Source organism: Parabacteroides faecis (assembly GCF_014647375.1).
GTDB lineage: Bacteria > Bacteroidota > Bacteroidia > Bacteroidales > Tannerellaceae > Parabacteroides > Parabacteroides faecis.
Map to the genome: position 1 here is coordinate 57,672 of NZ_BMPB01000011.1, position 57,671 is coordinate 115,342.

Sequence of the window (57,671 nt, forward strand, 5' to 3'; positions counted from 1 at the left end):
AGTCTGATTCATGATGACGAATCGGCTTTCTGTGAATTATACGCTTTGTATAAGAACAGACTGATGTACTTTGCAATGAAGTTTCTTAAATCCAGGGAATTTGCGGAAGATGTTTTTCAGGATGCATTTACTTCGGTATGGCAAAACCGTCGTTTTCTGAATCCGGATTCACCTTTTGCCCCCTATATTTATACAATTGTAAAGAACCGAATCCTTAATTTACTGGCTGGAATAGAAAAAGAACAACAACTTAAAGATATCATATTAAAAGGCTCTGTGGATATAACTAACGACACGGAGGATAAAATAGTAGACGCCGATCTGAACCAGTTACTGGAAAAAGCCTTGCAGGACCTGACCTCACAACAACGCCGTATTTTCGATTTGAGCCGGAAGGAAATGAAATCTCATAAGGAGATTGCAGAAGAATTGAATATATCTGTGTATACCGTTCAGCAACATATTTCCGCATCATTGAAAGTAATACGTTCTTATTTAGTTAAATACGCCGGGACATATGCCGATTTGCTCTTACTCCTTTTTTGTTTAAATTCATAATAAAAGTTAATAACATCCCAGTTGTACCCGCTTCCGTGGTACTATAATTATACGCACCAATAATATGTCAGAATTGAAGCATATAAACAACATATTAAAACGATTTATTGATGGTCTTTATACCCGTAAAGATGCCGATGATCTATTGAAGCATCTTCATGAGGGAAAATATAATACGGAGATCAGTGAAACGATGGACGCTGTTTGGGAAACAATAGAAGATGATGAATTGTCATTGGCCCGGCAGGAATCCTATAAAGAGGAAGCCCGTCTGTTGCTGGATCGTATCCGGAAACCGGAAAAGCGTCTTTCTTTTACTCCTTATTTTAAATACGTAGCTATGTTGGTTGCCGTATTCGCCATAGGGTGGGGAACCTTTAATATGTTCCGCTCAAACCAGCAAAAAGAACTGGCTTATATTGAAATACGGGTAAAAAACGGGGAGCATAGACAAATCACTTTGCCGGACGGTACTTCCGTTACGTTGAATGCAGGTTCCTATTTGAAGTATCCGGAACATTTTATCTCTGATATCCGTCAGATAGAGATGGATGGAGAAGGTTTTTTTGAAGTGACGCGGAATGAAGAGAAGCCTTTTGTTATCCATACCAAAGATGCTCATGTGAAAGTATTGGGGACCTCTTTTAATGTGAAGGCTTATGATATAGACGAGCAGTTGACGGTGAGTGTCCGGACCGGAAAGGTACAGGTCGATCTGCCGGAAGCCATGATGCGCCTGGCTCCTGACGAACAGCTTGTCCTGGATAAAACGAAAGGAGAGTTCCAGAAACGGAATGAAGATGCAAAGCTTTCTACTATTTGGATAAAAGGAGGGCTTTATTTCAACAGGACTCCGATACGGACTGTGGTAAATGAACTAATCCGTATGTATAACCGTCCGATAGCATTTGCTCCGGGAGCTGAATATGATGAATATATTTATGGAGAACACGATAATAAGAGCCTGGAGTCGGTACTTAAATCAATTCAATATTCGACAGATATAAAATACAGAATAGAGAAAGACAAAATAATTTTATATAAGAATTAATTATTAACTTATTTAATTTGATACTTGCATGAAAGACACCAGTTAACGAAAAATTAAAAGAAAAGGAAGATCACAGAGATCCTCCTTATACTCTACGATTGCCAGGCGTCCACTCCAGGCAATCCATACGGAGTCGTTTTAAATTACTATTCAAAACAACCATAAAACATCCAAATTTATGAACTTCCTTAATATTAAGAAGTATTGTTGGGCTTGTTATTCTGTTCTTTTTGTTTTTTTAGCAGTTGTGTGCGTACAACCGGTAACAGCTCAATCGGTTAAATCAGAAGTGATAACCATTCAGGTTCACAACCAGCCTGTAGAAAAGGTTTTTAAAGAGATTTCCCAACAAACGGGAGTCAAGTTCTTTTATGGCGAGACCGTCATCAATAACAAATTGACGGTTAATCTGGCCTTCAACGGCAAGCCGTTAAAAGACGTCCTCAGTGAAATATCCAAACAAACAGGTTTGGATTTTAACCGTGAAGATAACACGGTTTCTGTAAGTGTCCGTAAAGCAAAAACCGGTGCGTCTCAACAGGCTCAGCCGGAGAAGAAGATATCGGGTGTGGTAACGGACGATAAAGGGGAGCCTGTTATTGGTGCGAATGTCATTGTAAAGGGTACCACAAACGGTACTATTACGGATCTCGATGGTAATTTCAGTCTGGAGGCACCTGACGGCAGCACATTGACGATTTCCTATATCGGATATTTGAATAAAGAAGTACGTGTTGACGGACAATCCCAATATGATATCAGGTTATTGGAAGATACGCAAACATTGGACGAAGTCGTTGTTGTCGGCTTCGGTACTCAGAAAAAAGTCAATCTGACGGGTGCCGTAAGTACAGTCAAAATGGATGAGGTGATGGGTGATCGTCCTGTTGTCTCTGCCAGCCAGGCTTTGCAGGGAGCTATGCCGGGTTTGACGATTACCACGGATGCCGGTAGCCCGGGTAAAAGCATGAAACTGAATGTGCGTGGTACCAACCGTCTGAATATAGACGAATATGGCGAAGGGGAACCTCTGGTGTTGGTTGATAACGTTCCGATGGATATCAATATGATCTCTCCGGCCGATATCGAAACGGTAACGGTGTTGAAAGATGCTGCGTCTGCTGCTATCTATGGTGCACGTGCTGCTTTCGGTGTTATTTTGATCACGACCAAACAGGCCAATAAAGAACAGAAAGTTTCTATCAATTATAACAACAACTTTGCTTTTTCCAAACCCCAGTCTTTGATAGAGAAAGCATCGCCTCTGGAGACAGTCCGTTTCTATAATGATATGGGTTATAAGAATGGCCGCTATAATAACGGACAGGACATTTCTGCCTGGTTAGGCTATCTGGAAGATTATCAGGTGAATCCCGGTAAATATCCATTGGGTTACTATATGGATGAGGGCGGAAACCGTTATGACCTGAGAGAAACAAACCATCTGGAGCGAATGATGGATAACTATGGTTTTCAGCAATCACATAATGCTTCTGTCAGTGGTGGTACGGCTAAATCTGCCTACCGTCTGTCTTTCGGTTACCTGGACGAAGACGGTATCCTGGTTTCAGACAAGGACGGTTATAACAGATATAACCTGTCTTCTTTCGTAAGTTCTGAAATTGCTTCTTGGTTTACAGTACAGGCCGATGTTAAATATTCGAAGGCGAAGAAGACGAATCCGAATATGAATACATTGAGAAACTGGTCGCCGTACCGGTTGGCTCAGTTGCTGCCAACTTATTATCCGGAAGGTGACGTCGAAATAGACGGAGAAACGTATCCGATAGGTACTCCCCGCTGGAATATCATGAACTCTCCGGTTCAGTCTGAGAATACGGAAGATATCCGTCTTTTCGGCAAGGCTATTTTTAAACCGATGGAAGGGTTGTTGATCAATGCGGAATATACATTCAACAGAACGAACTACGATAAGGATGAATATCAGAAGACAGTGAAATATGTCAATGCAGAGAACAACTATTTCTCATTGGCCGATTCATATAGCGGCAATTCATCTTATCAGTTGGATGAACAACATACCAATTATAATGCGATCAATATCTACGGAAACTACGATAAGACTATCAATGACCATTCTTTCAGTGTAATGGCTGGTTTCAACCAGGAATACAGTTACATGCGTAAAGTATGGGGAAAGAAATTACATGTTGTAAATCCCGAACACCCTTCCCTGAGCGGTGCAGATGGAACGATGACTACAGGTGACGAATATGACGAATATTCATTGCGTGGCTTGTACTACAGACTGTCTTACAACTATAAAGGAAAATATTTATTTGAAACAAACGGGCGTTATGACGGTTCTTCCAAGTTCCCTTCAGGTAACCGTTTCGGTTTCTTCCCTTCTTTCTCATTGGGTTGGAGAGTTTCCGAGGAACGTTTCATGGACTGGTCGAAAGAATATGTCACTAATTTCAAGTTAAGAGGTTCTTTCGGACAGGTTGGTAACCAGGCTATTAAAAACTATGCTTTCCTGGGTGTAATGGCAACGGATGACGGATGGTTGGAAAATGGCGTATGGAACATTACCCGTAAGGTTCCGGCTTTGTTCAGCTCAAGCTTTACCTGGGAAAAGGTTGAAACCCTGGATATCGGTTTCGATCTGGGTATGTTTGATAACCGTCTGGATCTGGTATTCGACTGGTATCGTCGTGACACGAAAGGTATGTTGGCTCCGGGTAAGGAACTTCCTTCTGTGCTGGGCGGTTCTTCTCCTTTGGAAAATTCGGCAGATTTGCGTACGAAGGGTTGGGAGTTGGCAATCAATTGGAGAGACCGGATCGGTAAAGACTGGCGTTATAATATCGGTTTGAATCTCTATGATTCACGTTCCAAAGTAACGAAGTTCGACAATCCGACAGAGATGTTATCTACTGCAAAAGTAACTAATTATCGTGTAGGTCAGGAAGTCGGAGAAATCTGGGGATTTGTAACAGATCGTTTCTATACGGAAGATGACTTTGAATATATCAATGAAGAAGAAGGTATTTATAAACTGAAAGAAGGTATTCCGACACTTGATCCGTACGTTCGTGATCCGAGACCGGGCGATATCTTGTTTAAAGACTTGAATGGTAACGGAAAGATCGATACGGAAGGGGATAATACCGCGAAGAATCCGGGTGACAGAAAGATCATCGGTAATAGTTCCAGACGTTATCCGTATGCTATCAATGCCGGCATCGGCTGGAAAGGTTTCGACCTGACATTCTTCTTCCAGGGAGTTGGAAAGCGTGACCTGATTGTCGGTACGGATGGTAAGTCGAATTTCCTGGCATGGCCACATACCAATACGGATAATCCGAATGCTGCTGCGACAGTCCTGAAACATCATCTGGACTACTGGACTCCGGAAAATCGTGATGCTTACTATCCCCGCTTAGGTAATCAGACCGGCGTTAACCAGGGAGCGGATAGCTTCAACAGAAGGAATCAGACAAAGTATCTGATGGATGGATCGTATATCAAACTGAAGAATGTCACATTGAGCTACTCCTTCCCGAGTACCTGGCTTGAAAAGACAAAAGCGATCTCTGCCTTTAAAGTATTTTTCAGTGGCGAGGATCTCTGGACAAAACATCATATGTATAAAGGAATGGACCCGGAACAGACAATGAGTATTAATGACTTGTATCCGTTCATGAAGAAATTCTCTTTTGGTATTAATGTTACTTTATAATTTGTATAATACTTGATTCTTATGAAAAAAATATATTTATCAGCTTGCTTGGCTGCATTTCTTTTAGGGGGAACATCTTGTTTGAATGATGAGTTCCTGGACAAATACCCGATTGACAAAGAAACGGAAAATACCGTCTTTACGACTTATGATAATTTCAAGATGTATGCGTGGGGATTGTATAATAAAACGCTGATCGCTTATCAGAATTATCCTCAGGCAGGAGATATATCGGATATGTTATACGATTCGAACGATGCCCGTGGAATAGCCTGGGTGAATAACCGCATGTCTCCCTCGAATGTCAGTGCAGATACCTGGACCTTTGATTTTATCCGCCAGGTGAATCTGATGCTGGATAATATTGATAATTCACAAATGACCGAGAAAGATAAGGCTCACTGGCGTGGGGTCGGTTATTTCTTCCGTGCTCATGGCTATTTTGAGTTGCTTAAAAAGTTTGGTGATCTGCCCTGGCTGGAACATGTGGTCGGCACGGATGATGTAGACATTCTGTATGCCAAACAAGATTCCCGCGAAGTTGTAGCCAATCATATGCTGGAAAATCTTCTTTATGCCGAAGAGAATATAAAAGCACAAGGGGATGGTGATAATACAGTCAATCCGAATGTTGTACGTGCTTTAATTTCCCGTTTCGGATTGTATGAAGGGACCTGGAGAAAGTATCATGGCAGTGTGGATAATATAGATGGTTCGAAATATCTGGAAGCCAGCGTGAAAGCCTCTCAGAAACTGATCGACCAGAATCTGGGCCTGATGGCTGATTACGATGATGTCTTCAATTCATTAAGCCTGAAAGGGCAAAGCAGTATCCTTTTGTACAGGGAATATCAGGAAAATGAAAAAGGGAAAGGGCATGACCTGACTCAACGTACGACCGGTGAACGTTTGTATGAAGGTTCAAAGAAACTGGTTGAACACTATTTGTGTTCGGATGGGAAACCTATTTCAACTTCTGCTGTGTATGATGGGGATAATACCGTTTATGATGAATTCAGGAATCGTGACTTACGTCTGTATTATACGATTTGTCCTCCTTATAAAGTAACGGTTTCTACAGACCTGTCCCATTGGGAATATACAGATGAAGCGGTAGAACGAGAATATATCGATATGATGGGCAAACTGACCAAAAATAATCAGGAAAGAAAGATGTTGCCTCTAAAGAAGACTACTTCCTATATCGCGAATATTCCTAACCTGACCGCAGTGAAAGTCAGTGGGGTAGATACACAGACCGGTTACTTCATGTATAAATATTATAATGCATTGCCCGGTGCCGATAAGGGGGAAGTGCAGGGTACTGACGGACCGATTTTCCGCATGGGAGAGGTGTTGGTGAACCATGCCGAGGCGATGTTCGAGTTAGGACGTTTCGACCAGGCGGTGGCTGATGCAACGATCAACAAACTGCGTGCACGTGCCGGTGTGGCAGCCATGACCGTGGATGCGATCGGATCGGATTTTGATACGCTTCGTGATAAAGATGTAGCTCCTGTTTTGTGGGAGATCCGTCGTGAAAGATGTTCTGAACTGATGGGATCCGGTTTCCGTTTCGATGATATCAAACGTTGGAAGAAAGGTGAATACCTGAATGAGCAACCGGTCGGTGTCAAGATCAATAATATAGGAGATTACAATAGTGAGGCTCTGGCTAAAAGTTTATATAAAGGAACGGATATGCCTCGCTATGTGAACTGCGTAACTTACATCGAAAAGCCGAATCCGGGCTGGGAAGACAAATGTTATTTGTATCCTATCCCTTTGAAGCAGACTGTATTGAATGAGAACCTGGTGCAGAATCCGGGGTGGAAATAATACATACACTATTCTGGAATCTTCCGAATGAAAAAGTAAAATCATTCGGAAGATTTTTATTTAATTTGTATCTTTAACGCTTCTATGCGGTGAGATATTGACATTATCTAATAAAAACACGATATCATGAACAGAAAGCTAATGCTTTTAGCAGCAACGTCAAGCCTTGCTTTTACTGGCTTCGCGGCAAATTACACAAATTTTATCATCATCAACCTCGACGATGCGGGTTATGGGGACTTCTCCTATAACGGGGCATACGGATATAAAACGCCGAACATCGACCGTATGGCAGCCGAGGGAGTCCGTTTTACTCATTTCCTGGCCGGACAACCCATCAGTGGCGCATCGCGTGCCGGTCTGCTGACAGGCTGTTATCCGAACCGTATCGGTTTTGCCGGAGCACCCGGTCCGGGTTCCGATTACGGGATCAGTCCCGATGAAATGACGATAGGGGAGTTGCTGAAACAGAAGGGATACAGTACGGCTGTTTTCGGTAAATGGCATTTAGGAGACGCTAAACAGTTCCTGCCTTTGCAGAACGGTTTCGACGAATATTACGGATTGCCTTATTCCAATGATATGTGGCCTTACCATCCGCAGCAGGGCGAAGTTTTCAACTTCCCGGATCTGCCGACATACGATGGCAACGAAGTGGTTGGCTACAATACTGATCAGTCGCAGTTTACGACAGATTATACGAACCGCACGGTCAACTTCATAAAGAAAAATAAGAATAAACCGTTCTTTATCTATCTCGCACATTCCATGCCGCACGTTCCGCTGGCTGTGTCCGATAAGTTCAAAGGAAAGAGTGAACAGGGACTATACGGTGACGTGATGATGGAACTCGACTGGAGCGTAGGTGAAGTGTTGAAAGCTCTTCGCGAACAAGGACTGGAAGAAAATACGCTGATCGTCCTGACTTCCGATAACGGTCCCTGGGCGAACTATGGAAACCATGCCGGTTCTGCCGGAGGGTTACGTGAAGCAAAGGCGACAACTTTCGATGGTGGTAACCGTATTCCTTGTGTCATGTACTGGAAAGGGGTGACGCAGCCGGGAACAAGTTGTAACAAACTTGCTTCCAATATCGACCTGTTACCTACATTGGCCGAGATCAGCGGCGCTCCGCTGCCCCAGCGTAAGATCGACGGTGTAAGTATCCTGCCTCTTATCAAGGGAGAGAAGGATGCCAACCCACGTGAATCATTCGTTTATTATTATCATAAAAACGATTTGGAAGCAGTAACAGACGGCAAGTTCAAACTTGTTTTCCCGCATAAGTATGTGACTTATGGTGCTTACGTGCCGGGTAATGACGGTCAGCCGGGTGATTTGACGAACCTGGAACTGAAAAAGGCTGAAATGTACGACCTGCGCCGTGATCCGGGAGAACGTTACGATGTCATTTCCCAATATCCGGAAGAAGCAGCCAAGTTGATGAAGATCGCCGATGATATGCGTAAGGATCTGGGAGATAACCTGACACGTGTGAAAGGGCCGGGACGCAGAGAACCAGGAAAATTAAAATAAAGAAAATGAAAAACGCTGATCTAATTTTGAAGGCAGGTCTGTTAGCAACATGCCTGCCTGTCATTGGTTGCAACTCAAACAAAAAGACGGAGAAAGAGGCGGAAGAACGCCCTAACATCCTCTTTATTTTGTCTGACGACCACACCGGTCAGGCATGGGGTATCTATGGAGGTATCCTGGCCGATTATGTTAAGAATGAGAATATCCGCCGTCTGGCCCAGGAAGGTTGCGTGCTGGATAACTGCTTTTGTACGAATTCGATCTCTGCACCTAGCCGTGCGGCTATCATGACCGGTGCTTACAGTCATCGTAACGGAGTGTATACACTGGAAGACGGGCTGGACCCGGCTGTCGACAATATCGCCAAACAGATGCAGGCAGGCGGTTATCAGACGGCTCTGATCGGTAAATGGCATTTAAAGAGACAACCATCCGGTTTCGACCATTTCAATGTATTCCATGACCAGGGTGAATATGTCAATCCGATCTTTAAGACTGCGGAAAACTGGGTGGATGACGATAAGGGTAAACAGGGCGTTGAGGTAAAAGGCTTCTCGACCGATATTGTTACCGACCAGACAATGGAATGGATACGTAACCGCGATAAAAACAAACCGTTCATGATGTGCTGCCACTTCAAAGCGACACACGAACCCTGGGATTTCCCTGAACGGATGAAGCATCTCTATGACGATGTCGTTTTCCCCGAACCGGAAAGCATGATGGAGTTCGGACCGGAGGAATCGGGAAGAGCTTTCCAGGGACAGCAACTGGAGAATATGGGTTGGCGTTGGGAGACTGCATCGAAAGATCCGGATGCCTGGTGGTGCCGTTATCCGGAACTGCCTTTCTCTACGAAGGGAATGGATAAAGTGGCTGCCCGTAAGAAGATTTATCAGAAAATGATCAAGGATTATCTGCGTTGCGGAGCAACTATCGACGATAATATCGGTCGTCTGTTGAAGATGCTCGACGAAGAAGGATTGAGCAAGAATACGATCATAGTCTATGTTTCCGACCAGGGATATTTCCTGGGCGAACATGGTATGTTCGATAAACGCATGATGTATGAAGAACCTCTGCATATGCCGTTCGTGATCCGTTATCCGAAAGAGATTCCGGCAGGCACACGCAACAAAGATATTATCCTGAACGTGGACTTTGCTGCTACACTGGCCGACTATGCCGGAATAAAAGCTCCGGAAAGATCACAAGGGGTAAGTTTCCGCGACAACCTGAAAGGTGAAACACCTGCCGACTGGCGCAAGGAAATGTACTACCGTTACTGGACACATCATTCCATTCGTCCTGCCCACATGGGTATCCGCAACGAACGTTATAAACTGATGTTCCTGTACGGCGACCGTCTGAATGCAACCGGTTCGGAAGAAACGCCGACTACTCCGGCATGGGAATTTCATGATCTGCAGGTCGACCCGAAGGAAGACAAGAACATGTATAACGATCCTCAGTATGCCGATGTCATCAAGGAAATGAAGCAGGAATTGTTGAAGCTCCGTGCGGATGTTGGCGATACGGATGCCGATACGCCGCGGATGAAAGAGATCATGGACCAGTATTACTGGTAATATTTATACGCTTTTACTGAAAAGGAGGCTGTGACATAAGGACTGGATAGCCCGTGCCGCAGTCTCCTTTTTATCTCTAAACAATTTATAAACCACTAAAATAATAAAAATGAAGAATGTTTATATTATGACTGTTGCCAGTCTGTTTCTGGGGTTGACCCCGTTGGCGGCACAACAGACGACAGGTAATATCGTCGAGTATTTCGGTAAAGAAAGGGTTGAACGTGTGGACGAAGGCATCATACTTCATTCTTTCAAACAGGGGTATTTTGTTCCGGTGACAGCTCCTTCCGGTTATTTGTTCACTACCTCTGACGGATTGGGCTGGGAGATCGCTACCGGGAAGTTCAAAGCTCCTTCCGGAAACGACCTGACAACAACCAATTACGGACGGACCCGTGAAGCTGTGCAATGGACGCCGATCGAGGCCGACTCTACCGGAAAGTTTGCCAACCGTGCTTTACGCCGTGCCTATGTCTTCACAGAATATAATGCCGACAAACCTCATATCGCACTGCTCGAATCGAGTGGGAATACCCGCACATTTATAAACGGTATGCCTCACGAAGGGGACCATTACGATTTCGCTTATACGTTGATTCCTTTCCGGATGCAGAAAGGTAATAATGAATTTATTTTCACACCCGGACGTTTCGGCAGGGTAGCAGCTAAACTGATCATTCCGTCCAAACCGGTAATGTTGACCAAACGGGATATGACACTTCCGGATATCATCAATGGGGAAGGAGAGAAGTGGGGAGCTATCCGCATCGTTAACGCACAGGAAAAAGCTCTTTCCGGATTAAAGATACAATGTAAACTGGAAAATGGGGAAACAGCTACCCTGACAACGGATGATGTAATGCCGATGATGGTCCGCAAGGTAAAATTCCGTATCCCTGCCGCAACGACGGCAAAGACGGGTGCAACGAATGCAACGGTTATCCTGCAGGATCGATCAGGCAAAGAGATCGACCGCGCCGAAATTGTTTTGCAGCAAAAAGATGCTTCTGTCATACATGAACGTACTTTCATCAGCGATGTGGATGGAAGTGTACAATATTACAGTGTGAATCCTTCGACTACCCAGGGAGATAATCAGGCTTTGTTCCTATCTGTTCATGGTGCTTCTGTGGAGGCCCGTAATCAAGCCCGTGCCTATGCACCAAAAGATTGGGGGCATATAATCGCTCCGACCAACCGCCGTCCGTTCGGCTTCAATTGGGAAGAGTGGGGGCGTATCGATGCAATGGAAGTATTGGCAGAAGCTGAAAAAGTCTTTAAGACAGACCCTGCCCACACCTATCTTACCGGACATTCGATGGGCGGACACGGTACCTGGTTCCTGGGTGTCACCTATCCCGACCGTTTTGCGGCTATCGCTCCTTGTGCCAGTTATCCGGATATTGCCCGTTATTCGCGGCCGAATGCCGATGCTGCCAATGTAGGAGAGAAACATTTTACGACGATCTGCCAGGCTGCCAACGCCGGACGTGTACTGGATTTGAAAAGGAATTTCCTGCAATCGGGTATCTATATTCTTCATGGCGATTCGGATAATGTCGTTCCTATCCAGCAAGTGCGTCAGATGCGTGAGGTGTTAGGCACATTTCATCCGGACTTTTGTTATTATGAATATCCGGGCGGTTCGCATTGGTACAGTAATGAGAGTGTTGACTGGAAACCTATTTTCGATTATTTCCGCTGGCATAAAGTACCTGCTGCCGGCGAAGTGAAACAATTGGAGTTCCATACTGCTTCCCCGGCCATCTCTGCTAAGGATTATTGGGTAACCATCAACCAGCAGGATACGGCCTATGCTTTCTCTTCCGTTTCTTTCAAACAAACGGATAACGGCATTTCAGGCACGACTTCTAATGTGGCATCGCTGACATTCGATCTGCCGGCTTTGAAACTCCCGGCAGCAGCAAGCATCACTATCGATAACGAAACAATGCAGGCAGATGGCACTAAACCGGCTGTACTGAAGAAAGTTTCCGGTAAATGGGCATTGGTGGATGAAGTTTCTGTGACAGAGAAGTATCCTTCCCGTTATGGCGGTTTCAAACAGGCATTCGACAATTATGTTGTATTTGTATATGCAACAGGAGGTAATAAAGAAGAAAACAACTGGTATCAGAATAAAGCCCGTTTCGATGCCGAGACTTTCCTTTACAGAGGAAACGGTTCCATTGATGTGATTGCCGACAAAGATTTTATCCCTTCTGCTTATGCTGACCGGAATGTAGTCCTTTACGGAAATGCAGCCAACAATAAAGCGTGGAACAAGCTTCTGAAGAATGCTCCGGTACAGGTTCTGAAAGGTGAGATCCGTATGGGAGATAAAGTGATGAAAGGTAATAATCTGGGTACTTATTTTGTTTATCCTCGTCCCGACAGTCGTACAGCCAGTGTCGGTGTTGTAGCCGGAACAGGGATTGAAGGTATGAAAGCAACCTATCCGAATGATTACATCTCCGGTATTACCGGTTTCCCCGACCTACTGATCTTCAATGTGGATATCTTGAAGGAGGGCATCCATGGTGTTGAGGTATCCGGCTTCTTCGGTAATGATTGGAGTGTGGAAAACGGTTGTTTTATAACAGAATAAAGATGAGGCTAAAGATCAAGGCTACACCTGCCTCGCTACTTCGCATCCTGCGTTCGCTGTCGCCTCCGAAACTCGCTACGCTCAAACAGCGGATGCTCCGGGCGCTCCGTCTTTCACCGTAGCAGCGAAGCCGGTGCAGCCTTGAACTTTTGGTTACTTTTCTTTCAAGAGAAAAGTAACATTCATTTCTGATAAATTACCAATCGGAGTAGTTCCTCTACCAGGTATCTCTTTAAAAATAAGCCGGAGAGAAGTATTTTCCTTTCTTTATTCCGTATATTTGAAAACGAATCAAAAAGAGCGGTATGGAGAACTATTATCTTTCACTTGTATATCTCTGTTGTGCGTGGCTTGTTTCTTCCTGCAATGTCTCCACTTCCCGCAAGCAGACAGACTTAATGACGAAAGACAGTATTTGTGAGACTCCGGCTCACAATATGTCAGCCAGGGAAATCCCTGCCCAGGAAGTACCGATGCGGTTATTGGAAAAGCTGGCGGAACTTTACGGGGATGAACCTCCCGGATTTACCGGTTTTTCAGTCACCAATAAGAACTGTCCTGATTTTATTTGCGGCGTATATGTGAACGAATCCAATAGGTTGGTGGTCCAGATTAAAGGCGATTCTATTGTGGCACGTAAACGGTTGGAAGATGTGTTGGATTCGAAAGACTTTCTCATTGAAACCGATGCTATATATACCCAAAAAGAACTGATAGCACTTAAAGAACAACTGCTTGACAGACAAATAACATTGGGTGATTTACCCCTTCTCAGGAATGTGTCTTATACTAAAATGAGAACGCATGATATTGAAATATGCCTGATTGTCAATACTCCGGAGGAGCAAAAAAAGTTTCGTGAGCAAGTTATGGACTCTCCGGCTTTCTGTTTTACCGGACCGGAAATCCCCGATGGAAATACAGTGGTGGGAGTGAGTGATACGATGGGGATTGTTCTTCGTCCGGAGTATCCCGTCTATTCAGCGGCAACAAAAGAAATCCGGTTTATCTTGTATAATAGTAGCAGGCATATGGTTCATTGCGACAGATATTATTTTATTACCAGTGAGGATGAAGAAGGCGTATGGCATCAATTATCCGGGAATCATTATGCTTTTTTAGATGTTGCTAACGGGGTGGGGAGCGGTGAATATACAGAGTTTTCTGCCGGTCTTAATCTGGATATGCATAAGAATCGTGCGGGGCGTTACCGTTTTTTCTTTCATGTAATTCCCGGAGATGTGGGGTTTGCAACAAAAGTACTGATGATGGCTGAATTTCGCCTTTCGGATGATAAGGAGGAACTAAACCGAATAACTAAAAATCCTATGCCCGAAAGCTTCCTGGGAGGTTTGTCTGAACAGGAGTTTAGTAAACAGGAAAAGCATATGCTGGAAACAACCGTATTCACAGTCGTAGAACAGATGCCCGAGTTTTCAGAAGGAGGACAAAAAGCCCTGTTAGCTTTTATAGCAGATAACATCCCGGAAAATATAACCGGAGAAGGACGTGCAACAGTCTCTTTTACTGTAGAAAAGGATGGCTCGTTGAGCGATATTAGGGTTATTCGTTCTTCTTCGTACAAAGAACTCGATGACGAAGCAATCCGTATCATCCGGAAAATGCCGAAATGGATACCAGGTAAACACCGTGGAAAGACTGTCAGAGTGAAATATACCATTCCGGTCACTTTCCGTAAAAAGCAGGAGAGTAATAATCAATAAATCAGATGAAGTATGGAAAATCGACTTCTTTTATCAGTATGTATCGGTGGCCTGTTGTTTACTTTCGCCTGCAACATCTCCACTTCTCGTAAATCGGCGGACACGATGCCGAAAGACAGTATTAGTGAGACTCCGGCTCATAATATGTCAGGTCGGGAAGTCCCTGCCCAGGAAGTTCCGATGCGGTTATTGGAAAAGCTGGGTGAACTCTATGGAGATAATCCTCCCGGAGTTGTTGGCTTTTCGGTCGAGAGCAAGAAGTGTCCCGACTTTATCGGCGGCATCTATATTGATGATCGGGATACGTTGGTTTTCCAAATCAGGGGTGACTCTGCCACTGTCCGTAAACAACTGGAAGAGATATTGGGATCGAAGGAGTTCATTGTCGAACCAGGTTTGACCTATACTCAAAAAGAACTTTTAGTAATTAACGAGAAACTGACTGAACGATGGCGGCAACTCGAAAGAACTCCTGTGATGCGTAATGTGATAAGTACAGGGGTTGGAACACATGCTATCGAGATATGCTTGATTGTCAATACTCCTGAGAAACAAAAGGAATTCCGTGAGAATGTGATGGACTCCCCGGCTTTCCGTTTTACCGGCCCAGAGGTGCCCCCCATAAATACAACAGAAGGAGTGAATGATATAAAAGGTGTTGCTCTTCGTCCTGAATACACTGTTTATTCAACGGAAACCAAGCAAGTAAAATTTATCTTATACAATCATAGCGGAGGTCCTGTTTATTGCGGTGCACATTATTACATCACCTATGAAGACGACAAAGGTGTCTGGCGCAAACTGCCTATCAATGATTTTGCAGTCGATATCCTTTATAGTGTAGAAAATGAAGACTGTTGGGAGTTCTCTGCTTCCCTTTACCCCGATGTGTATCCGAACCATACCGGACGTTATCGTTTTTTCTATGATGTTACCATCGGAGATATGCAGGTTGGTGACAAACTGTTGATGATGGCAGAATTTCGCTTGTCGGATAGCAAACAGGAACTGGCACAGGCTACCAAGACACCTGTTCCCGAAACGATTCTGAGTGGTTTATCTGAACAGGAATATCGTGAAAAGGAGGAACATTTATTTGCAACGCGGGTATTCACTGTCGTAGAACAAATGCCCGAATTTCCGGATGGCGGTCATTCCGGTCTTTTAAAATTCATTGAGGATAATATCTCGAAGAACATAACAAAAGAAGGACGTGTGGCTGTTTCGTTTGTCGTGGAAAGAAACGGTTCGCTAAGTGACATTCAGGTCATTCGTTCTTCTTCATATAAAGAACTCGATGACGAAGCAATCCGTATTGTTCGGAAAATGCCGAAATGGATACCTGGCAGGCAGCGTGGTAAACCGGTAAAAGTAAAATATACCGTTCCGGTAGATTTCCATAAAGGAGAAAATAACTAACAGAAATGAGATGGCAGGTATTGAATTTCCTGCCTCTTTTTTTAATAAGTGAGAAGTACGCCTTCTCTTATCTTTTTTCTGTATATTTGGAAACAGTATAACGTCTAATAGGAGGGTCTGTTTATGCGAATCATAGGATTTCTATTCGTGTACCTGTTTTTGTTGGCCGATTTGGGTGCACAGGTAAAAGACCGGTATCTTGAACTCACTCATGATACTCTTTCTGCCGAAATGGTTGGTACTAACTTCCTGCGTACGACATTTTCTTCCGTTCCGCAGGCTTTCTTTATGAATAAGGATTGCATGAACGATTGTAAAGCCTGGGAAATAGAACAGTTGGACGATATCTATCGGTTCAAAGCGGTTGAGGGCCATAACCTTTTTCATTATTCTACAGACGAATTATCAGCTAAAACGATGGAAGCATTGGCTGACCGGGAGTTATATGACCTGCTTTCGAATCTGTTCCGCCGTGCCTTCCTGCTGGCAGAAGATGCAGACGGATATAGTCTCGGCCTGGATGGGTATACCTGTTATTTCGCTTCTACGGATACTTGTGGAAAAGTGAGCGTCGGTTTGAAATGGGCACCTGAGGTCGGTTCTTTGTGCCGCGAATTGACCGACCTGGGAGATTCTGTTTACAGCCGGATTGTCAGGAATGAGACTGATTGGGCTTTGACGAAGCAGGCTGCTGCCGCCCTTTTGGAGAAATTGGAAAAAGAACCTGTCGATACTGTCCGTAATCCGGTTTATCGCGGCATCTGGCAGCTGGGATTACAACAGAAGAATCCGGTGGAGTTAAGTGAGGAACCTCAATTCCCCGGTTTTGTAGATATTGAAGCGTATTTTTATGATAAGATGGAGTATCCGGTAGATATGTTAAAAGCAAACAGGGGTGGTTACGCCGTTTGCCAGTTTACGATAGACACAATGGGAATGGTAAAAGATGTTTTTACGCTGGATAGTAGTGAGCCTGCCTGTGAAAAAGAGGTAAAGCGTCTGATAAATACAATGTCGCATTGGCTTCCGGCCTATGATAAAGCCGGCAAACGGGTGGAATGTATGTACGCTGTTTATGTCTCGTTCCGTCCGCAACGTTATTATACCCGGCAGAAAATACGCGAAGCATGGGATAAACAGAAAGAACAGCTGTTTGTCAATTATGAATCGGTAGCGGAGTTTCCAGGCGGTAGTGCTGCCTGTTTAGAGTTTATCAGGAAACATGTACAATATCCTTCTTCGTATATCGGTTCGAATAAGAATGTGAGGGTTACTTGTACATATACTATAAATACGTATGGAGAGTTGAAGGATTTTGAAGTTATTCGCAGTAGTAATATTCCTGAATTTGATGAAGAGGCTTTGCGGGTACTTCGGCTTATGCCGCGTTGGAAACCGGCAACCAGTTGCTATCAGCAACCTCGTTTTATAGAATGCAGATATACTATTCCTGTTATATTTACAGACTCGGGGAAATAAGAATCGTTAGTCAAAAGCATTAAATTAAAAAGCAGTATGGAGAATTATTATCTTTCACTAGTATGCATTGGTTGTATGTGGCTTGTTGCTTCCTGCAATGTTTCCACTTCCCGTAAACAGACGGATTTAGTGCCGAAAGACAGTATCGGTCAGTTCTCAGACCGGGAGAAGCCTGTACAAGAAGTCCCGAGGCGTTTGTTGGATAAATTAGGAGAACTCTATGGGGATAACCCTCCCGGTGTCGTCGGTTTTTCGCTCGAGAGCAAGAATTGTCCGGACTTTATCGGTGGTATCTATATCAACGACCGGGATACGCTGGTGATCCAAATCAAAGGCGATTCAGCGACTATTCGTCAGCGATTGGAGAAAGACCTGCAGTCGAAAGAGTTTATTGTCGAGCCATGTAAAACATATACGCAGAAGGATTTATTAGCCATTAACGATAAACTGGTGGAACGATGGAGGGCTTTGGAAAATACGCCTGTAATGAGAAACGTAACCGGAGCCGGAGTCGGGACGCACGATATCGAAATCCATTTAATCGTTAATACGCCGGAGAAACGGAAGGAATTTCGCGAACAAGTAATGGATTCTCCCGCCTTCCGTTTCACCGGAGTTGAAACGCCTGTCGAAAAAACAACTGTCGGGGTGAACGATACATTAGGCGTTGCTATCCGTCCGGAGTATACGGTTTATTCGACAAAAAGCGACAGTGTGAAGTTTATCTTGTATAACCGTAGCGGCAAAACTATTCATTGCGGTGAACATTATTTTATTACTTATGAAGATACCGGAGGTGTCTGGCGTGAATTGCCTATTAATGAGAATTTTGTAGACATAGGCCATTGGGTGGAAGATGATGATTACAGAGAGTATACTGCTTTTCTTTTTCCGAAAGTGCATCCTAATCCTCCGGGCCGCTACCGTTTCTTTTATGAGGTTACTGTTGGCGACTATCGGGAAGGAGCTCAATTGAAAATGATGGCCGAATTTCGTTTGTCTGATGATAAAAAAGAGTTGAAACAGGTAGCCAAAACTCCTCTCCCGGCAGTGATATTGGGTGGCCTCTCCGAACAGGAGTATTATAAACGAAAAGAACAGATACTGGAAACTAAAATATTCAACATTACGGATGAAATGCCTGAATTTCCAGACGGAGGAGTAGAGGGACTTTATGCTTATATGGCCGCCCGTGTACCAAAAGATGATAAAAAGAGAAATGCAACGCTTCAATTTGTCGTTGAGAAAGACGGTTCGCTAAGTCATATTGAAGTGGTAAACTCTTCCGAAAACAAACGTTTTGACGAAGAGGCTGTCCGTATTGTCAAAGAAATGCCGAAATGGAAACCGGGTAAGCGCCGGGGTAGGGTCGTTAGGACCAAATATTCGTTATCGTTATGTTTTTATTAAGAGAGGAGGAAGATAATCTCTAACATCCCCTGCATCTGCCTTGCTATTGCGGATCTTATGTTTACTGTCGTTTGTGAACCGGCTTCGCTCAAACAGGTCAGCGAGCTCACAGACGACAGTGGAATTTATCGGTTCATTACTCGATATTCTTACGAATCTTAGTCAGATACTCCTTCATCGCTTCGGAATCTTTATCTTTGATGATATCTTGCAGGATATTCAATTCCTCCTGTATCCGGGAAATCTGTTTCGGAGTACGCGGATTGAAGAGAATTTCTGTCAATAGATAATCATCTTCAGACAGCAATCCGCGTGCAATCTTCATGTGACGTTTGAACGTTGTACCCGGTGCATCCTGATGTTTCATGATGGCGGCAAATACCATGGTCGAAGCAAACGGTATACCTAAAGAATAAGCAACCACCTTATCATGTTCCTCAAACGTATATTCACGTATATTCAGGCGAAGGCTGGAATAGATATCTTTGAAGAAGATCTTTCCCAAATGGTCACCTTCCGATATGATGATCGTATTTTCCTTTTCCAGATTTCCCAGATTGGCAAAAGTCGGACCGAACATCGGGTGAGTGGAGACATACGGGAATCCGCAGGTTTCGTAGAACTCTTTCAGATGCGTCTTCACGGAAGCGATATCTGAAATAATACAATACGGTTGCAGATAAGGAAGAACGGTTTTGAACGCGTCGATCGTATAATTCAACGTAACGCAGTTGATAACCAGTTCGGGAGCAAAGTCTGCCACCTCTTCCGGCTTTTGTAACCGTACAGCATTGTAGATGAAACGCATGCGCTTCGGATCATTTTCCAATACAGCTACTTCGTGATCAAAACTCAGCAAATCGGTGAAGAAAGAACCCATCTTTCCGGCACCTAATATTAATATCTTCATTTCTTATTCATTCATGATGATCATCTGCTGACGAACAGACTCTTCGTGTATCTCTTTCAATATTTCCTTTACAAACTCAACATTCAGCTCCATTGTCTGTCCCATGTCCGAACGTTTTTCCAGTATTTCGCTGTAACGCGGTGACTGCAGGATGGGCATGTTGTGCTCCTTCTTATACACACCGATCTCACGGGAGATACGCATACGTTTAGCCAGCAACTCGAGCAATTGTTCGTCGATACCGTCGATCTGGCGGCGCAGTTCGGCCAGGTTTTCCGTTGTCTGTGTCTCGTTACGGATAACCAGCAGGTTGACAACATAATCCAGCACATCCGGAGTGATTTGCTGTGAAGCATCGCTCCATGCACAATCCGGACACGGATGAGATTCGATCATCAGACCGTCGAAGCTCAGGTCCATAGCCTGCTGTGAAAGCGGAGCGATCAGTTCGCGTTTACCACCGATATGGCTAGGATCGCAGAAGATCGGCAGGTTCGGCATGCGGCGGCGCAGTTCGATAGGAATATGCCACAGTGGCAGGTTACGGTACATCTTCTTGTCATACGAGCTGAATCCGCGGTGGATAGCTCCCAGTTTGTGGATACCGGCTCCGTACAGACGTTCGAATGCACCGATCCACAATTCCAGGTCCGGGTTTACCGGGTTCTTGATCAGGACAGGAATATCTACCCCTTTCAACGCATCGGCAATCTCCTGTACGGCGAATGGATTGACGGTTGTACGGGCGCCGATCCACAAGATATCGATCCCTGCTTTCAAAGCTTCGAATACGTGGTCTTTCGTTGCCACTTCGGTAGCGACATACATGCCTGTCTCTTTTTTCACACGTTTCAGCCATTGTAATCCGACTGCACCGATACCTTCGAATCCTCCCGGTTTTGTACGTGGTTTCCAGATTCCTGCACGGAATATTTTAACGCCTTTCGATGCAAGCTGTTGAGCTGCCTCCATTACTTGTTCTTCTGTTTCGGCGCTACACGGTCCCGAGATGATGATGGGACGCTGAGGGTCCACACCGGGTAATAAGATTGATTCTAATTCCATTTCCATGATTGTATACTTTTATTTGTTTATTTCTAATTGTTTGATTCTGTTTAATGCTTCCTGTAATGCTTCATTCTTGCAGCAAAGGGAGATGCGGATATAACGTTCGCCACAGCTGCCGAAAATAAATCCGGGAGTGATAAAGACATTGGCTTCGTACAACACTTTGTTTGCCAGTGCTTCGCTGCCTTCAGCTTCTGCCGGAATCTTTCCCCAAAGGAACATGCCTACCTGGTTTTCATCATACGTACATCCTATAGCATGCATGATCTGTCCGGCCAGGTCGCGGCGGCTGCGATAAGTACGGTTCATATTGTCATACCATTCTTTCGGAGCTTTCAGGGCTTCCACCGCAGCATGCTGCATCGGTTTGAACTGGCCCGAGTCGATATTGCTCTTAACCTTCAGTATCCATTGAACGAACTGTGTATTTGAAGCCAGCATAGCCATACGCCATCCGGGCATGTTGTGCGCCTTGCTCATCGAATTCATTTCGATGCAGATGTCTTTTGCTCCCGGCACACTGAGGATACTTAGCGGATGCTCGTTCAGGATAAAACTGTACGGATTGTCATTACATATAATAATCCCGTGTTTGCGTCCGAAAGCAACCAGCTTTTCAAAAAGCTCCATGCTAGCATTGGCTCCGGTCGGCATATTGGGGTAATTCACCCACATCAGCTTCACATTGGAAAGATCGCTCTTTTCCAGTGCTTCGAAATCCGGTTGCCATCCCAATTCCTCTTTCAGTTCATAGGGGATCAGGTTTGCCTGTACCAGCTTGCTTACCGAACTGTAGGTCGGATAGCCCGGGTTGGGAACCAATACGCCGTCGCCCGGATTCAGGAAAGCCAGTGAGATATGCAGGATACCTTCTTTGGATCCGATCAGCGGCTGGATCTCCGTCTTCGGGTCCAACTCCACACCATACCAGGTCTTGTACCAGTCTGCGAAACCTTTACGTAATTCCGGAATACCTACATACGGCTGATAACCATGCTCATTGGCATTATGGGCATGTTCGCACAATGTCTCGATCGTCTGTTCCGAAGGAGGCAGGTCGGGACTACCTACGCCCAGGCTGATTACATTCTTGCCTGCGGCATTCATTTCGGCTACCTCTTTCAGTTTCTTCGAGAAGTAGTATTCCTGTACGCTGCCGACGCGGTCGGCAGGTGTGATATTACACACTTTGTTTTCCTTCTGCATATTCACCTAAAATTTTTAAGTCCTTTGTTAATGGTATGATCGCATCCAATGCTTGTTTGTATCTGGTATAATCAGTAAATGTCAGGTCGATATAGAACAAATATTCCCATTCGCGTCCGATGATCGGGAGCGATTGTATTTTAGAAAGATTCATGTCGTAAAAAGAGAGGATGGAAAGCACTTTGGAAAGACTACCGGAGGTATGGGGGAGAGCGAATACCAGTGAGGATTTGTTGATGTCTGCCTTTTCAAGCATGTCTTCAGCCGTCCATCGGTCTGCCAGGGCAAGGAAGCGGGTGAAGTTTCGTTTGTTTGTCTCGATCCCTTCGGCAAGGATTTCCATGTTGTATATTTGAGCAGCCAGCTTACCGCAGACGGCGGCGTGTCCTTTCAGGTTATTCTCGGAAATCCAGCGGGCGCTCATGGCAGTATCTTCTTTTTCCACCATCTTCACGTTCGGCAGGGTATCGAGGAAGTCGGTACATTGCATCAGTGCGATCGGGTGGGAGTTGACTTCCGTTATTTCATGTATCGTCGTACCCGGCAGTGCAACCAGCGAATGCGAAATACGCAGTTTGTATTCACCGATCACCCGCAGACCGCTTTCACGTATCAGTTCATGATTCTGCAGCAGGCTTCCGGCAATCGTATTCTCGATGGCCATCAGACCCAATATCGTGGAGTCTTTCTTGATGGTCGTGATTACATCTCTGAATGTATTGCATCCAACAATCTCAATTTCTCCACCTTCATAGAAGCTACGGGCTGCGATGTCGTGATACGAACCGGCTATTCCCTGAATTGCTACTCTCTTTTTCATCTTTCTGTCTTAAAGTCATAAAAAAAGTCCCACCGTAACCGGCAGGACTTCATATTATTATTGATACATATTATCTATCATCAACGCTTTACATATAAATTCCTGCCTTCACTTTGCTAAAGTAAAAGTAATAAAAGAAATATGTAAAGCTAAATCGATTCATTTGTCTCGTTTGTTTTTAAATACGCAGCAAAAGTAACGCTTTTTTGGAAACTACAAGCGAAAAGTGATATTTTTTTTGTGTTACCCTATAAAAATAATGTTCAGACTACTTTTAATCCGGCTTGCAGTGTCAACATTTCTTTCGGAACGGACTTTTTAATGCTCTCGATCAGCATGCCTGCGATCGTATGGCGGATAAAATCCTTGCGGGTGATCCAGACGATTTCGCGTGCCGGTTTAGGGATCGCAAAAGGACGTACCAGTGCTTTTTGTTCCTCGCTAAGTTGCAGAGTTGCCAGTTCCGGTATGAAAGTGACGCCATTTCCGCTTTCCACCATTCGCATGAATGTTTCCAGGCTTCCCAGACGGTAGGCAGCCTGACGCAGTTTTACTTTCTCCATCTGGCAGAAGCGCATCAACTGGTCGCGGAAACAATGTCCTTCATCCAGCAGCCAGAGATGTTCGTCACTGATGTCTGCGGTACGGATCAGATCCTTTTTGAAGACCGGATCGTTCTTGGCAACATACCCGAAAAATTGCTCATAATATAATGTATCGCCTTGCAACTGGTTTTCCGACGGTTGGTTGGCAATGATAGCAGCATCGATCTCTCCGTTCAGTATGGCTGCCATGGTCGGAGCCGTTTTCATTTCCAGGATACGGATATCCAGTTCCGGATGTTTTTCCGACAACTGCTGGAAGAAACGGGGAAGCAGATACGGCGCGATGGTCGGGAGTACTGCCAGGCGGAATGTACCTTTCAGCGACTGTTCTTCTTCATTAACGATATCTTTGATCAGGGAAGCCTGATAAAGAACCGTACGTGCCTGGTCGATTACCTTGCGTCCGGCTGGAGTAGGGCAGACCGGCTGCATATTACGATCGAATAGTTTGATCCCTAGTTCGTCTTCCAGTTTCTGGATCATCATACTGAGGGTAGGCTGTGTCACTCTGCAATGTTCTGCCGCTTTGGCAAAATGGCGGTATGTGTCTACCGCAAGGATGTACTCAAGTTGCTGTATATTCATTGTCTTTCAATTCTCATGATATTAATCCTTACGAAAATCAATTACAAAGATATAAAAATTCTGTTATGTAGCGTATTACTTTAAATCTTTGTATAAGGTGAAATTGTTTTGATAGATTTTATCTATTAGTGTATAGTAATTATCTGTTTGACAGATGTTTATATCTAGTGTATCTTTGCAGTATAGAAAAACAAAAACGTATAACATATAAAAATTAAGAATTATGAAAACATTAGATTATTTGCATTTAGATGCATCAGCAGCAAACAAAGTAGTAGAAGCATTACAGCAGTTATTGGCCGATTACCAGGTATTCTATACAAACCTGCGCGGATTTCATTGGAACATTAAAGGACATGGTTTCTTCGTACTTCACAGTAAATTTGAAGAAATGTATGACGATGCAGCCGAAAAGGTAGACGAACTGGCAGAACGTATTTTGATGTTGGGTGGTGTACCTGTAAACAAATTCAGTGAATATCTGAAAGTGGCAAGAGTAAAAGAAGTATCAGGTGTTTCTTGTGGCGATGAGGCTTTGGAAAATGTCCTGAACACTTACGGACAGTTTATTGCGGAAGAACGTAAACTTCTTTCCCTTGCATCGGAAGCAGGAGATGAAGCTACAGTTGCACTGATGAGCGATTATCTGAAAGAACAGGAAAAATTGGTTTGGATGTTAGTAGCTTATTCTACTTGCGACTGCAAGAAGTAATGAGAAATAAGTATAAGTATTAATAATTCATTCGTTGCGTTAAGAAAGAGGTTACCGTGAGGTAGCCTCTTTTTTTGTGTAGGGTAGATAAAATTTTATGCAGCGTCTGATATGTAAAATGTGAGGTCTGTTTTCATAGTGAAAAGCCTGTAATTGAACCGGATTTTAGTAACTCCAAAATTGCATCTTCTTACAATTTTAAACCTGTGATTGAAATATTTATTTTATTGTGTAACAGCTATATATAAGGAAAAATAAGAGATGTGGGCTATTTCTTGAATAATGAGTAATGGCTAGATTAAACGATCGTTTTTTTTAGTCACCGCAAAAGTATGCATAAAAAATTGAATAAACAAAATTAAAAAATCATCATCCCTTGTGAAACATGCCATAATGCAAAATTAGAAGTTTAAAATTAACATTTTATCGATACATGAAAATGACTAAAAAAAACGATCGTTTTTGCTAGTCATTTTCGTCGTTACGATTTGTGACTGACGAACTTTTTTGTGCCCTAAAAACAATGAAAAATGGCTAGTATTATGTTGATTATCACAGGGGTGATAATTTCGATCCTACTTTCTTCTTTTATTATACCGCGGATATTGGTTGTAGCTTTCCGGAAGCGGTTATTTGACATTCCTGACGAAAGAAAAGTCCATCAGGGCATTATTCCTCGTTTAGGAGGTCTCTCTTTTGCTCCCTCTATTCTCTTTACATTATCCTTTACAACGGGGCTTCGTTACCTTATCGGTTACGAGATTCCGGAGGAGATGTTGTGCTTTATCATACCGGAATTTTATTTTTTGGTCTGTGGGTTAACATTACTGTTCCTTGCCGGGATAAAAGATGATCTGGTGGGGTTACGTTATCGTTCGAAGTTTGTTATACAGATTATAGCAGCCGCCATGATCCCTTTATCCGGTTTATGGATAAACAATCTGTATGGCATCTTGGGGATTCATGAATTAACTCCCTGGCTCGGAATACCATTGACTATTTTATTGATTGTGTTTATATGTAATGCGATCAACCTGATTGATGGTATCGATGGCCTGGCTTCAGGTTTGAGTTGTGTATCGTTGATCATTCTAGGTTGCTTGTATATTCATAATCATTTATGGATGTATGCTATGCTTGCATTTGCTTCGTTCGGAGTGCTAGTCCCTTTTTTCTATTATAATGTATTTGGCAAAGTCGAACGATGCCGGAAAATCTTTATGGGGGATACCGGTAGCCTGACATTAGGTTATATCCTATCTTTCTTAATTATCCGTTATTCTGTTTGTGCTCCTGATATTATACCTTACTCGGATGGGGCAATCATTGTTGCATTTTCAACAATAATTATCCCTATGTTCGATGTGATGAGGGTTATGTTTGTACGTTGGCGCAGCCATAAGGGGATATTTGTTGCCGATAAGAATCATATTCATCATAAATTATTGGATATGGGGTTAACGCAGTGGCAAGCGATGTTATTTATATTGATTATGGCTTGCTTATTTAGCGGTGTGAATATTTGTTTGATATCATATATTGACAACAATATTCTGATAGGATTTGATATTCTTGTTTGGACAGGCCTTAATCTATGGTTTGACAGGATACGGAAAAAACATCTGGCAGAAAAGTCTACTTAATGTAGACTTTTAGGAATATCGTTGGATTTTGAAATATTGTAAGAATAAGAATAAATAAGTTTTTTATAAACAGAAAAATTATGAAAGCATGTTTTATGGGGTTGGGATATATTGGACTTCCCACAGCTATCATTGCAGCAAAGCATGGAATAAATGTTTTAGGTGTCGATATCAATCCGGGTGTGGTGGAAATGACAAACCAAGGTAAACTTCATATTATTGAACCAGGGATGGAAGAGTATTTGCAAGAAGTTGTAAATGCAGGATTGTTGAAAGCTTCTACCACACCTGAAATCAGCGATGCTTATTTTATGGTTGTGCCCACTCCGTTCAAAGGTAATCACGAACCGGATATTTCTTATGTGGAAGCAGCCACCCGCTCCGTTCTTCCTTATTTGAAGGAAGGAGATTTATATGTAATAGAGTCAACATCTCCGGTGGGAACTACTGAAAAGATGCAAAGTCTGATTTTTTCAGAGCGGCCGGAATTGAAAGATAAAATATATATCGCCTATTGTCCGGAACGGGTTTTACCGGGAAATGTCATTTATGAATTAGTCCACAACGATCGTGTGATTGGAGGAATCAATGAAGAATCGACGGAAAAGGCCATTCAATTTTATGGTCGGTTTGTACAGGGAACCTTGCATAAGACGAATAGTAAAACGGCAGAAATGTGTAAATTGACGGAAAATTCATCCCGTGATGTGCAGATCGCTTTCGCCAACGAACTTTCACTCATCTGCGACAAAGCCGGTATCAATGTATGGGAACTGATCGAATTAGCCAACAAGCATCCGCGTGTCAATATTCTACAGCCTGGAGCGGGAGTAGGAGGGCATTGTATTGCTGTAGACCCTTATTTCATCACAGCCGAATTTCCGTACGAGTCGCAATTGATATCCAAAGCACGAGAAATCAATAATTACAAATCCTTCTGGTGTGCCGAAAAGGTACAGAATGCCATATTAAGGTTTGAATTAGAGCATCACCGCAAACCGGTTGTTGCTATGATGGGACTTGCTTTTAAACCTAATATTGACGATTTGCGTGAATCTCCGGCTAAATATATTACAACCAAAGTGATGCAAGCCTGTAATAATGCGGATATTCTGATTGTTGAGCCAAATGTGAAAGAGCACAAAGTGTTTAAACTGACCGATTATAAAGAAGCCTATGAGAAGGCGGATATTGTGGTGTTTTTAACGGCACATGAGCCATTTAAAGAATTACCTTATACGAAAGGTAAGGTTATATTAGATTTTTGTGGTATTTATAAAAGGTAATTATCTGAATATTTTATTTAGCCAAAACAGATTTAGCTTAAGTATAATATAGAACTTCCAATACGAGAATGGACCAACTTAAAGCTGGAGCTTTACTTTCTTATGTGGTTTTAGGGTTGAATACTTTAATAGGATTGCTCTATACGCCATTTATGTTGCGTATGCTAGGACAATCTGAGTTTGGGCTCTACTCATTGGCAGCTTCTGTAATTGCTTATTTAACTGTTTTGGATTTAGGTTTTGGTAATGCGATCGTCCGCTATACCGCCAAATATCGTGCAGAAGGTAAACAAGAAGAACAATATGAAATGTTCGGTATGTTTTTTCTGCTCTATCTGTTTATTAGTGCGTTAGCATTTATCTTAGGTGTACTGTTAGTGGCTAATGTAGATTGTTTGTTTGATACCCATATGACGGTAGATGAGATGGGTAAAATACGGTTGATGTTGTTGTTGATGGCTTTTAATCTGGCGTTTACATTTCCTATGAGTATTTGGGGAGCTATTATTACAGCCTATGAAAATTTTGTATTCCAAAAAGTTATAAATATTGCCCGTATTCTTCTGAATCCAATTGTAATGATCGTTTTGCTTTTGTTTGGCTATAAGGCTGTGGCAATGGTAGTCGTGACAACCTTTTTTAATGTTGCCACTTTAGTAATCAATTGGATTTACTGCAAGAGAAAGCTACATGTCCGCTTACGCTTTACTCATTTTAAATGGGACTTTTTGAAAGAAGTGTCTATTTATTCTTTCTGGATATTTTTGAATGCTATAATGGACCGGATCTATTGGAGTACAGGACAGTTTGTTTTAGGTATTTTTCAGGGTGCAGCGGTGGTTGCCGTTTATGCAGTAGCTATACAATTGCATAATCTATATATTATGTTTTCTACCGCTATTTCCGGTTTGTTTTTACCTAAAGTAATGGCGATGGTGACACGGAATGAAAATCGAAAAGTAATTTCTGATTTATTTATCAGAACAGGACGTATTCAATTTATTGTAATAGCTTTCGTATTAACTGGTTTTATAATATTTGGTCGTCAATTTATTCAACTTTGGGCAGGCGAAGGGTATGAAAATGCTTATTGGATTTCTCTGTTATTTTTTATACCCTTAACGGTTCCATTAATTCAAAATCTTGGAATTACTATTTTACAGGCTCGTAATGAAATGAAGTTTAGATCTATTTTATATGTGATCATAGCTATCGCTAGTTTGGGACTATCTATTCCAATGGCAAAAAGTTATGGTGGCATAGGTTGTGCTTTTGCAACGGCTTTAGCCCTTACGGCAGGACAAGTTGTGGTAATGAATATTTATTATCAAAGAAAACAAGGTATAGATATTATAAAATTTTGGAAAGAGATAGGAAAAATGTCAATTATTCCTCTTATTGTAACATTATTTTCTCTCTTGCTTATATGGAAAATGAATATTGACATATCAAATATTACTCGTTTAGTCGGTGGTATTGTTTTATTTTCTTTATTCTATCTTCCTCTTTCCTGGTTTGGGGCTATGAATGCTTCAGAACGTTCGCTATTTAGTGGCATATTCCTGAAATTGATAAAGGATAATGTATGATTAATATAGATAGTAAGGAAAAGTGCTGTGGTTGCTGGGCTTGTGTACAACGCTGTCCAAAACATTGTATTACAATGGTAGAGGATGATGAAGGTTTTCTTTATCCCAAAGTGGACTCATCGCTTTGTATTGATTGTAGTTTATGTGAAAAGGTTTGCCCTGTAATTAATCAGGGGGAACCAAGAATGCCGGAAGGAGTTTATGCTGCAAAGAATTTGAATGAAGAGGTTCGTATGGCTAGTTCTTCCGGGGGAATTTTTACGTTGTTAGCAGAAGAAGTAATAGCTAAGGGTGGTGTTGTTTTTGGTGCCAGATTCAATGAAGAGTGGGATGTAATCCATGATTATGTAGAAACGATAGAAGGTTTATCTGCTTTTCGGGGTTCTAAATATGTACAAAGTAGAGTGGGTAAATGTTATTCACAGGTAGAAGAGTTTTTGAAGAAAGATCGTAAGGTTCTATTTTCTGGTACTCCTTGTCAGATTGCGGGTTTGAAACGTTTCCTCAGGAAAGAATATGATAATCTCTTGATGGTGGATTTCGTTTGTCATGGCGTTCCGAGTCCGGGTGTATGGCGAGAATATCTGAAGGAGGAAACCGCACGCCAGTGCGGTGGAAAAAAATTAATTTTGTCTCACCCTATATCAAATGGCAGAGACGCTCGCATTGAGAGCATCTCGTTTAGAAACAAATGCCTAGGTTGGAAAAAATTCAGTTTTGTTCTCACTATCTCTGTGTCCAATAGACACGGAGAAAAAAAAATAGTTTTGCTTTCAGAACCTTTAAACAAGAATATTTTCCTGCGAGGCTTCTTGGCAGATTTGTATTTACGTCCGAGTTGTCATGCTTGTCCGGCGAAGAGTTTGAAGAGTGGAAGTGATATTACGATTGGGGATTTTTGGGGAATACAAAATGTGATGCCTGAGATAGATGACAATAAAGGCGTGAGCGTGGTGATGGTGAGTACGGAGAAAGGAAAGGAAATCTGGGGAGAAATTGCAACTATTAACTATGAGGTTACTTTTGATGATGTGGTTGCTGCAAATTCAGCCTTGATTCGTTCCGTGAACCTTAATCGATATCGGAATATGTTTTATGGAAACCGGATGAATACGATAGAAATGCGGGTGGCAAGTTTGACAAGTATTTCCTTTTGCCAACGTTGCCATAGGTTGTTGTCTGTGATTTTGCTAAGGTTGGGACATCTTGATAGATTGAAGGATAAATTGAAAAAAATATCATGAAGATTGGTATTATTACACAACCGTTAGGTTTCAATTATGGAGGATTGCTGCAAAATTATGCGTTACAAACCGTATTACGCCGTATAGGGCATGAGGTCGTTACCATGGATCAACCGAATTGCCAGATCGGATTGTTTCAGTTGTTAGCCTCTGCAGTTAAGACTTTTTTACTGAAATTGATTGGAAAAGGAAAGGGACGACGTTATCCGTTTGTGGCGAAACCAAGTCAAATAAAGCACATTGCAAGGTATACCGATTCTTTTATTGACAAATATCTAGTGCATTCTACGAAGATGATTGATGCTAATGAGTCTGCCTGTTATGTGCGAGAAAATCATATAGAGGCATTCGTGGTGGGTAGTGATCAAGTGTGGCGGCCTAAGTATAACGTGGACATATACCATTCATTTCTTGATTTTACCAGAGGGATGGATGTGCGGAGAGTAGCGTATGCGGCTTCTTTTGGTGTGGATACGTGGGAGTATTCTTCCCGGGAAACAGATTGTTGCAGGCAATTAGTCCAAACTTTTCAAGCTGTATCGGTACGTGAGGAGTCTGGTGTAACGCTATGTTCAAAATACTTGGGCGTGAAGGCTATCCCTGTACTTGATCCGACCATGCTTCTTGACAAAGAAGATTACGAGTTTTTAGTGGAACAGGAGAATGAATCTTCATGTGATGGAAATATGCTTTGTTACATATTGGATAAGAATGAAACGAAGAATCGGATAGTAAATGAGGTGGCGGAATACTTACATTTATCTCCTTTCACTGTAATGCCGATTCAACCTTTGAATGGAGAGACGATGAAAAATATCAATCAATGTGTGTTCCCTCCGGTGACCAAATGGCTGAGGGGATTTATGGATGCCAGTTTCGTTGTGTGTGATAGTTTTCATGGCGCAGTGTTCAGTATAATTTTTAATAAACCTTTCTTGGTGATAGCTAATCAGGGGCGTGGGATGGCTCGTTTTTATTCCTTATTACGTATGTATGGTCTAGAGGGTCGATTAGTTACTGATGATATGGATCTCTCCTTGCTTGAGAAGCCTATCGATTGGATCGTTGTGAATAGAAAAAGAGAGGAGATGAAAGATATCTCTTTGGCTTTTTTACGGGAAAATTTGAAATAGATTAGTTATTATGCTTGAAAATCCTAAAGTGTCAGTCATAGTTCCTGTCTATAAGGCAGAAGCTTATTTATATCGTTGTGTGGATAGTCTGTTGGTGCAGACCTTCACTAATTTTGAGATATTACTGATAGATGATGGTAGTCCAGACCGTAGTGGAGAAATCTGCGATGAATACGCAAGAAAGGATACTCGTGTACGGGTATTCCATAAGGAGAATGGTGGAGTGTCTAGTGCTCGGCAATGTGGTTTGGATAACGCTGTTGGCGAATACACCATACATGCTGATCCTGACGATTGGGTTGAACCGGATATGTTGGAGGAACTGTATATAAAAGCAATAGAATCTGGTGCAGATATGTTGATATGTGATTTCTTTGTAAATGCAGGTAATAAACAAATATATTGTAATCAAAAACCGACAGTTTTGGATCATGAAAGAGTTATGTGTGAACTTTTCCAGCATTTGCATGGAAGCTGCTGTAATAAACTAATAAAGAGAGCCTGCTATAATATCTATAATGTGAAATTTCCTGAAAATTTTTCTTTTTGTGAAGATCTTTATACAAACGTCTCATTATTGAAAAATAACATAAAGATCGCATATATTTCGAACGCTTATTATCATTATGTACAGGATATAAATCTCAATTCAATAGTAAAGACATATAGTATTCATGATTTTGAATATTGCAAAATGCTATTGAAAAAGTTTTCAAAACTGACAAGTGGGACATCTTGTTTTGATCTATGTGTATGCAATATGTCTTATTTGATAGTTAGTAGAGCGTTTAAAGCAAATATTTTTACGTCTGTAGAGTTTAAAAATAAATGTGGTAAGTATAGAAAAAATATGTTAGCATATGAATGCCGGAATAGTCTTTTTATGTATGCATTAAATTTATCATGTATCGGGTATTATAAAATTGTTTATTCATTTTTTGTGATAATAAAAAAAATATATAAAGTGTTAATATGATAAGTGATATGGATGATATTTAATTAATATATTATTATTTTATCAGTATATATAGTAGATATTTTTATGATACTTTTACAGACAATATTGGTTTATTTATGTTTGACATTTATGATGATTGTAACATCTAATTTAGCTGTACATAGTCATAAAAAATGGATGATTATTATTCCTGTATTATTGTTTTCAATTATATTTGGAATGCGTTATGGAGTTGGAATAGATTATTATGCATATTTGGATATATTTAAATATGGTAATAATTCTTATTATGGAGATTTTGAGCCTGCATTTATGTTTATAATATCTTTGTCTCATTATTTTAATATAGGTTCTTTTGGATATTTTTTTATTTTAGCTTTCATCCAGATTTTATTTTTATACTTATCGTTTATAAAACATAGATTTGTTTTGCCTTTTTTGCCTGTTGTTTTAATATTTACAGGAATAGCAATGACTGGTTTTATGAATTCAATACGCCAAACTATAGCATTTTGTATATTCGTTTTTTCAATACATTATATATCTAACAAAAAACTAATTTCTTATTGTGCATTGATAGTATTATCTTCTTTATTTCATCGATCTGCATTAATTTTGTTTCCTCTTTATTTTTTATGGTATAATAAAGATCAATGGTTTAGTGACATAAACAAGCAAGTAGTACTTGTTTTAATTTCATTTATTACGGCAAATATAATTTCTTTGCAACAAATTGTAGAATATTTTGATCTATTGATAGAGTGGTTGGGATATTCTCGTTATTTAGATAATCATGGTGATAAAATGTATAATGAGTCATCTATTGGATTGGGATATATAATGATTTTGTTTATTTACTTGTTAATTATTTCCAATAGTAAAAAGATGAAATTAATGTTTGCAGATAAAACATTTAATATAATGTATGATCTTTTTATAATAGGAGTGCTTTGTGAATTTCTTTTTCACAGTAGTCAAATGATGATGCGAATTACGTATTATTTTAATGGTTTTAAAATAATATTGATGACTTATGCATTATTTTATTTTTATAAGCAACGATTTTCTAATGGCATATGTTTTGCTAGATTTGTTGTTGTATCATTGATTTTTATCTTGTTTTTTATCAGAATAATTCTTTTCTCAGAAACAAATACAGTACAGTATGTTTTTAGTTTTCAAAAAGAATGGCATTCTATAAAAGATGCTCAACATACTAATATGATTCGAATTTTAAAAGCAAATTGATATGATACCTAAGATTATTCATTATTGTTGGTTTGGAAATAATCCATTGCCTACATTAGCGATAAAATGTATAGCTTCATGGAAAAAGTATCTTCCAGATTATGAAATAAAAGAATGGAATGAGGAGAATTTTGATATAAATATTATTCAATATGTAAAAGAAGCCTATAACGCTAAAAAGTATGCATTTGTAAGTGATTATGCACGTTTTTGGATTTTATATAATTATGGTGGACTTTATTTTGATACAGATGTAGAAATTATTCGTCCTATGGATGAGATTATTATTCGTGGTTCGTTTATGGGATGTGAATACGATGGGAAACCTGGAAGAGGAATGCCTTTAGTTGCTCCTGGTCTTGGTCTTGGAGCAATAAAAGAACTTGCCTTTTATAGGGAAATATTGAGATTATATGATGGAATGAAATTTATTAATGATGATGGAACTTGTAATTTAACAACAATTGTAAAATATACAACACAAGTATTATGCAAATATGGATTAAAAGATATTTCTGGTATACAGGAAGTATCTTCAATTATTATATATCCGCAAGAGTTTTTTTGTCCTTTGCATGGAAGTCAAGTGAAATTTACAAAGAATACATATACAATACATCATTATATGGGGTCATGGGTAAAACAAGGTATTAGGAAGAAAATTATATTTATTATACATAATCTTATTTGCCAATATTATAAAATGAAAATTGCAATATTTCGAACTTTTTTATAGTAGATAATAATTTGTATTATGTATAAGAAAAATGAATTACTTATTATTGGTAGAAAACCAATATTAATAGGGGGAGTTACTATTCATGTAAGTCGATTAATTTCTTTGCTGGATAAAGTGAATGTATTGTATGATTTTTATGATTTAAATATATTTAATGTGTATAGTTTTATTAATGTCATTAAAATAACAAAATATGCACATTTGCATTCATCTTCTCCTTTGTTTCGATTTTTTTTTGTTCTTATTTGCAAAATATTTAATACGAAATCTATAATTACATATCATGGTGATTTAGGACGATTTTCTTCTTTTTATAATTTGATAGACTATCTTTCTGTTCGATTGGTGGATATACCTATTGTTATAAATAAGAAAAGTTATTTTAGAGCAATTATGTATAATAATGAAACAATTTGTATGAGTGCTTATATTCCAAATATGTATGTTGAAACTTTAGATGTATCGATTTTGAATAAGATAAATGAGTTGAGAAAATGTGTAAATTTTCTTGTTTGTACTAATGCTTCTAGCTATGCTTTGGATAAATATGGTAAAGAAATTTATGGTGTCAAAATTTTGGTGGATTTATTCAGAAAACATCCTGACTGGGGATTGATTATATCTGATCCTTCTGGTGGTTATTCTAAATTGTTATGCAATTTAGAAAAAAATATCTTAGTGATAAGTAAACCTCATAGTTTTATTCCAGTTTTAGAGAAATCGGATTGTTTTGTAAGATATACGTCAACAGATGGTGATAGCCTTTCTATACATGAAGCTTTAAACTGTGGTGTACATGTCGTTGCTACAAATGTTGTAGACAGACCTGAAAATGTTTATCAGGTTCTCCATGGAGATATAGATCAATTAACTTCTTTATTTCAACACTTGGAACTTGAAGGTGTTAAACCGAAGTGTGAAATTGATGATTTACTTGAGATTGATATTTTGAAATTTTATAAAAAAACTATTTTTAGATAATAACACAAATAATTTAATATCTTAAGTTGAATTTTACTATGTTGTAGCAAGTTTTCTTATTTGCTGATTCATTGATCTCTATTAATAGCATTATAAATACAACAAAAGTATCTTTTACTTATATGATAATTCTTGAAGAAAATTGTTAGGTATAAATCGATTAACTATAAATGGATTTAGGTAGATATTATTATACTCTTCGTTATTTAAAGTTCTGTCAACTTTTTTATCAGGTGATATACCGGATAAGAAAATTGATCAGACATTACATCGGATTTAGATACCCCTTGTTACTACATCAAAAAGGAATTTCATTATCTTTTTATTCTTTTATTTCTAAAAATAACAGTTTATATAAAGATGATATTTTCTGTTTTTTAAATCAGACATCAAAGTTTATTCATTGGAATGATGAGAAATATGGGAAACTGTGGTCTTATAATCTAAATTATATGGACTTTCTTCATCAGGATAACTCTTCTTTGGAAATTGGACGTTACTGGATCAATAGATTTATAAATGAGATAAAATTAAACAGAAATGGTTTGGAACCTTATCCAATTGCTTTGCGAGGCATTAATTGGATTAAATTTATCTCTCTGAATTATTCGAATATTTCATTGGAAGAGAAAAAAATATGGGATGCCTCGCTATATGCCCAATATAAAATTCTGCAGGATAATTTGGAATACCATTTATTGGGAAATCATTTGTTAGAGGATTCTTTTTCTTTGTTATGGGCTGCCTTGTATTTTGAAGATAAATTAATTTATAGACAAGCGGAGCAATTGTTATTCAAAGAACTGGAGGAGCAAATTCTGCCTGATGGAGCTCATTATGAATTAAGCCCAATGTATCACGAGATTCTTTTGGATCGTTTATTAGATTGTATCAATATTAGTAAAAATAATCATCGGTTTGATAAGCAAATATTACTTACAAATTGGTTGGAGGAGAAGGCTGTTTTAATGTTAGGATGGCTGGAGGCAATCATATTTAGGGATGGTTCAATACCGTTGTTTAACGATGCGGCAAATGGAATAGCTCCTACATCAAATGAAATATTCGCTTATGCGCAGCGATTAGGTTTAGTTTGGGTAAAGATCCCTCTAAAAGAATCTGGTTATCGTAAATTTTCATCTTCCCGAATAGAATTGACTATGGATGTTGGTATGATTGGACCGGATTATATTCCAGGTCATGCTCATGCTGATACATTTAATTATGAACTTCGGATAGATGGTAAGCCTTTTATTGTTGATACGGGAATCTCAACGTATAATAAAAATAAACGGCGGCAATATGAACGGGAAACAAGAGCTCATAATACAGTGACATTAGAGGATATGAGTTCTAGTCAAGTTTGGGGAGGATTTCGAGTTGCAAAGCGTGCTACTATAATTCTTTTAGTTGAAGAGGAAGATAAAGTGAGGGCTATTCATAATGGATATGAGGATTTAGGTGTTAAACATGAAAGAATATTCCGTAAAACAGGAGATTGCATAATAATCAGTGATAGCTTATTAGCCAGTACATCTATTCAAGGAATAAATATCATAATTTTTAGTCCTTCTGTACAAATTCTGTCGGTAGAGAATAATTTGGTTTATACAAATCAGGGGAGAATATTAATGAATGGAGTTGACTGTATTCGGTTAGAAGAGTGTGAGGTATCCAATTCTTACAATGTCCGTCTGAGTACACATAAGATCTGCTGTTTATTTACTTCTCATATGGAGTATTTTATATATTTATAGTACATTGTAATGAAAATTCTTTTTTTAACGGATAATTTTCCTCCAGAAGTAAATGCTCCGGCAACTCGAACGTTTGAACATTGTAGACAGTGGGTTCTGGATGGAATAGATGTTACAGTAATAACCTGTTTCCCTAATTTCCCTCAGGGAAAAGTTTATAGAGGATATAAAAATAAGTTTTGTCAAAGTGAGATAATAGACGGCATACATATTATTCGTGTTTGGACTTATATAACAGCTAATAAGGGATTTGTAAAACGGACATTAGATTATATAAGTTTCTCTGTTTCTGCTTTCATTACCGGATTATTTCAAAAAACGGATTTGATTATTGCTACTTCCCCTCAGTTTTTCACAGCTTTGGCGGGACGAACATTGTCTTTCTGGAAAGGAAAGCCCTGGATAATGGAAGTCCGTGATCTATGGCCTGAATCTATTAAGACAGTGGGAGCAATGAATGACAATATCTTGATTCGATATTTTGAATGGCAGGAAAAACGTTGTTATCATTCCGCTCAAAAAATCATAGTAGTGACAGATTCTTTTAAACAAAAGCTGGTAGAAAGAGGTATTGATTCGTCAAAAATAGAAGTTGTAAAAAACGGAGTGAACCGATCTCTTTTTGTTCCTGAGGTTAAAGATCTGCAGTTGTTGAATGAATTAGGTTTACAAAATAAAAAGATTATCGGCTACATCGGTACACATGGGATGGCACATAAATTGGATTTCATTCTGCAATGTGCTAAAAAGATGGAAGGAAAGAATAATTATCATTTTATTTTTCTTGGAGATGGAGCTGAAAAGCGCAACCTATTGGATTTGAAGGAAAAAATGAACCTCAAAAATGTGACAATGCTTGATTCTGTGTTTAAGTTAGAAGTAAAAAGGTATATTTCTATTTTGGATATTGCTTTGATAAATTTGCGGAAATCGGAACTGTTTACGACTGTTATTCCTTCCAAGATATTTGAAAATGCAGGTATGGAAATCCCTATTTTAATGGGAGTGAATGGTGAGGCTCGCGAGATTATTGAGTCTTATCATGCCGGTTTATGTTTCGAGCCAGAGTCTGAAATTGATTTTTGTGAAAAGTTGGACTTATTGTTGACGGATAAAAACTTATACAACGAATGTAAAGAGGGGTGTAGGAAATTATCCTTGGACTTTGATCGTAATTTGTTGGCAAACAAAATGCTTCAAATAATTACAAAAATAAATGGTGAAAAATAATTTTCAATGAAAACAATAATGCTCGTCTTCGGGACCCGTCCCGAAGCAATTAAAATGGCTCCCTTGGTGAAGGAGTTTGAGAAGTATCCAGAACAGTTTAAAACAGTGGTTTGTGTGACTGGTCAACATCGCGAAATGCTGGATCAGGTGCTTCATCTTTTTGAAATCCATCCGGATTATGATTTGAATATCATGAAGCAAGGACAGGATTTATATGATGTGACTGCCCGTGTCCTTACCGGCATGCGGGATGTACTCAAAGAAGTACAACCGGATCTCGTACTGGTACATGGCGATACGACTACTTCGACGGCTTCTGCTTTGGCTGCTTTCTATCAGCAGATACCGGTGGGGCATGTTGAAGCGGGGCTTAGGACACATAACATGTATAGTCCCTGGCCGGAAGAGATGAACCGCTTGATAACGGGGAGGATTGCTACGTATCATTTTTCTCCGACTCAATTAAGCTGTCAAAATTTATTGGATGAAGGTGTGAAGCAGAAGTCTATTCTTATCACAGGAAACACTGTGATCGATGCTTTATATCTGGTAGTCGATAAAATTAAAGGAAATGAAGAGTTACAAAAGGCATTGACGGAAGAATTAAAAACTACCGGATATGAAATCAGGGATCGTCGCCTTGTTCTTATTACCGGACACCGCCGCGAGAATTTTGGAGAGGGTTTCATTCAAATGTGTAAAGCTATCAAGGCATTGGCGGAGAAGTATCCGGAAACGGATTTTGTTTATCCGATGCATCTGAATCCGAACGTGCGTAAACCGATTCATGAGGTTTTCGGAAATTCGGATTTGCAGAATATGTTTTTCATTGAACCGTTGGAATACTTGCCGTTTGTTTACCTGATGGAAAAATCGACCATTGTGCTTACCGATAGCGGTGGAATACAAGAAGAGGCTCCGGGATTAGGTAAACCGGTATTGGTTATGCGTGATACAACCGAACGTCCTGAGGCTCTGGAAGCGGGAACGGTTAAATTGGTGGGGACAGATTATGATAAGATTGTACATGAAGTTTCCGCTTTGTTGGATGATAAAGGATATTATGATAAAATGAGTAAATCTGTGAACCCCTATGGAGATGGTAAGGCTTGTGAAAGAATTGTTCATTTTGCAATGACAATTTGTTTCATAAATACATAGTTACTATCTTTCTTTGTGATATGAAGCAAACGCGAGAATACATATTATCTGAAATAAAAAAGACTTTACAAACGGTAGCACCGAATGCGAAGGCTATGCTGTTTGGTTCTAGGGCGAGGAATGATGCCCGCGAAGATTCAGATTGGGATATTTTAATTTTGATCGAAAAAGATAAGATTAGGAACGAGGATTTTGATTCTACTGATCCGTGAGATATCCCGGTCGGTAATTCCGGAGACGTCCATGCTTTCAGCATGTTTTCGGTAAGCCTCCAACAGACAATCATAGATGGCATATCCGGTCGCTTTGTTGCAGCGAATCATGCGTCGGTAGTTTTCTTTGTAACTCATGCGGTAAATAATTTGTACAGACCACCGATCAGTCTCGCAGCCATCAGACTGTAACCGGCAATATCTATGGGTTCCTTTCCAGAAGGCGTTGGGACGTCCGTAGGCGGTGATACCGAAGAAATTGTTATGTTCCTTTGCAGTGTACTTTCTCCCCAGCCGGTTTCGATGGCCGATTGGGCAAGGATAACAACCGGATTGATTCAGAAACATTCCCCCGCCTTTTGGGCGGGAGAGTGGTATAGTTTGATAAATTCCTGTTTTAACATGACGGATGATTGATACGTTACTATTCGATTTCCGGACGGTCCGAACCACCTCCTGTAGGCGGAGTGACGGTTTCGGTATCCATCTTTTCATATTTGGCATTTTTGCGGATCTCGTTGAGCATGGTACCCGGTGAGAAGACAATACGAGCCTTGTTGAAGAGGGAGACATTGAAGTCCTTTTCGTTTTCAGTTCCTTTGCTGCCTGCAACCATACGGAAGTTACCCAAGCGGCCCATCTGGATTACATCGCCTTCTTCCAGGCGTTCTTCCATGACGGAAAGAAGACCTTCGATGACGAGCATCACATCACCGATAAAAGCGGTGCTTCGAACGGCAATCAGATCACAGAGCTTGTTGAAATCGAGTTTCTTCAATGAACGGACCTGTGCATAAAACAATTTGGAACCGGCGGCAGCGTCTTTGCGCATGTCGGGGCGTTTTACTAAGTGGAAACTTAAAGCCATAATTTATTAATTGAAAGTTGATAATTGAAAATTACTGGTTGGTTATCGATAACATGACAAAGATATGAACCCAGAAAAACGGCTGCGACATGAAATGGCGTTACCGGTTATAAAGAGTTTAATAAGGGAGAATAAATACACAAACAACACGCGTAAACCTTGATTTTCATTTCTTTATATGGTATTTATTTCTTATCTTAGAGGTAATTAATACACATGGAAATGGAAGACGAAAAATTTAAAATCCGCAGTTACGGATGGACGGAACTGGCACTTTGTTATAATCCGAATCTGCATCCAAACTCTACATCACGTTTACTGCACCGCTGGGTGGTGAGAAACGAAAAGCTAGTCAAAACATTAAGAGCAGCCGGGTTCTGCGAACGACAACGGAAACTGACACCGAAACAGGTTGGGGTGATTGTCGATTTTTTAGGGGAACCGTGATTGAATTGAAAATGGAGAATTGAAGATTGAAAATTTGAAAGTCCCTTATTTTGGATGCGAAAGATATATGTTTTGAAGATGAAATAAGGGACTTTTAAAGGTGAAAGATATATGCTTCAAGGAAAAGGAGATCGGTTTAGTTAGCATAGAATGTTGTTTTACAGCATGATACTAAAAAGATTATGCGTAAACCGATTAATACGAATAAAAAAAAAGAACAACGAACATGTTCCTGAAGAGTATGTGGCTTTTATGATCTCACTTTTTGCCGGACTGAAGCAGAACGGTCTGTTCGGTGATTATTCATACAAGAAGATCGCTGAATTTATAAATCCGTTTTTCATATTTAAGTATGCAGCGAGTACCGTTTGCAAAAACATGAAACTATTCGATAAATACTCGGACTATTACACTGAAATACAAGAGTTTATAAAAACATTAAAAAACAAAGTCAAATCAACAGACAAAAAATAATATTTATTAACCCGCTGTGAAACAGCATTCTAAGAAATACAGAACGGGTAAAATTGGTACTATAATCCGGAGATGTTCATATCTACCTTTGCAGAGAGATTAAATGAAGTAAGTTCTTTGTTTTGCTGTAATCTGAAAAAATGCCGGAGGCTTATATATCTTTATAAAAAGTTCTTTCTATATTTATATAGCCTTGCAGACCTTAGGACAAAACGATTTCACCGCATAGCCTATATCGCTCATTTTCAGAAAACTAAGAACAACAAACTAATTTCATTTTCGATTTCAGTAATTTTTCACTTTTAAATTGTATTGTTATGAAAAAGAAAAAGATTGAAAATGAATTACTTACGAAAGATTCTTCTATTAGGGACCTTCTCGGACAAACTTTTATCAAGACACCCCGTTCGATGTTTAAACGGATGCAAAGTAACAACATTATCGACCGCCAGGTAGCTCATCTGCACCTCTTGCTATTCGGTCTTTGTTATCACACTGACGGGTTTTGTACTGTAAATAAAAGGACTTATATCTGCCGCAGAGGAGAATTCATCGGAAAACAAGCCACCCTGGCAAAATGGATGGATATAAGTGCCAGTACACTGAGCCGCTTATTAAAGAGAATGAACTATCTTGGACTGGTATCCCTTCAGCATGTCATCGGTGGAAGCCGCATCTGTCTGACCGGTTACGATGAATTTACTTTTGTACCTACCGAACCGGAAACCGGAAGAAAGGAAAAGACTGACGTCCTTAAAAGTTCAGCGGCAGCCCAAATGGCGGAAGCCGAAGCGAAGATGGGAGGACGAAGCATGCAGGATTCTACAAACTTACCTAACTAATGACGATTATGGAAGCAATAGAATCTGTACGCCAGGTGGAAGAAACAGTGATTGGAAACTGTTTCCGAAAATGAAAAGAAACGCCTCGCCATCCTTATTCATATTGCCAAACGCCGTGAACAGTTACGGCATTTGGGTTCAATTATTTCTAATCAAATAATAAATGAAATTTATATCTAAACTAATTATTGGGGGAGGTATTTTATTGCTTCCCTGGAATACGTATGCTCAGTTTACTAAAAAACTGAATTACCGGACAGAGACCGGGATCGGCTTTAGCGGAGGGGAACATACGCCTTTCTGGCTGACTGCGAACAAACAAGGGCTTTCGTCTATCGAAAAGAATAACGGTTATCTGCGTGCAGGGATTTTCCGGGAGATGGAAGAGGATAAACGCTTTTCGTATGCTTTCGGGGTGGATCTGGCTGTAGCCTATAATTTTACGTCGACATTCATTATCCAGCAATTATATGCCGATTTGAAATATCGTTGCCTGGGACTGAGTATCGGCAGCAAGGAACGGTATAGTGAATTTAATAATCCGCTTTTGAGTAGCGGGGGATTGACGTTTTCGGGGAATGCTCGTCCCATTCCGCAAGTGCGTATCGGTATTCCGGAATATACCGTTGTACCGGGGACAAAAGGGTGGCTGGCCTTCAAAGGGCATGTTGCTTATGGCATGTTTACGGATGATGGTTGGCAGAAGGATTTTGTAGCTCCGGGAAATAAATATACGGAACATGTGCTTTATCATTCCAAAGATTTATACGTGAAAATCGGTAATCAGGAAAAGTTTCCACTGATCTTTGAAGGAGGGCTGGAAATGGCTGCTCAGTTCGGAGGGAATGCATTTATTGGGAATGAAAAGATCGATATGCCGAATGGGATAAAGGATTTCTTTAAAGTGTTTATTCCGAGTGGAGGTGGTAGTGATACGCCAATGGGGGAACAACTTAATGTATATGGCAACCATTTAGGTAGTTGGAATTTTTCACTCACCTGGTATGCTCCACAGGACTGGACGGTTCGCCCTTATTATGAACATTATTTTGAAGATCACTCACAAATGTTCGGGGAATATGGCTGGAAAGATTGTCTGGCAGGAATAGAAATAACGTTCCCTAAAAATCCAATTGTTAGCAGTTTTGTTTACGAATATATTTCAACAAAGGATCAGACTGGTGCTGTCTATTGGGATCATACGCCGGAGATACCGGAGCAAGTAAGTGGATCTGATAATTATTATAATCATAGTATTTATACTGGTTGGCAGCATTGGGGAATGGGTATCGGAAATCCTTTAGTGATGTCTCCTGTTTATAATGAGGATGGAGACATCAGTTTTAAGAGTTCACGTATGCAAGGACATCATTTGGGGATCATGGGGAATCCAGCAAGCGATTTGCAGTATCGTATTCTATTGTCGTTTACCCGCAACTGGGGAACGTATGGTTTACCTTTTTATGAGATCAAAAAGAATGGAAATGCGTTGGTCGAATTAACTTATACGCCCCATCAGTTGAAAGGCTGGGACTTTACAGCATCGCTTGGTGTTGATAGAGGCGGAATGCTTGGTAAAAGTGCCGGAGGAATGCTGACAATCAGAAAAACGGGATGGATATGATGAATTCAATGAATATAATGAAATGGTATATAATAGCAGTACTGTTAGTTCTGATAGTCAGTGCTTGCGGAAAAACACCGATCAACGGAGACTTGGATGGCCGTTGGCAGATCCTAAAAATAGAATATGCTTCCGGAGAAGAAGAAACACCGGAACGAGCATATTATAGTGTGGCTTTACATACGATCAACTTGATGCAAGTAGGTGTTACGAGCCAGACTGGGAATATGGAATATACCGGGGATTCATTGTTTGTCGAAATGCCCATCAGTAAAATTGAAGATCTATTGCCTTTCGGCATGAATGGGACGGAGCAACGTTTTGGTGTAAAAGAATTAACGTCGAAACACCTGATCTTACAATCGGACTTTGCTCGGTTGGAGTTCAGAAAGTTCTGATTTGAAATTTGTCAGAAATATCCCATCTTTTTCTGAATCGAAATATCAATAAAAACAAATAAAATATGAAAATGAACTTGTACAAACAGTCCTTTTGGGCTTTGCTTGTGGTGATACTGAGCTCTTGTGCGTCACCTAAAAACATTATTTACATGCAGGATGTGGAACCTTTTCGTCAGGGAAATATCGAACAGATATACGAACCGATCATCCATGAGGATGATTTGCTGGCAATCATGGTGAACAGTCGTGACCCGGAACTGGCATTACCCTTTAATATGCCGATGGTAACTTATCAGTTAGGGACAAATAATGGTACGACCGGTCAACAGCGTGTGCTGGGATATCTGGTGGACCGCTATGGGGATGTCGATTTCCCGATCCTGGGCAAGATACATGCTTCGGGTCTTAGCCGTATGCAGCTGACAGAATTGATCAAGAAACGATTGATAGACGAGGACTTGATCAAGGACCCGATTGTAACGGTGCAGTTCCTGAACTTTAAAGTCTCTGTTATCGGAGAAGTAAGTCGTCCGGGGAGTTTTACCGTATCGGGTGACCGTATCACGCTACTGGAGGCTTTGAGTATGGCTGGCGACCTTACGATTTACGGTCGTCGCGATCGTGTGGCTGTGATCCGTGAGAATAACGGCAAACGTACGATCCTGTTTCATGACCTCCGTTCGGCGGATATCTTCGATTCGCCTTGCTATTATCTCCAGCAGAACGACATCGTGTATGTGGAACCGAACAAGGCAAAAGCGGGGCAAAGCGGCATCAACCAGAACAATACGGTAGGTGTGTGGGTATCGGTTGTATCCCTGCTGACTACAGTTGCAGTATTAATATTCAAATAACAAAGGAGTATAAGAACGATGAATCCCGAACAAGAAACAAATATGCTTCGTGCAGAGGAAAATGAGTTGAATCTGATTGATATCTACCGGGTTGTACGTGCGAACTGGTATTGGTATCTATTGTCGGTAGTGGTCTGTTGTGCGATAGCGGTACTTTACCTGGGGTGGGCACCGAAAATTTATCAGCGTACGGCAACGGTACTGATCAAGGACGATACGAAGGGAGGAGGCGCAGCCAGTGAGGCTGCCGTCTTTGAAGATTTGAATATGTTCAATATGAAAAGAAGTGTGGATAATGAACTGCTGGTCTTCAAGTCGAAACAGTTGATGAAATCAGTTGTTAAACGTTTGGATCTGGATATCAGTTACAGTATCCGTGAAGGGTTGCGTACAGTGGAGTTGTACAGCCATTCACCGGTGGTGGTTCGTTTTCCGGAGATAAATGAAAATTTGGAAATCGGATTGACGGTAGTACCTGTATCGGATAAGGAGGTAAGCTTGTCTGGTTTTACCTCCGAAGAACTGGAGGAAGAGGGGCAAACCCTGGAAGACCAAACGCTGACAGTGGCGTTGAACGATACGGTATCGACACCTATCGGGAAAGTGGTGGTAACTCCGAGCTTGTATTACACAGATCTTTATTATGGAAGTGAGATAACGGTCACCAAAAGCAGTCGGGACCGGGTTGCACTAAATTATAATGAAGCCTTGCAGGTCGCATTGGCCAGTAAGACCGCTACTATCTTGAATCTTTCTCTGCAGGATGCCTCCGTTTCCCGTGCGGAAGATGTTCTTAATACTCTGATCGCAATTTATAACGAGGATGCGATAAGCGATAAGAACCAGGTGATGGTCAACACATCGAATTTTATTAACGACCGCTTGATCATCATCGAAAAAGAACTGGGAAGTGTGGATGCAGAGATCGAAGTCTTCAAAAGGGAGAACCAGTTGACGGATATTCATTCGGAAGCAGGTCTATACCTGCAGGAAGGTAGCCAGTATAGCCAGGAAGGGCTTGGTCTGGAGAACCAACTAACGTTGGCAAAATATATCCGGGAATATCTGACAGACCCACATAAAGGGGCTGATCTGATCCCTGCTAATACGGGTATCTCGGACGCAAATGTAGAAAGTCAGATATCGGAATATAACGCCTTACTTCTGAAACGGGATAAGTTGATCGGTAATAGCAGTAATAAGAATCCGGTTGTGATGGACCTGAACAATTCGCTAAGTGCGATGAAACAGACAATTATACGGGCGGTAGATAACCTGATCGTGGGGTTGAATATAAAAATAAAGAATATACGTGAACGTGAAGCACAGACGACCCGTCGTATTGCCGCTGTCCCGACTCAGCAAAAGTATGTGCTATCGGTGGAACGCCAGCAGAAGATCAAGGAGGAACTTTACCTTTACCTCCTGAATAAGCGGGAGGAGAATGCATTGTCGCAGGCGATTACGGAGAGTAATGCCCGCATCATTGACCCGGCACAGGGAAGTGAGAAACCGGTGGCCCCTAAATCGATGCTGGTTCTTTTAGCCGCCTGTGTGTTAGGCATGGCGATTCCTTCCGGTATTCTTTGGATACAGTTGACGATGAACACTACAGTATGTTCAAGGAAAGATGTGGAAGATAACCTCTCCATCCCCTTCCTGGGTGAGATACCTTCGCGTAGCAGGAAAGACAAGAGTGAGATATTAGTGCATGAAAATGGTCGCGACGGTGTCTCTGAGGCATTCCGTATTGTCCGGACGAACATGGAATTTATGCGTGTAAAAGCAAAGGACCTGAAAGTAGTGATGTTTACCTCTTCGAATCCGGGTGCAGGAAAGACATTCGTGTCGATGAATCTGGCTATGAGTCTCGTTCTTACGAATAAGAAGGTAATCTTGGTCGATACCGATATTCGTAAGGGTACCCTTAGCGCCCGCATTAGTCACGCTAATGCGGGACTGACGCATTATTTGTCGGGAAGGGTGGAAGATGTGGATAAAATTATCGCTTCTTCGGGTCTCAACGATCGTTTGGATGTGATTCATGCAGGACCTGTACCGCCTAATCCTTCGGAGTTACTTTTAAGCAACCGTCTGGAAGAGTTGGTAAAGGCTTTGCGTGACCGTTATGATTATGTGATCCTGGATAATGTGCCTGCCGGTATGGTAGCGGATGCTACGATTGTGAATCGTGTGGCCGATCTGACGATTTATGTGATTCGTGCCGGCCTGATGGACCGTCGCCAGCTGCCTGAAGTAGAAAAACTGTATAAACAGGAAAAATTCCACAATATGGCGGTAATCCTGAACGGTATCAATATGAAACGTGCCGGTTATGGTTACGGCTATGGTTATGGCTACGGGTACGGTTATGGTTACGGAAACGAAAAATCTCAAAAAGGTAAAAAATGAAGAAAATAATTCGACAAATGTTGATCTGCCTGTTGTGGGTGGCCTGTGTGTCTGCAGCTTACGGACAGCATGCGGAGAATGTGTCCGCCGATACATTACAACAGTTTTCCCGGGAGCAACAGATGCAGGCACGTCTGGAAAACTATGTGCAGTTATTGTCCACGCATAAAAAGCCTGACAGACCTCGCGTGATGGTGATGCCTGTGATGGGATTCCGCTCTTCTCAGATGTCATATGGTTTGATGGTTGCGGCGATGAAGCGTACGGGCGGATATATAAAGGCTAAATATAGTTTCAGTAACACTCATTCAGGAGATTTCGACTGCGATGACGGAGGTGTGTCGGATGAGGATGGACAGGTTCAGTGGTACACAGGAAAGGCGGAGAAAAGCCGCTGGGCTGTTACGGGGGGGATCGTGCAACGCCTTTGGAAACCATTTTACCTGTATGCCGGGGTTGGATATGGAAGCCGTACGCTGGTTTGGGAAACTGTTGGAGGCAAGTGGGGGAAGAACAAGGATCATTCGGTAGAAGGTATGGAAGCAGAAGCCGGGTGTATTCTGTCAGTCGGTCCGATGGTGTTTTCACTCGGTTTACAGACGAACAGTTTTAAGTACCTGGAAGGGAATCTGGGAATAGGAGTTATTTTTTAATCGATGAACGGAAAAACAGAAGAATCCATGAATCTATTGAAGTATATATTGTTTTTTCTTCCTGTCGTATTGATGTTGGGAAGTTGTGAAAAGGATGCTGAGCCTGCAGCTGTATCGATAGGGATGCAGCTGGAAGAACCACTGCATATAGGACGAACGTATGTCCGGTTGAAAGCTCGTGTGACGAGTCAGGCTGCGTTGAAAGAGACGGGGTTCCTGTGGTGGAAGACTGGTGACCGGGAGCATGCTTCGGAGGTTGCTTGCCAGGATTCTTTGTCGTATGGTTTGCAGGTATTGTTGGAGGGGCTCGAGCCGGATGCGTCGTACGAATATTGTTTGTATGCAGGTAATGGGACAGACCGTCTAATGGGTGAGCCGGGCAGTTTTAATACGTTGTTGTATGGTGATCCGTTGCTTTCAGATTTGCAGGTAGACGGGGAGGTAGCTAATCTTTTCACTTTCAGGGTGAAAGATGATGGAATAGATGGAACGGGTCATAACTTACTCTCGAAAGGTGTTTGCTGGAATACGGAAGGCAGTCCGACGATAGATGACCGGAAGCAGGAAGCGGAAGGGGAGGAGACTGCGTTTACTGTTTCCATCCCGGACCTGCAGGAGAACACAACCTATTATCTTCGTGCTTTTGCATTGAACGACAGCTCATATTTAGCTTACAGCCCAGAGATAACGATTCACACGGGTAAAACGCTACCCAGAATCAGCGGTATTCAGTTATTGGATTCGTTGAAGAAGGAATTCTGTGCTACGCTGGAGGATATCGGAGGCGCTGAAATTATTTCGAGGGGGTTTTGTTGGAATACAACCGGCATGCCGACTGTGGAGGATGAAAAAGAAATAGTGAGCGATGATTTTACTGGCATGCTGACGAATTTGAAATCTAATACGCTTTATTATGTGCGTGCATTTGCTGAGAATGCGTTTGGGATAGGTTATAGTGAGGAACTGGCGGTCAGTATCGTATCGCTGCCGATTGTGGGTACCGTAGTACGTATCGATCCGGAGAACAATGTCTTCCGTTCTGTACTGGTGACCGACGGTGGAAGTGAGATAACGGAAAAAGGTTTCTGTTGGAACATGACAGGAAATCCATCGGTTGGAGATCATGTTGTAGTGGCTGACGAAGATTTTACGGCCATGATATCTGAAATGGAATCGGGTACCTATTATATCCGTGCCTATGCCGTTAATAAGGCGGGGGTTGGTTATGGTGAAGAGTTGAGCGTTTCGATTCATGTCCTGACGATTCCTGTTCTGGATAGAGTCCGTATCATTGATTGGGAAACCAACCGGATACAATGTTCGATACTTAATGTGGGCGGCAGTAAAATAACAGCCAATGGTTTTTGCTGGAGTACACATGACTATCCGGATGTTTCGGATTACCTGCTGGATGCAGATGAAGATTTTACGGCCGTTATGGGGACAATGTATCCAGGGGTTTATTACATAAGGGCTTATGCGAGTAATAAAGTCGGTACGGGATATAGTCGTACGCTGGTACTGGATACACGTAAGGTTCCGGAAGTAGGGGAGATCGAAGTCTTGAATGCTGCAACATATACATATCGTTCGAGGTTATTGGATAACGGCGGAGGGAATATAAGCAAGTGGGGATTCTGTTGGAATACAGTCGGTGAACCGGACATCTGGGATGATAGTGTGCAGGCGGATAATGACTTTACGGCAACGCTCGGAGAATTGTCTCCGGGGGTATATTATATCCGTGCCTATGCGATCAATGAAAAGGGTGCTGGTTACGGTCCTGAATATTCAATCGTTGTATCTCCATCGGAAAGTTACTGATTTGGAAATAAAGTATAGGGAAACCGATGTCCCTTCACGATCTTTACCTTTCTTATAATTATTTTGTAACCGAAGAATCCGGCTGTCTGCTGGTTGGGTTCAAGGAGGATTCTGTAACTTTCATTGTAAAAGAGTTATGGAATAAAGATACTCTTTGCCTGGCGGAGGTGGATGATCTGTATACAGAATTACAGAGGATCGGGGAGATGTGTAACTGTAAGCAATACCGTATCCTGGCACATGGCGGATATCTGCCGGAGGCTCTTTCTTTCGAGTTGCATGGTTTGACAGTATCCGACGAAAGCTATCTGAAAAGCCTGGAAAGCGGAAAACACATCGAACTCTTTTCCCATAATGAAGCCGCTTACCGCGCTATTGAGGAAGGCTTCCAAAAGAACCGTATCGGGGCAGTCGTACAGGCTACCGGAACGGGTAAATCATATCTGATAGCCCGTTATATTGTGAACCACCGGAAAGAACGAATTTTGGTTGTGGCCCCGAATGTTACCATTATAGCAGAGATAAAGAAAGCGGTAGGATGGAAAATGCGGCATGTTACTTTTATGACTTTCCAGGCACTATCACGCCAACGTGACAAGATTCCTCCCATGCAGGCAGACCATATCATTATCGATGAGTTCCACCATTTCGGTGCGGAGGTATGGGGAAAAGCCGTACAGGATGTGATCGATGCCAATCCGGAAGCCCGCGTATTGGGTATGTCGGCTACCCCGATCCGCCCGGAAGAGATGATGGATACGGTAGAGGTCTATTTCAAAGGGAACCTGTTTTATGAACTCTCCCTTTCGATGGCCTGGTATTATAAGATTCTGCCGGTACCGGTGTTGGTGCAGAGCGTATTCGATTTGAATAACCAGCTGGATAAGGTTCAACACCTGCTGAACAGAAGTGGCTGTACGGATGAACGACGGCAGCGTATTCAGGAGAAGATTGATTTTGCCCGGTTGGATTTCCGGGGTTCATGGAGTGCTTCGGAACTGATACGGCGTTACCTGCCGAAGGATGTGAAGAAGATTCTCGTTTTCTGTAAAGATAAGGAAGACCTTCAACATATGATGCCGGAAGTATCGCGCTGGTTGATACATGGCGGATTTGTATTTGAAATGTTTGAAATACATAATGGGTATAGTAACCGTGTAAATGAACGGACCCTCCGTGATTTTTGTACTGATACAGGTAAATTGCATGTGCTGTTCTCTATCAATATGCTGATCGAAGGATTGCATGTGGAAGGGGTGGATGCAGCCATGTTCCTGCGCCGGACAGAGTCGTATGTGGTTGCTTTGCAGCAGCTTGGGCGTTGCCTGAAAGCCGGTTCAGATGCCCGTCCTGTTGTGTTGGATTTTGTGAATAATCTTTCCGGACGTTCTGTTTATGAAGCGATGTCGTATGAATTGTCTTACCATCCTGCTATCCGTGCGCCGAAGACATTCAAAGGATTCACTGAGTTTCAGGTAACAGGTTTCTTGTCGGATATCCGTGCCCGGGTGGATGATATGCTGACAGAACTGGATGCGTGGCCGGTGATGTATGAACGGCTGATAGAATATAAAGAACGGGAGGGATGTTGGCCATGTGCAGCCGAGGGCCGGTTGGGTAGTTGGTGTAACACCCAGCGGATCGCACGAAAAAAAGGGACATTGTCTGACGAATATATCTCTCGCCTGGAAGATATCGGTTTTGAGTGGGAGGTACAGGATAGCCGCTGGATGCAATATTATGAAGAGTTGAAATATTTTATAGACCGGATGCACCGTCTTCCTAAAAAAGGAGAGAACAGTCTGAGTACATGGTGCAATACACAGCGGCAGAGTCGTAAAAAAGGTCTGTTGTCCGAGGAACGGGTGCGATTGCTGGATCATATCGGCTTTGTATGGGAGCAGGACTTGGATGTCCAGTGGATGAAGAACTGGAAACAAGTGGTGCTCTTTTATCAGCAAAAGGGATATTGGCCCAAAAGTAACGATGGAAAACTGGGTGCCTGGTGTAGTACCCAGCGTAAGTACCGTAAGCAAGGAGTACTTGTATCCGACCGCGTCAGGATGATGGATGAAGCCGGTTTTATCTGGAATACCGATGATATCTGGCTGGAAAACTATGAAAAATTGAAACTGTTTTACCAGGAGAAACGCCGCTGGCCCACTGTCCGTGAAAATAAGCTCGGTAGTTGGTGCTTCGTTCAACGGCGTTTATCTAAAAACGGAAAACTTCTCTCCTGGCGAAAACAAATGTTGGAGTCGATCTCTTTTCCTTTATAAGGTTTGTTGTTTACTTTTTTGTTTCGGGAATTTTCACATTTAAACCCTTTATGTAAGGGTTCATAGCACTATTATTATTGTCTATAAAATTTGCTTGCTTGTTTTCTGTACTTTACTTATTTTTGAATTTTCATTTAAAAATGTGAGACAATGAAAGACTACAAACCATCTAAAGTTCCTATGGCAAGGACTATACAAAGTTCTGCTGTAAAACAAGAAATGACGTTCATTGATAATAGGAAAAGTAATCCTGCTTTGAAATATATTCGAGAGAATAGCCCTGTGTTGCAGAGGCAATTAAGTTATAAAAAAAGTATCATTGACTATTACCATGCATCGAAATTGTTAACATTTCCTATAGATATATTCAAGATGTCTGAGATGCAAGCAAGGTTGTCTGAGGTGATTCTAGACCCTAGAGTTTTTGAGTTTGAAGCTGTTGAAGAGTATATTAGAATAGGTGGAGATAGCCCATTGAAAGATGTATTTATAAGTTTAGATGATGACCAGATACGCAAGTTGTATATGTATAAAACAGAACCAAGCGATAAAATCAATGTATCAAAACTTGAGAATGATTTTTATGTTAAGAGTGGTATTACTATTAAACAAGCGGTTGATGATGCCATAGCAAGACTCGATGTAGGTGGAAGTTTACCTTTCGACTACAGTAGGCATGATTTTCAGCCTGCATCTAGAGGTATAGAAAATATGCAGATTCAGTTAGGTGGTAGTAAATTAGATTATAGAAGGGGTAAAGGAGATACTTCTTGTACTAATGTTGTTGTTGATTCTGATCTATTTCTGTTGATGCGAACAAGGGATACAGAAAGATGGAAAAAAGTTATACAAGAAGCTCATCGTATAAGTTTTTTGAGAAAAGTAAAAGTGATTATAATGCCTTATCCGGGAACTGAATATTAAGAGGTTTCATGTTGTCTGAACTAGACCAGATTTGATACGAAAGTATTTGAAATACATATTATACTGAGTATCTGAATTTGTAGATACCCAGTATATGTTATTTCTAATGCTTATTATTCTGTTTGAGGATATTCGTCTTCTTGTTTATACCAACTTATTTTCCGGGAGAAGAACATAATCGTTCCTAGGATTACAAATAAACCGATACTTCCTATAAGCAAGGCAACATCTTCGAGTTGCAGGACGACATACAGGAAAATATACAATAAACATAACATGCCGGTGAGTGCCCCGGTCTGTATCCTGTTCCTGAAAATACTATAGGTATAGGCGGTGATCAGTCCGATGGTGGCTATACTGGCAATCAGGTAGGCGATGCCGAAGTTGATTTGTTCGGATATGGACAGGAGCAGGCTGTAGAACAGTATCAGAGCCAGGCCGACCAGGAGATACTGGATCGGGTGGATCCGTTTTCCGGTCAGTATTTCGACAAAGAAAAAGACAACGAATGTCAGGGCAATGAACATGATAGCGTATTTGGCGGAACGCATGTTCTGCTGGTAATGGTTTACCGGATCGACCAGGTTTACACCGAAAGAGGAGTCTTCGAACGAGTAGGTTTGTCCGTCGGTCCACATTTCCGGGATACTCCGGTTAAAGCTGAGGATACTCCAGTTGGCTTCAAAGCCATTTTCAGTGATGGTATGGTCGGGGGTAAAGTTACCGATGAAGCCGGGAGATTTCCAGTTGCCTGCCACATGGACTTTAGTCGTTTTACCGATTGGGATGAAATTTATGTTGCTGCTTCCGTTCAGTTTTAACTGGCATTTGAAGGTAAGCGGCTGTTCGGATTGAAGCACTTCGGGATCGTTTAACGGGATGGCGAGCATTTTGCCTATCTGTGTATCCAGATTGCCGGTGGTTTCTACCGTGTATTGTTTGTTCTCCAGCTTGAAATCTATGTTGTCGGTGATGCCCCGGAGGTCGGAAACACCGACTGCCATATAAGCCTGGTCCCAGTGGATAGTGCCGTTTTCTATCTTGGGGAAATTGATTTTGTCGAAGTTTCCGGAAATGTCTGTTTCACTTTTGTAAAGGATCGTTTTGTATATCCCGTAATATCTTTCTTCCGGGAATAGCCGGGTATCGATTGTCAGGTTTCCGGGAGTGATGGTCAGGACATGTTCCTGAAAATAGGTTTTATTGTTCGAATCGACATGCGTTGTTGTATAAGGGATGGAGAGGACCGGGCCGCAGAAGGTCTGGGCGTTGCTCCATTTGGCATTGATCTTTTCGATCGTTTCGATACTTCTGTCCTGTCTTTCCCGGATCAGATCCTGAATCATTAACCCCGGTATCAGTAAAATGAGGGTCAGAACTCCGATAACCATAGCCTTAAATGTAATGGACTGGTTGATTTTGCTTGCTTTTCTGATTGTTGTTTCCATAAATTTAACTTGTTTGTATGGGTTGAAAAGTACTTTGTGTTTCAAAGTGAATAGGTAAAAAAAATTATTTGATAAGCTCTTCCAATGCATTCAGGTGTTCCCGAAAGCATTTTCTTCCTTCTTCGGTGATTGTATACTGGGTATTAGGTTTCCGGCCGATGAACTGCTTGGTGGACCGGATATATCCGATGGTCTCCAGGGCTTTCAGATGGCTTGCCAGGTTTCCGTCGGTCAACTCCATCAACTGCTTCATGGTATTGAAGTCGGCTGATTCGTTTACCGACAGGATAGACATGATACCCAGTCGTATCCGGCTTTCGAAGGCTTTATTTAATTTGGACAGTATGTTTTTCATTCTTTCTTCAAATCATATTTGATGTACATAGCTGTGCCGTAAATGATATGGCAGACTCCGAATCCGATAGTCCAGAGCAAGAGGCTCCCGTCGGGAAACAAAGCGGCGATGATACCCAAAATGACTTCTGTCAGGCCCAGGTAATGGACTTCGTCGAGGGTATATTTGGATACATTGATCAAGGCGAGGCCGTAAAAAGTAAGTGTCATGGTGATTGCCATTGCCAGGTCGCCGCGCAACAGAAAAATAAGCGCAAAGATACCTCCGGCAACCAATGGAATACCGAGGTGATAAAGTGTCCTTTTTATCAGGCTTTTGGAGGGCATCAGGTTCTTCTTCACTGACTTTTTCCAGGAAAAATAGATACCGAAGCAAATAGAGAAGAGCAGGACGGCAGCAGCATCCGTGATCAGCAGAGTGATTTCGCGGAACATCGCTTCGTGTGTCGTATTGAAGTCTGTGTTTGCCGGTTCCCTCAGAATATGGAAGTAGGCGAGTGCTGCCCCGATAATCGCTATAACTCCGGCTGATATGCCGGATAAACCGCTTAACGAAAGGAATTTGGATGATCTTTCCATCATCTCGCGAATGGCTTTTATGTCTTCTACTTGCTTGTTCATATACTTACGATAAAAAGTACTTTGTGGTGCAAAGTTAAGAAGGATTCTGAAGAATCCAAATAAATGGGGTAAAGTTTTTAGGGTAATGTTATGGATCTAAATTAAAATTTAGTAGATTATTGTCGTTAAAGCTATCAAAATCAGATTTAAACAGTTGATCTTGTATAATTCTATATTTTTTGAATTCAGTTTCAGCAAAAGCTTTCGCAACTTGTGCTGAAATTGTACTTGAATTTTTTCCATCGGAAGCAGTTACCGAGAATTCCTCGGTAACTGAGTCGGGGTCCAATTCTCCATCATTAAATATATTTTTGAGGTGAAGTGAAATATTATCGGTCGAACAGTCAAATAAAATGGCTATTAGTTTTTGACTTAGCCAAATGGTCTCATTTTGTACTCTGACTTCTATGCCATTTTCTTTAGCTTGATTTGTAAATATCAGAAATTCAACTGTACTATTCTTAATTTGGAATTTTTTGCTCATTTTTTTATAGTCATTTGATTGGCTTTTAATTAATTCAGTTACATGTTTACTGATTAACGAATATTTATTTACAAAGATAGTGTCTTTATGTGTATAATTGATGAATTAGGGTTTAAAAGTGAGTACAAATTTATTACTTAAATCTCGGACTTACTCCTCTTACGTAACTCTCTGCTGGATTGAGAGGTTCGTTTTGTGGTAATGGGAAGCACAAGTTTACTGGATGTGATAGCTTTCATATAATAAATATTTATCTTTGTCTTCTGAAAATAAAGCTAGCAAATATGGAAAATAAAACGATATTACCGGCGGAGTGGTATCCGCAAAGTGCGGTTCAGCTTACCTGGCCGCATGAAGGGACGGATTGGGCGCCGATACTCGACGAGGTGGTACCTTGCTTTGTGGAGATTGCCAGAGAGGTGATCAAGCGGGAGAAGTTACTGATTGTTTGTCCGGATGAATCGGTGGTACGCTCTCAGTTGGGAGAAGTGGATTATAGCCGTATTATTTTCCGGGAGATGGAGACAAACGATACCTGGGCACGTGATCACGGCGGTATTTCCGTGTTCGAAGAAGGTGCTCCGGTCGTATATGATTTTGTATTCAACGGCTGGGGAATGAAGTACGCAGCCAACCATGATAATCTGATCACACGGAAACTGTTCCATGGCAAAACGTTTGCAGAGGAGGTGATCCCTGTCAATATGCAGCCGTTCGTGTTGGAAGGCGGAAGTATCGAGTCGGATGGAAAAGGCACTTTACTGACTACGGTCGAATGTCTTTCTTCCGTGAACAGGAACGAATATCTTCAGCAGGAGGAACTGGAAAATTATCTGAAACAGGTATTCGGCCTGAACCGTATTTTGTGGTTGGAGAGCGGTTACCTGGCTGGTGACGATACCGATAGCCATGTCGATACGCTGGCCCGTTTTTGTAGTGAGGATACGATTGCTTATGTGCAGTGCACGGATGAAGAAGATGAGCATTATGCCGAATTGCAGGAGATGGAGGAAGAGCTGAAAGAGTTTACGCAGGAGAATGGCGAACCTTACCGTTTGATCGCTTTGCCTATGGCTGATAAAGTGGAATGGGAGGGCGAGCGTTTACCGGCAACTTATGCGAATTTCCTTGTTATAAATGGGGCGGTGCTTCTGCC

General features: G+C 41.4%; 46 protein-coding genes and 1 pseudogene (2 of these 47 cut by a window edge). 36 read left to right on the forward strand and 11 right to left on the reverse strand.

Features of this window, described 5'->3' with window-relative positions; all coding sequences use genetic code 11:
• From IEY67_RS16455 to IEY67_RS16505, 11 genes are all read left to right on the forward strand, one after another.
• Positions 1–558, forward strand: partial view of an RNA polymerase sigma-70 factor gene (locus IEY67_RS16455; protein WP_122375999.1) — the 3' portion only. The gene continues 39 nt to the left of window position 1, outside the view; the window shows 558 of its 597 coding nt (coding positions 40–597); the start codon falls outside the window, past its left edge; its stop codon occupies positions 556–558.
• 64 nt (positions 559–622) lie between these two features.
• Positions 623–1,609, forward strand: a complete 987-nt coding sequence (locus IEY67_RS16460) for a FecR family protein (protein WP_183671861.1) — start codon at positions 623–625, stop codon at positions 1,607–1,609.
• 178 nt (positions 1,610–1,787) lie between these two features.
• Positions 1,788–5,312: a TonB-dependent receptor gene (locus tag IEY67_RS16465; protein ID WP_122375997.1), complete on the forward strand. Its 3,525-nt coding sequence runs from the start codon at positions 1,788–1,790 to the stop codon at positions 5,310–5,312.
• A 21-nt stretch (positions 5,313–5,333) separates the two neighbouring features.
• Entirely contained in the window at positions 5,334–7,151 is a 1,818-nt protein-coding gene (locus IEY67_RS16470) for a RagB/SusD family nutrient uptake outer membrane protein (protein ID WP_183671860.1), read from the forward strand.
• Between the two features lie 126 nt (positions 7,152–7,277).
• Positions 7,278–8,687: a sulfatase family protein gene (locus IEY67_RS16475; protein WP_122375995.1), complete on the forward strand. Its 1,410-nt coding sequence runs from the start codon at positions 7,278–7,280 to the stop codon at positions 8,685–8,687.
• 5 nt (positions 8,688–8,692) lie between these two features.
• Entirely contained in the window at positions 8,693–10,276 is a 1,584-nt protein-coding gene (locus IEY67_RS16480; RefSeq protein WP_183671859.1) for a sulfatase family protein, read from the forward strand.
• Positions 10,277–10,385: 109 nt separating this feature from the next.
• Positions 10,386–12,887 carry a carboxylesterase family protein gene (locus tag IEY67_RS16485; RefSeq protein WP_229801099.1) on the forward strand — a complete coding sequence of 834 codons (2,502 nt, stop codon included), beginning with the start codon at positions 10,386–10,388 and terminating at the stop codon, positions 12,885–12,887.
• A 305-nt stretch (positions 12,888–13,192) separates the two neighbouring features.
• The gene (locus tag IEY67_RS16490) at positions 13,193–14,611 is read left to right on the forward strand and encodes an energy transducer TonB (RefSeq protein ID WP_183671858.1); all 1,419 of its coding nucleotides are present in this window, start codon (positions 13,193–13,195) and stop codon (positions 14,609–14,611) included.
• Positions 14,612–14,623: 12 nt separating this feature from the next.
• Positions 14,624–16,030: an energy transducer TonB gene (locus IEY67_RS16495; protein ID WP_183671857.1), complete on the forward strand. Its 1,407-nt coding sequence runs from the start codon at positions 14,624–14,626 to the stop codon at positions 16,028–16,030.
• A 123-nt stretch (positions 16,031–16,153) separates the two neighbouring features.
• Positions 16,154–17,509 carry a TonB family protein gene (locus tag IEY67_RS16500; protein WP_183671856.1) on the forward strand — a complete coding sequence of 452 codons (1,356 nt, stop codon included), beginning with the start codon at positions 16,154–16,156 and terminating at the stop codon, positions 17,507–17,509.
• A gap of 36 nt (positions 17,510–17,545) precedes the next feature.
• The gene (locus IEY67_RS16505) at positions 17,546–18,919 is read left to right on the forward strand and encodes an energy transducer TonB (protein WP_183671855.1); all 1,374 of its coding nucleotides are present in this window, start codon (positions 17,546–17,548) and stop codon (positions 18,917–18,919) included.
• A gap of 136 nt (positions 18,920–19,055) precedes the next feature.
• Here IEY67_RS16505 and IEY67_RS16510 read toward each other — a convergent pair whose 3' ends face one another.
• From IEY67_RS16510 to IEY67_RS16530, 5 genes are all read right to left on the reverse strand, one after another.
• The gene (locus tag IEY67_RS16510; protein WP_122375990.1) at positions 19,056–19,829 is read right to left on the reverse strand and encodes a prephenate dehydrogenase; all 774 of its coding nucleotides are present in this window, start codon (positions 19,827–19,829) and stop codon (positions 19,056–19,058) included.
• A 3-nt stretch (positions 19,830–19,832) separates the two neighbouring features.
• Positions 19,833–20,900 carry a bifunctional 3-deoxy-7-phosphoheptulonate synthase/chorismate mutase type II gene (locus IEY67_RS16515; protein WP_183671854.1) on the reverse strand — a complete coding sequence of 356 codons (1,068 nt, stop codon included), beginning with the start codon at positions 20,898–20,900 and terminating at the stop codon, positions 19,833–19,835.
• A gap of 12 nt (positions 20,901–20,912) precedes the next feature.
• Positions 20,913–22,103, reverse strand: coding sequence for a pyridoxal phosphate-dependent aminotransferase (locus IEY67_RS16520; protein WP_183671853.1), 1,191 nt, complete (start codon positions 22,101–22,103; stop codon positions 20,913–20,915).
• Entirely contained in the window at positions 22,078–22,923 is an 846-nt protein-coding gene (locus IEY67_RS16525) for a prephenate dehydratase (protein ID WP_122356547.1), read from the reverse strand. The genes IEY67_RS16520 and IEY67_RS16525 overlap by 26 nt, the downstream gene beginning before the upstream one ends.
• Before the next feature lie 263 nt (positions 22,924–23,186).
• Entirely contained in the window at positions 23,187–24,113 is a 927-nt protein-coding gene (locus IEY67_RS16530; protein WP_122356545.1) for a hydrogen peroxide-inducible genes activator, read from the reverse strand.
• A gap of 223 nt (positions 24,114–24,336) precedes the next feature.
• On the opposite strand from IEY67_RS16530, the gene IEY67_RS16535 reads away from it, so the two are divergent.
• The 14 genes from IEY67_RS16535 (at position 24,337) to IEY67_RS25210 (ending at position 40,006) form a co-directional block, all read left to right on the forward strand.
• Positions 24,337–24,825 carry a Dps family protein gene (locus IEY67_RS16535; protein ID WP_122356543.1) on the forward strand — a complete coding sequence of 163 codons (489 nt, stop codon included), beginning with the start codon at positions 24,337–24,339 and terminating at the stop codon, positions 24,823–24,825.
• A 530-nt stretch (positions 24,826–25,355) separates the two neighbouring features.
• Positions 25,356–26,468, forward strand: a complete 1,113-nt coding sequence (locus IEY67_RS16540) for an MraY family glycosyltransferase (RefSeq protein ID WP_122375988.1) — start codon at positions 25,356–25,358, stop codon at positions 26,466–26,468.
• Positions 26,469–26,548: 80 nt separating this feature from the next.
• Positions 26,549–27,754 carry a UDP-N-acetyl-D-mannosamine dehydrogenase gene (gene wecC / locus IEY67_RS16545; protein WP_122375987.1) on the forward strand — a complete coding sequence of 402 codons (1,206 nt, stop codon included), beginning with the start codon at positions 26,549–26,551 and terminating at the stop codon, positions 27,752–27,754.
• A gap of 68 nt (positions 27,755–27,822) precedes the next feature.
• Positions 27,823–29,343: an oligosaccharide flippase family protein gene (locus IEY67_RS16550; protein ID WP_183671852.1), complete on the forward strand. Its 1,521-nt coding sequence runs from the start codon at positions 27,823–27,825 to the stop codon at positions 29,341–29,343.
• A complete protein-coding gene (locus tag IEY67_RS16555; protein WP_183671851.1) occupies positions 29,340–30,587 on the forward strand; it encodes a Coenzyme F420 hydrogenase/dehydrogenase, beta subunit C-terminal domain in 1,248 nt (415 codons plus the stop codon). The genes IEY67_RS16550 and IEY67_RS16555 overlap by 4 nt, the downstream gene beginning before the upstream one ends.
• The gene (locus tag IEY67_RS16560; RefSeq protein WP_183671850.1) at positions 30,584–31,720 is read left to right on the forward strand and encodes a polysaccharide pyruvyl transferase family protein; all 1,137 of its coding nucleotides are present in this window, start codon (positions 30,584–30,586) and stop codon (positions 31,718–31,720) included. The genes IEY67_RS16555 and IEY67_RS16560 overlap by 4 nt, the downstream gene beginning before the upstream one ends.
• A gap of 10 nt (positions 31,721–31,730) precedes the next feature.
• The gene (locus IEY67_RS16565; RefSeq protein WP_183671849.1) at positions 31,731–32,696 is read left to right on the forward strand and encodes a glycosyltransferase family 2 protein; all 966 of its coding nucleotides are present in this window, start codon (positions 31,731–31,733) and stop codon (positions 32,694–32,696) included.
• A gap of 111 nt (positions 32,697–32,807) precedes the next feature.
• On the forward strand, positions 32,808–33,926 hold the full coding sequence (locus IEY67_RS16570; protein ID WP_183671848.1) for an EpsG family protein: 1,119 nt from the start codon (positions 32,808–32,810) through the stop codon (positions 33,924–33,926).
• A 1-nt stretch (position 33,927) separates the two neighbouring features.
• The gene (locus IEY67_RS16575) at positions 33,928–34,662 is read left to right on the forward strand and encodes a glycosyltransferase family 32 protein (RefSeq protein WP_122357362.1); all 735 of its coding nucleotides are present in this window, start codon (positions 33,928–33,930) and stop codon (positions 34,660–34,662) included.
• A gap of 18 nt (positions 34,663–34,680) precedes the next feature.
• A complete protein-coding gene (locus IEY67_RS16580; protein ID WP_183671847.1) occupies positions 34,681–35,646 on the forward strand; it encodes a glycosyltransferase family 1 protein in 966 nt (321 codons plus the stop codon).
• A 287-nt stretch (positions 35,647–35,933) separates the two neighbouring features.
• On the forward strand, positions 35,934–37,403 hold the full coding sequence (locus tag IEY67_RS16585; protein ID WP_229801100.1) for an alginate lyase family protein: 1,470 nt from the start codon (positions 35,934–35,936) through the stop codon (positions 37,401–37,403).
• Positions 37,404–37,412: 9 nt separating this feature from the next.
• On the forward strand, positions 37,413–38,633 hold the full coding sequence (locus tag IEY67_RS16590) for a glycosyltransferase family 4 protein (protein WP_183671846.1): 1,221 nt from the start codon (positions 37,413–37,415) through the stop codon (positions 38,631–38,633).
• Positions 38,634–38,639: 6 nt separating this feature from the next.
• The gene (gene wecB, locus IEY67_RS16595) at positions 38,640–39,794 is read left to right on the forward strand and encodes a non-hydrolyzing UDP-N-acetylglucosamine 2-epimerase (RefSeq protein ID WP_183671845.1); all 1,155 of its coding nucleotides are present in this window, start codon (positions 38,640–38,642) and stop codon (positions 39,792–39,794) included.
• A gap of 95 nt (positions 39,795–39,889) precedes the next feature.
• Positions 39,890–40,006 carry a nucleotidyltransferase domain-containing protein gene (locus IEY67_RS25210; protein WP_229801112.1) on the forward strand — a complete coding sequence of 39 codons (117 nt, stop codon included), beginning with the start codon at positions 39,890–39,892 and terminating at the stop codon, positions 40,004–40,006.
• 210 nt (positions 40,007–40,216) lie between these two features.
• Here IEY67_RS25210 and IEY67_RS16605 read toward each other — a convergent pair.
• Positions 40,217–40,410: pseudogene (locus IEY67_RS16605) on the reverse strand (glucosaminidase domain-containing protein); the annotation flags it as partial.
• A 20-nt stretch (positions 40,411–40,430) separates the two neighbouring features.
• Positions 40,431–40,874: an HU family DNA-binding protein gene (locus IEY67_RS16610; RefSeq protein WP_122357375.1), complete on the reverse strand. Its 444-nt coding sequence runs from the start codon at positions 40,872–40,874 to the stop codon at positions 40,431–40,433.
• A 222-nt stretch (positions 40,875–41,096) separates the two neighbouring features.
• Between IEY67_RS16610 and IEY67_RS16615 the strand changes: the two genes are divergently transcribed.
• The 10 genes from IEY67_RS16615 (at position 41,097) to IEY67_RS16660 (ending at position 53,608) form a co-directional block, all read left to right on the forward strand.
• Positions 41,097–41,321, forward strand: a complete 225-nt coding sequence (locus tag IEY67_RS16615; protein ID WP_183671844.1) for a DUF4248 domain-containing protein — start codon at positions 41,097–41,099, stop codon at positions 41,319–41,321.
• A gap of 791 nt (positions 41,322–42,112) precedes the next feature.
• Positions 42,113–42,637: a hypothetical protein gene (locus IEY67_RS16620; RefSeq protein WP_183671843.1), complete on the forward strand. Its 525-nt coding sequence runs from the start codon at positions 42,113–42,115 to the stop codon at positions 42,635–42,637.
• A 163-nt stretch (positions 42,638–42,800) separates the two neighbouring features.
• Complete coding sequence (locus IEY67_RS16625; RefSeq protein ID WP_183671842.1) at positions 42,801–44,261, forward strand: capsule assembly Wzi family protein; 1,461 nt, start codon at positions 42,801–42,803, stop codon at positions 44,259–44,261.
• Positions 44,252–44,659, forward strand: coding sequence for a lipocalin-like domain-containing protein (locus IEY67_RS16630; RefSeq protein ID WP_183671841.1), 408 nt, complete (start codon positions 44,252–44,254; stop codon positions 44,657–44,659). Before IEY67_RS16625 ends, IEY67_RS16630 begins: the two co-directional genes overlap by 10 nt.
• A 71-nt stretch (positions 44,660–44,730) precedes the next feature.
• A complete protein-coding gene (locus IEY67_RS16635; protein ID WP_122357245.1) occupies positions 44,731–45,516 on the forward strand; it encodes a polysaccharide biosynthesis/export family protein in 786 nt (261 codons plus the stop codon).
• An 18-nt stretch (positions 45,517–45,534) separates the two neighbouring features.
• On the forward strand, positions 45,535–47,928 hold the full coding sequence (locus IEY67_RS16640) for a GumC family protein (RefSeq protein ID WP_183671840.1): 2,394 nt from the start codon (positions 45,535–45,537) through the stop codon (positions 47,926–47,928).
• Positions 47,925–48,581, forward strand: a complete 657-nt coding sequence (locus IEY67_RS16645; protein ID WP_229801101.1) for a hypothetical protein — start codon at positions 47,925–47,927, stop codon at positions 48,579–48,581. Before IEY67_RS16640 ends, IEY67_RS16645 begins: the two co-directional genes overlap by 4 nt.
• A gap of 27 nt (positions 48,582–48,608) precedes the next feature.
• Positions 48,609–50,405, forward strand: a complete 1,797-nt coding sequence (locus tag IEY67_RS16650; protein ID WP_183671839.1) for a hypothetical protein — start codon at positions 48,609–48,611, stop codon at positions 50,403–50,405.
• A 26-nt stretch (positions 50,406–50,431) separates the two neighbouring features.
• Complete coding sequence (locus IEY67_RS16655) at positions 50,432–52,684, forward strand: Helicase associated domain protein (RefSeq protein WP_183671838.1); 2,253 nt, start codon at positions 50,432–50,434, stop codon at positions 52,682–52,684.
• Between the two features lie 150 nt (positions 52,685–52,834).
• Positions 52,835–53,608 carry a hypothetical protein gene (locus tag IEY67_RS16660; RefSeq protein ID WP_183671837.1) on the forward strand — a complete coding sequence of 258 codons (774 nt, stop codon included), beginning with the start codon at positions 52,835–52,837 and terminating at the stop codon, positions 53,606–53,608.
• Positions 53,609–53,721: 113 nt separating this feature from the next.
• Here the strand turns inward: IEY67_RS16660 and creD are convergent, their stop codons facing one another.
• The 4 genes from creD to IEY67_RS16680 form a co-directional block, all read right to left on the reverse strand.
• Positions 53,722–55,056 carry a cell envelope integrity protein CreD gene (creD, locus tag IEY67_RS16665; protein WP_183671836.1) on the reverse strand — a complete coding sequence of 445 codons (1,335 nt, stop codon included), beginning with the start codon at positions 55,054–55,056 and terminating at the stop codon, positions 53,722–53,724.
• A gap of 64 nt (positions 55,057–55,120) precedes the next feature.
• Entirely contained in the window at positions 55,121–55,411 is a 291-nt protein-coding gene (locus IEY67_RS16670) for a winged helix-turn-helix domain-containing protein (RefSeq protein ID WP_183671835.1), read from the reverse strand.
• Complete coding sequence (locus IEY67_RS16675; protein ID WP_229801102.1) at positions 55,408–56,031, reverse strand: hypothetical protein; 624 nt, start codon at positions 56,029–56,031, stop codon at positions 55,408–55,410. The genes IEY67_RS16670 and IEY67_RS16675 overlap by 4 nt, the downstream gene beginning before the upstream one ends.
• Positions 56,032–56,119: 88 nt before the next feature.
• A complete protein-coding gene (locus IEY67_RS16680) occupies positions 56,120–56,515 on the reverse strand; it encodes a virulence RhuM family protein (RefSeq protein ID WP_183671834.1) in 396 nt (131 codons plus the stop codon).
• A gap of 284 nt (positions 56,516–56,799) precedes the next feature.
• On the opposite strand from IEY67_RS16680, the gene IEY67_RS16685 reads away from it, so the two are divergent.
• On the forward strand, positions 56,800–57,671 hold the 5' portion of the coding sequence (locus tag IEY67_RS16685) for an agmatine deiminase family protein (RefSeq protein WP_183671833.1). The gene runs 157 nt beyond the window's last position; only the first 872 of its 1,029 coding nucleotides appear in the window; its start codon is at positions 56,800–56,802; its stop codon lies off the right edge, out of view.

Bases quoted from the DNA above. Each gene is read 5' to 3' on its own strand.
- IEY67_RS16530 (WP_122356545.1), bottom strand. From the start codon at position 24,113: ATGAATATACAGCAACTTGAGTACATCCTTGCGGTAGACACATACCGC.
- wecB (WP_183671845.1), top strand. From the start codon at position 38,640: ATGAAAACAATAATGCTCGTCTTCGGGACCCGTCCCGAAGCAATTAAA.
- IEY67_RS16525 (WP_122356547.1), bottom strand. From the start codon at position 22,923: ATGAAAAAGAGAGTAGCAATTCAGGGAATAGCCGGTTCGTATCACGAC.
- IEY67_RS16645 (WP_229801101.1), top strand. From the start codon at position 47,925: ATGAAGAAAATAATTCGACAAATGTTGATCTGCCTGTTGTGGGTGGCC.
- IEY67_RS16470 (WP_183671860.1), top strand. From the start codon at position 5,334: ATGAAAAAAATATATTTATCAGCTTGCTTGGCTGCATTTCTTTTAGGG.
- IEY67_RS16475 (WP_122375995.1), top strand. From the start codon at position 7,278: ATGAACAGAAAGCTAATGCTTTTAGCAGCAACGTCAAGCCTTGCTTTT.
- IEY67_RS16660 (WP_183671837.1), top strand. From the start codon at position 52,835: ATGAAAGACTACAAACCATCTAAAGTTCCTATGGCAAGGACTATACAA.
- IEY67_RS16485 (WP_229801099.1), top strand. From the start codon at position 10,386: ATGAAGAATGTTTATATTATGACTGTTGCCAGTCTGTTTCTGGGGTTG.
- IEY67_RS16675 (WP_229801102.1), bottom strand. From the start codon at position 56,031: ATGAACAAGCAAGTAGAAGACATAAAAGCCATTCGCGAGATGATGGAA.
- IEY67_RS16575 (WP_122357362.1), top strand. From the start codon at position 33,928: ATGATACCTAAGATTATTCATTATTGTTGGTTTGGAAATAATCCATTG.
- IEY67_RS16550 (WP_183671852.1), top strand. From the start codon at position 27,823: ATGGACCAACTTAAAGCTGGAGCTTTACTTTCTTATGTGGTTTTAGGG.
- IEY67_RS16570 (WP_183671848.1), top strand. From the start codon at position 32,808: ATGATGATTGTAACATCTAATTTAGCTGTACATAGTCATAAAAAATGG.
- IEY67_RS16490 (WP_183671858.1), top strand. From the start codon at position 13,193: ATGGAGAACTATTATCTTTCACTTGTATATCTCTGTTGTGCGTGGCTT.
- IEY67_RS16590 (WP_183671846.1), top strand. From the start codon at position 37,413: ATGAAAATTCTTTTTTTAACGGATAATTTTCCTCCAGAAGTAAATGCT.
- IEY67_RS16560 (WP_183671850.1), top strand. From the start codon at position 30,584: ATGAAGATTGGTATTATTACACAACCGTTAGGTTTCAATTATGGAGGA.
- IEY67_RS16555 (WP_183671851.1), top strand. From the start codon at position 29,340: ATGATTAATATAGATAGTAAGGAAAAGTGCTGTGGTTGCTGGGCTTGT.
- wecC (WP_122375987.1), top strand. From the start codon at position 26,549: ATGAAAGCATGTTTTATGGGGTTGGGATATATTGGACTTCCCACAGCT.
- IEY67_RS16505 (WP_183671855.1), top strand. From the start codon at position 17,546: ATGGAGAATTATTATCTTTCACTAGTATGCATTGGTTGTATGTGGCTT.
- IEY67_RS16500 (WP_183671856.1), top strand. From the start codon at position 16,154: ATGCGAATCATAGGATTTCTATTCGTGTACCTGTTTTTGTTGGCCGAT.
- IEY67_RS16615 (WP_183671844.1), top strand. From the start codon at position 41,097: ATGGAAGACGAAAAATTTAAAATCCGCAGTTACGGATGGACGGAACTG.
- IEY67_RS16620 (WP_183671843.1), top strand. From the start codon at position 42,113: ATGAAAAAGAAAAAGATTGAAAATGAATTACTTACGAAAGATTCTTCT.
- IEY67_RS16655 (WP_183671838.1), top strand. From the start codon at position 50,432: ATGTCCCTTCACGATCTTTACCTTTCTTATAATTATTTTGTAACCGAA.
- IEY67_RS16565 (WP_183671849.1), top strand. From the start codon at position 31,731: ATGCTTGAAAATCCTAAAGTGTCAGTCATAGTTCCTGTCTATAAGGCA.
- IEY67_RS16650 (WP_183671839.1), top strand. From the start codon at position 48,609: ATGAATCTATTGAAGTATATATTGTTTTTTCTTCCTGTCGTATTGATG.
- IEY67_RS16480 (WP_183671859.1), top strand. From the start codon at position 8,693: ATGAAAAACGCTGATCTAATTTTGAAGGCAGGTCTGTTAGCAACATGC.
- IEY67_RS16680 (WP_183671834.1), bottom strand. From the start codon at position 56,515: ATGAGCAAAAAATTCCAAATTAAGAATAGTACAGTTGAATTTCTGATA.
- IEY67_RS16625 (WP_183671842.1), top strand. From the start codon at position 42,801: ATGAAATTTATATCTAAACTAATTATTGGGGGAGGTATTTTATTGCTT.
- creD (WP_183671836.1), bottom strand. From the start codon at position 55,056: ATGGAAACAACAATCAGAAAAGCAAGCAAAATCAACCAGTCCATTACA.
- IEY67_RS16535 (WP_122356543.1), top strand. From the start codon at position 24,337: ATGAAAACATTAGATTATTTGCATTTAGATGCATCAGCAGCAAACAAA.
- IEY67_RS16510 (WP_122375990.1), bottom strand. From the start codon at position 19,829: ATGAAGATATTAATATTAGGTGCCGGAAAGATGGGTTCTTTCTTCACC.
- IEY67_RS16465 (WP_122375997.1), top strand. From the start codon at position 1,788: ATGAACTTCCTTAATATTAAGAAGTATTGTTGGGCTTGTTATTCTGTT.
- IEY67_RS16515 (WP_183671854.1), bottom strand. From the start codon at position 20,900: ATGGAAATGGAATTAGAATCAATCTTATTACCCGGTGTGGACCCTCAG.
- IEY67_RS16460 (WP_183671861.1), top strand. From the start codon at position 623: ATGTCAGAATTGAAGCATATAAACAACATATTAAAACGATTTATTGAT.
- IEY67_RS16630 (WP_183671841.1), top strand. From the start codon at position 44,252: ATGGATATGATGAATTCAATGAATATAATGAAATGGTATATAATAGCA.
- IEY67_RS16670 (WP_183671835.1), bottom strand. From the start codon at position 55,411: ATGAAAAACATACTGTCCAAATTAAATAAAGCCTTCGAAAGCCGGATA.
- IEY67_RS16635 (WP_122357245.1), top strand. From the start codon at position 44,731: ATGAACTTGTACAAACAGTCCTTTTGGGCTTTGCTTGTGGTGATACTG.
- IEY67_RS25210 (WP_229801112.1), top strand. From the start codon at position 39,890: ATGCTGTTTGGTTCTAGGGCGAGGAATGATGCCCGCGAAGATTCAGAT.
- IEY67_RS16495 (WP_183671857.1), top strand. From the start codon at position 14,624: ATGGAAAATCGACTTCTTTTATCAGTATGTATCGGTGGCCTGTTGTTT.
- IEY67_RS16580 (WP_183671847.1), top strand. From the start codon at position 34,681: ATGTATAAGAAAAATGAATTACTTATTATTGGTAGAAAACCAATATTA.
- IEY67_RS16540 (WP_122375988.1), top strand. From the start codon at position 25,356: ATGGCTAGTATTATGTTGATTATCACAGGGGTGATAATTTCGATCCTA.
- IEY67_RS16640 (WP_183671840.1), top strand. From the start codon at position 45,535: ATGAATCCCGAACAAGAAACAAATATGCTTCGTGCAGAGGAAAATGAG.
- IEY67_RS16520 (WP_183671853.1), bottom strand. From the start codon at position 22,103: ATGCAGAAGGAAAACAAAGTGTGTAATATCACACCTGCCGACCGCGTC.
- IEY67_RS16610 (WP_122357375.1), bottom strand. From the start codon at position 40,874: ATGGCTTTAAGTTTCCACTTAGTAAAACGCCCCGACATGCGCAAAGAC.